This is a genomic window from Dorea sp. YH-dor226 (genome assembly GCF_039832105.1).
Taxonomy (GTDB): Bacteria; Bacillota; Clostridia; order Lachnospirales; family Lachnospiraceae; genus Dorea_A.
This window is the reverse complement of sequence record NZ_JBDOHS010000006.1, coordinates 1-57,671: the sequence shown is the minus strand read 5'-3', so window position 1 is coordinate 57,671 and position 57,671 is coordinate 1. Positions and strand designations below refer to the sequence as shown.

48 protein-coding genes and 1 tRNA gene are annotated in these 57,671 nt (G+C 45.8%); 47 read left to right on the top strand and 2 right to left on the bottom strand.

All coding sequences use genetic code 11. The features are described from left to right. Positions 1–134 precede the first annotated feature (134 nt). The 6 genes from ABE547_RS06865 to ABE547_RS06840 all read left to right on the top strand — a co-directional run bounded on the left by ABE547_RS06865 (position 135) and on the right by ABE547_RS06840 (position 5,334). Positions 135–965 carry a sigma-E processing peptidase SpoIIGA gene (locus tag ABE547_RS06865; protein ID WP_347378070.1) on the top strand — a complete coding sequence of 277 codons (831 nt, stop codon included), beginning with the start codon at positions 135–137 and terminating at the stop codon, positions 963–965. Next, the gene (gene sigE, locus ABE547_RS06860; RefSeq protein ID WP_347378069.1) at positions 931–1,671 is read left to right on the top strand and encodes an RNA polymerase sporulation sigma factor SigE; all 741 of its coding nucleotides are present in this window, start codon (positions 931–933) and stop codon (positions 1,669–1,671) included. Before ABE547_RS06865 ends, sigE begins: the two co-directional genes overlap by 35 nt. 48 nt (positions 1,672–1,719) lie before the next feature. Next, positions 1,720–3,330, top strand: coding sequence for an MBL fold metallo-hydrolase (locus ABE547_RS06855; RefSeq protein WP_347378068.1), 1,611 nt, complete (start codon positions 1,720–1,722; stop codon positions 3,328–3,330). A gap of 122 nt (positions 3,331–3,452) precedes the next feature. Then, entirely contained in the window at positions 3,453–4,232 is a 780-nt protein-coding gene (gene sigG / locus ABE547_RS06850) for an RNA polymerase sporulation sigma factor SigG (protein ID WP_347378067.1), read from the top strand. 162 nt (positions 4,233–4,394) lie between these two features. Then, entirely contained in the window at positions 4,395–5,042 is a 648-nt protein-coding gene (locus tag ABE547_RS06845; protein WP_347378066.1) for an HAD family hydrolase, read from the top strand. Positions 5,043–5,070: 28 nt separating this feature from the next. Next, the gene (locus tag ABE547_RS06840; RefSeq protein ID WP_235248028.1) at positions 5,071–5,334 is read left to right on the top strand and encodes a glyoxalase; all 264 of its coding nucleotides are present in this window, start codon (positions 5,071–5,073) and stop codon (positions 5,332–5,334) included. Between the two features lie 27 nt (positions 5,335–5,361). On the opposite strand, the gene ABE547_RS06835 is transcribed toward ABE547_RS06840, so the two are convergent. Further along, on the bottom strand, positions 5,362–5,796 hold the full coding sequence (locus ABE547_RS06835) for a hypothetical protein (protein ID WP_347378065.1): 435 nt from the start codon (positions 5,794–5,796) through the stop codon (positions 5,362–5,364). Between the two features lie 178 nt (positions 5,797–5,974). Here ABE547_RS06835 and pth point away from each other — a divergent pair, with 178 nt between their 5' ends. The 4 genes from pth (at position 5,975) to ABE547_RS06815 (ending at position 13,333) form a co-directional block, all read left to right on the top strand. Next, complete coding sequence (gene pth, locus ABE547_RS06830) at positions 5,975–6,559, top strand: aminoacyl-tRNA hydrolase (RefSeq protein WP_347378064.1); 585 nt, start codon at positions 5,975–5,977, stop codon at positions 6,557–6,559. Between the two features lie 2 nt (positions 6,560–6,561). Beyond that, positions 6,562–9,909: a transcription-repair coupling factor gene (gene mfd / locus ABE547_RS06825; RefSeq protein WP_347378063.1), complete on the top strand. Its 3,348-nt coding sequence runs from the start codon at positions 6,562–6,564 to the stop codon at positions 9,907–9,909. 51 nt (positions 9,910–9,960) lie between these two features. Further along, positions 9,961–10,983 carry a peptidyl-prolyl cis-trans isomerase gene (locus ABE547_RS06820; RefSeq protein ID WP_347378062.1) on the top strand — a complete coding sequence of 341 codons (1,023 nt, stop codon included), beginning with the start codon at positions 9,961–9,963 and terminating at the stop codon, positions 10,981–10,983. A gap of 118 nt (positions 10,984–11,101) precedes the next feature. Next, positions 11,102–13,333 carry an alpha-galactosidase gene (locus tag ABE547_RS06815; protein ID WP_347378061.1) on the top strand — a complete coding sequence of 744 codons (2,232 nt, stop codon included), beginning with the start codon at positions 11,102–11,104 and terminating at the stop codon, positions 13,331–13,333. Between the two features lie 104 nt (positions 13,334–13,437). On the opposite strand, the gene ABE547_RS06810 is transcribed toward ABE547_RS06815, so the two are convergent. Beyond that, on the bottom strand, positions 13,438–13,884 hold the full coding sequence (locus tag ABE547_RS06810; protein ID WP_347378060.1) for a GatB/YqeY domain-containing protein: 447 nt from the start codon (positions 13,882–13,884) through the stop codon (positions 13,438–13,440). A gap of 184 nt (positions 13,885–14,068) precedes the next feature. Between ABE547_RS06810 and ABE547_RS06805 the strand changes: the two genes are divergently transcribed. From ABE547_RS06805 to ptsP, 37 genes are all read left to right on the top strand, one after another. Next, positions 14,069–14,521, top strand: coding sequence for an NfeD family protein (locus ABE547_RS06805; protein WP_235248063.1), 453 nt, complete (start codon positions 14,069–14,071; stop codon positions 14,519–14,521). A 3-nt stretch (positions 14,522–14,524) separates the two neighbouring features. After that, positions 14,525–15,454 carry a stomatin-like protein gene (locus tag ABE547_RS06800; RefSeq protein WP_347378059.1) on the top strand — a complete coding sequence of 310 codons (930 nt, stop codon included), beginning with the start codon at positions 14,525–14,527 and terminating at the stop codon, positions 15,452–15,454. 67 nt (positions 15,455–15,521) lie between these two features. Next, positions 15,522–16,244, top strand: a complete 723-nt coding sequence (locus ABE547_RS06795; protein ID WP_347378058.1) for a LytTR family DNA-binding domain-containing protein — start codon at positions 15,522–15,524, stop codon at positions 16,242–16,244. Beyond that, complete coding sequence (locus tag ABE547_RS06790) at positions 16,237–17,088, top strand: GHKL domain-containing protein (RefSeq protein ID WP_347378057.1); 852 nt, start codon at positions 16,237–16,239, stop codon at positions 17,086–17,088. The genes ABE547_RS06795 and ABE547_RS06790 overlap by 8 nt, the downstream gene beginning before the upstream one ends. Before the next feature lie 78 nt (positions 17,089–17,166). Continuing rightward, positions 17,167–18,198: an aldo/keto reductase gene (locus ABE547_RS06785; protein ID WP_347378056.1), complete on the top strand. Its 1,032-nt coding sequence runs from the start codon at positions 17,167–17,169 to the stop codon at positions 18,196–18,198. Positions 18,199–18,317: 119 nt separating this feature from the next. Further along, entirely contained in the window at positions 18,318–18,866 is a 549-nt protein-coding gene (gene spoVT, locus ABE547_RS06780; protein ID WP_347378055.1) for a stage V sporulation protein T, read from the top strand. A 53-nt stretch (positions 18,867–18,919) separates the two neighbouring features. After that, on the top strand, positions 18,920–19,294 hold the full coding sequence (locus tag ABE547_RS06775; protein ID WP_347378054.1) for a TIGR04086 family membrane protein: 375 nt from the start codon (positions 18,920–18,922) through the stop codon (positions 19,292–19,294). A gap of 117 nt (positions 19,295–19,411) precedes the next feature. Next, positions 19,412–19,552 carry a six-cysteine ranthipeptide SCIFF gene (gene scfA, locus ABE547_RS06770; RefSeq protein ID WP_235248007.1) on the top strand — a complete coding sequence of 47 codons (141 nt, stop codon included), beginning with the start codon at positions 19,412–19,414 and terminating at the stop codon, positions 19,550–19,552. An 89-nt stretch (positions 19,553–19,641) separates the two neighbouring features. Beyond that, positions 19,642–21,033, top strand: a complete 1,392-nt coding sequence (gene scfB, locus ABE547_RS06765) for a thioether cross-link-forming SCIFF peptide maturase (RefSeq protein ID WP_347378053.1) — start codon at positions 19,642–19,644, stop codon at positions 21,031–21,033. A 35-nt stretch (positions 21,034–21,068) separates the two neighbouring features. Continuing rightward, a complete protein-coding gene (gene secD, locus ABE547_RS06760; protein ID WP_347378052.1) occupies positions 21,069–23,237 on the top strand; it encodes a protein translocase subunit SecD in 2,169 nt (722 codons plus the stop codon). Positions 23,238–23,317: 80 nt separating this feature from the next. Further along, positions 23,318–25,078, top strand: coding sequence for a single-stranded-DNA-specific exonuclease RecJ (gene recJ / locus ABE547_RS06755; RefSeq protein ID WP_347378051.1), 1,761 nt, complete (start codon positions 23,318–23,320; stop codon positions 25,076–25,078). A gap of 86 nt (positions 25,079–25,164) precedes the next feature. After that, positions 25,165–25,689 (top strand): adenine phosphoribosyltransferase, encoded by a 525-nt coding sequence (locus tag ABE547_RS06750; RefSeq protein WP_235248002.1) that lies wholly within the window; start codon positions 25,165–25,167, stop codon positions 25,687–25,689. A gap of 36 nt (positions 25,690–25,725) precedes the next feature. Beyond that, positions 25,726–28,071: a bifunctional (p)ppGpp synthetase/guanosine-3',5'-bis(diphosphate) 3'-pyrophosphohydrolase gene (locus ABE547_RS06745; RefSeq protein WP_347378050.1), complete on the top strand. Its 2,346-nt coding sequence runs from the start codon at positions 25,726–25,728 to the stop codon at positions 28,069–28,071. Positions 28,072–28,078: 7 nt separating this feature from the next. Further along, positions 28,079–28,699, top strand: a complete 621-nt coding sequence (locus ABE547_RS06740; protein WP_347378049.1) for an MBL fold metallo-hydrolase — start codon at positions 28,079–28,081, stop codon at positions 28,697–28,699. A 43-nt stretch (positions 28,700–28,742) separates the two neighbouring features. Further along, positions 28,743–30,197 (top strand): coproporphyrinogen dehydrogenase HemZ, encoded by a 1,455-nt coding sequence (gene hemZ, locus ABE547_RS06735; protein ID WP_347378048.1) that lies wholly within the window; start codon positions 28,743–28,745, stop codon positions 30,195–30,197. Beyond that, on the top strand, positions 30,182–31,453 hold the full coding sequence (gene hisS / locus ABE547_RS06730) for a histidine--tRNA ligase (protein WP_347378047.1): 1,272 nt from the start codon (positions 30,182–30,184) through the stop codon (positions 31,451–31,453). Before hemZ ends, hisS begins: the two co-directional genes overlap by 16 nt. A gap of 48 nt (positions 31,454–31,501) precedes the next feature. Next, entirely contained in the window at positions 31,502–33,292 is a 1,791-nt protein-coding gene (gene aspS / locus ABE547_RS06725) for an aspartate--tRNA ligase (protein ID WP_347378046.1), read from the top strand. Positions 33,293–33,453: 161 nt separating this feature from the next. Next, a tRNA-Gly gene (locus ABE547_RS06720) sits at positions 33,454–33,526 on the top strand. Positions 33,527–33,882: 356 nt separating this feature from the next. Further along, positions 33,883–34,152, top strand: a complete 270-nt coding sequence (locus tag ABE547_RS06715) for a hypothetical protein (RefSeq protein ID WP_235251289.1) — start codon at positions 33,883–33,885, stop codon at positions 34,150–34,152. Positions 34,153–34,217: 65 nt separating this feature from the next. Then, positions 34,218–35,384: a group II intron reverse transcriptase/maturase gene (gene ltrA / locus ABE547_RS06710; protein WP_347378045.1), complete on the top strand. Its 1,167-nt coding sequence runs from the start codon at positions 34,218–34,220 to the stop codon at positions 35,382–35,384. Positions 35,385–35,631: 247 nt separating this feature from the next. After that, positions 35,632–35,850 carry a cation transporter gene (locus ABE547_RS06705; protein ID WP_235248611.1) on the top strand — a complete coding sequence of 73 codons (219 nt, stop codon included), beginning with the start codon at positions 35,632–35,634 and terminating at the stop codon, positions 35,848–35,850. An 18-nt stretch (positions 35,851–35,868) separates the two neighbouring features. Then, positions 35,869–37,737 (top strand): heavy metal translocating P-type ATPase, encoded by a 1,869-nt coding sequence (locus ABE547_RS06700; RefSeq protein ID WP_347378044.1) that lies wholly within the window; start codon positions 35,869–35,871, stop codon positions 37,735–37,737. Between the two features lie 13 nt (positions 37,738–37,750). Next, positions 37,751–38,119, top strand: a complete 369-nt coding sequence (locus tag ABE547_RS06695) for a metalloregulator ArsR/SmtB family transcription factor (RefSeq protein WP_347378043.1) — start codon at positions 37,751–37,753, stop codon at positions 38,117–38,119. A 313-nt stretch (positions 38,120–38,432) separates the two neighbouring features. Beyond that, a complete protein-coding gene (locus ABE547_RS06690; protein ID WP_347378042.1) occupies positions 38,433–38,732 on the top strand; it encodes a metal-sensing transcriptional repressor in 300 nt (99 codons plus the stop codon). A gap of 62 nt (positions 38,733–38,794) precedes the next feature. Next, positions 38,795–41,326 (top strand): heavy metal translocating P-type ATPase, encoded by a 2,532-nt coding sequence (locus tag ABE547_RS06685; protein ID WP_347378041.1) that lies wholly within the window; start codon positions 38,795–38,797, stop codon positions 41,324–41,326. A 17-nt stretch (positions 41,327–41,343) separates the two neighbouring features. Further along, positions 41,344–42,828, top strand: a complete 1,485-nt coding sequence (locus ABE547_RS06680; RefSeq protein WP_347378040.1) for an AAA family ATPase — start codon at positions 41,344–41,346, stop codon at positions 42,826–42,828. Positions 42,829–43,001: 173 nt separating this feature from the next. Beyond that, on the top strand, positions 43,002–44,594 hold the full coding sequence (locus ABE547_RS06675; protein WP_347378039.1) for a response regulator: 1,593 nt from the start codon (positions 43,002–43,004) through the stop codon (positions 44,592–44,594). Then, positions 44,591–46,372 carry a histidine kinase gene (locus ABE547_RS06670; RefSeq protein ID WP_347378038.1) on the top strand — a complete coding sequence of 594 codons (1,782 nt, stop codon included), beginning with the start codon at positions 44,591–44,593 and terminating at the stop codon, positions 46,370–46,372. Before ABE547_RS06675 ends, ABE547_RS06670 begins: the two co-directional genes overlap by 4 nt. Beyond that, positions 46,359–47,642: an ABC transporter substrate-binding protein gene (locus ABE547_RS06665; RefSeq protein WP_347378037.1), complete on the top strand. Its 1,284-nt coding sequence runs from the start codon at positions 46,359–46,361 to the stop codon at positions 47,640–47,642. The genes ABE547_RS06670 and ABE547_RS06665 overlap by 14 nt, the downstream gene beginning before the upstream one ends. Positions 47,643–47,757: 115 nt before the next feature. Next, positions 47,758–49,065, top strand: a complete 1,308-nt coding sequence (locus ABE547_RS06660; protein WP_347378036.1) for an ABC transporter substrate-binding protein — start codon at positions 47,758–47,760, stop codon at positions 49,063–49,065. Positions 49,066–49,163: 98 nt separating this feature from the next. Further along, the gene (locus ABE547_RS06655) at positions 49,164–50,006 is read left to right on the top strand and encodes a sugar ABC transporter permease (protein WP_347378035.1); all 843 of its coding nucleotides are present in this window, start codon (positions 49,164–49,166) and stop codon (positions 50,004–50,006) included. Further along, positions 50,007–50,843: a carbohydrate ABC transporter permease gene (locus ABE547_RS06650; protein WP_347378034.1), complete on the top strand. Its 837-nt coding sequence runs from the start codon at positions 50,007–50,009 to the stop codon at positions 50,841–50,843. Between the two features lie 36 nt (positions 50,844–50,879). Continuing rightward, entirely contained in the window at positions 50,880–52,370 is a 1,491-nt protein-coding gene (gene malQ / locus ABE547_RS06645) for a 4-alpha-glucanotransferase (RefSeq protein ID WP_347378033.1), read from the top strand. Between the two features lie 231 nt (positions 52,371–52,601). Continuing rightward, entirely contained in the window at positions 52,602–54,737 is a 2,136-nt protein-coding gene (locus tag ABE547_RS06640; RefSeq protein WP_347378032.1) for a glucose PTS transporter subunit IIA, read from the top strand. Positions 54,738–54,771: 34 nt separating this feature from the next. Then, positions 54,772–55,620 carry a PRD domain-containing protein gene (locus tag ABE547_RS06635; RefSeq protein ID WP_347378031.1) on the top strand — a complete coding sequence of 283 codons (849 nt, stop codon included), beginning with the start codon at positions 54,772–54,774 and terminating at the stop codon, positions 55,618–55,620. A 24-nt stretch (positions 55,621–55,644) separates the two neighbouring features. Beyond that, positions 55,645–55,902, top strand: a complete 258-nt coding sequence (locus ABE547_RS06630) for an HPr family phosphocarrier protein (protein WP_347378030.1) — start codon at positions 55,645–55,647, stop codon at positions 55,900–55,902. Positions 55,903–55,917: 15 nt separating this feature from the next. Further along, entirely contained in the window at positions 55,918–57,582 is a 1,665-nt protein-coding gene (gene ptsP, locus ABE547_RS06625) for a phosphoenolpyruvate--protein phosphotransferase (protein ID WP_347378029.1), read from the top strand. Positions 57,583–57,671 lie beyond the last annotated feature (89 nt).

Here is a 57,671-nt window from a genome sequence, read left to right as displayed (position 1 = left end):
TTTCCCGAGAACTGTCGAACGAAAATCAAATTGACGTCCACCATCTGACAAAATCTTTTTTCCCCTCCTCGTATAATTAATCTTGCTTGAGAACCAAATCGATTTCGCGTACTCAGAGAGAAAGAAGGCCTGATGTGTACTATGAATTGTATATAGATGTGTTTTTTGCGGTGAATTTCATGATGGATGCGATTCTGTTAATGATCACCAGAAAGATATTGGGGTGCCATGCTGCGTATCTACGTATCTACGCAGGAGCATTGACAGGAGCCGCACTCACTTGCCTTGTGATTGTACTTCCGATTCCGGAGCCACATGTAAAGCTGGTGCTTTTTCATGGCCCGGTAAGTATTGCAATGATAAAAACGGGACTTGGAATTCCGTGGGGAAGAAAGCTCTTTCAGGGATGGATCATACTTTACATAAGTGGATTTCTGACTGGCGGGATATTGCAGTTCTTTCAACAATATGTCCGGACCGGCAGCCTGTTCTTTTTGCTGGCGGTTGCAGGCTATTACACAGTGTCGGGAATCTGGGAAGTGATTCTCAGACTGGGGCAGAGAACAAACAGCAGATGTAAAGTGATTCTGTATTATGAGGGGAAAAGCTGTACAGTGGAAGCACTGATCGATACGGGAAACAGCCTGACAGATCCGGTGACCGGAAACGCGGTCAGCATATTGGACAAAAAGACGGCAGGGCGATTATTGGGCAATCTGTTGCCGGAAACGCTACGCTATATTCCATACCATTCGATCGGGAAAACACAGGGGGTAATGCCGATGGTTACCCTGGATAAGATGACAGTCATATGTACGGGAGAAAAGAAAGAGATCCTCGGGCCGATGACGGCTGTGTGCGAAAATGGCCTGACGGGAGAAGAGTTTCAGATGATTCTGAATCCTGATGTTTTGATAGGAGGAGTAAATTATGGTAATAAAGGTAGCAGTACCACATCAATTTAAACTGAAAGTGATTCCGGATATTCGGACACTGTTATTCTCAGACAGAAAAGATGTACATTATATCGGAGGGTCGGATATACTTCCGGCTCCTCTGGATGCGGAGGAGGAGGCGGAAGCAATCCGCAGTCTTGGAACAGGGGAGAGTGAAGGAGCAAGAAAGCTTCTGATAGAACATAATCTGAGGCTTGTGGTATATATTGCGAAAAAGTTTGACAATACCAGTGTTGGTGTGGAGGATTTGATTTCTATAGGTACGATTGGATTAATAAAAGCAATTAATACGTTTAATCCGGAGAAGAATATCAAGCTTGCAACGTATGCCTCCAGATGTATTGAGAATGAGATTCTGATGTATCTTCGAAGGAATAATAAAACAAAGATGGAAGTGTCGATTGATGAACCGCTGAATGTCGACTGGGATGGGAATGAACTGCTGTTGTCGGATATCCTGGGAACGGATGAAGATACCATCTACCGTGATCTGGAGCATGAGGCAGAAAGAAGGGTTCTGTTAAAGGCAGTCAATCATCTTTCCGGAAGAGAACGGACGATCATTCAGATGAGATTTGGTCTTGGCACGCAGGACGGGGAGGAAAAGACACAGAAAGAAGTAGCTGATATGCTTGGAATCTCGCAGTCATACATATCCAGGCTGGAAAAAAAGATCATGCAGAGATTGAAAAGAGAGATGGTAAAATATTCATAGCCAGTCCCCTGAAAAGGTGTTACAATAAAAGAAAAAGGGGTTGGGTATATGAGACTTGGCTTTTTTGGAGCAGCCCATGAGGTGACGGGAAGCTGTCATTTGCTGGAAGCCTGCGGTAAGAATATTCTGATTGATTGTGGAATGGAACAGGGACCGGATCTGTATGAGAATCAGGAGCTGCCGGTGAAGGCGGGTGAGATTGATTATATTCTTCTGACTCATGCCCATATTGATCATTCCGGCAATATTCCTCTGTTGTGCAAGCAGGGATTTAAAGGAGAGATCGTAACGACGTTTGCAACGTCCGATCTATGCAATATCATGCTGCGAGACAGTGCTCACATTCAGGAATTTGAAGCGGAGTGGCGGAACCGGAAGGCAAAAAGAAGCGGGGAACCGGAATATGAGCCTCTCTACACGGTTGCAGATGCGGATGCGGCAATCAAACTGCTGGCTCCGATCGATTACAACCAGAAGATCGTTCTGACAGAAGGGATTGAAGTTCGTTTCAATGATATGGGGCATCTTCTGGGATCTTCCAGTATCGAAGTATGGGTGACGGAAGAGAATGTAACGAAAAAGATTGTCTTTTCCGGAGATGTCGGTAACACGAATCAACCGATCATACGGGATCCGCAGCCGGTAAAAGAAGCTGATTATGTGGTGATCGAGTCTACATACGGAGACCGGACACACGGAGAAGACATACCGGATTATGTGGGAGAATTTACGAGAATCCTTCGGGAAACGTTCGCCAGAGGAGGCAATGTTGTGATCCCTTCCTTTGCAGTAGGACGTACACAGGAGATTCTGTATTTTATCCGGGAGATTAAGGAGAAGAATCTGATTCCGGAGTATCCGGGATTTGAAGTATATGTGGACAGTCCGCTTGCGATTGAAGCCACGAATGTATTTAATAAAAACGTAAAATCCTGTTTTGATGAAGAGGCTATGGCACTGGTGGAGCAGGGAATCAATCCGCTTTTGTTCCAGGGGCTTAAGACAACGATTACCAGCGAAGAATCCAAGATGATCAATTTCAATGAGAGACCGAAGGTGATCTTGTCCGCATCGGGAATGTGTGAGGCGGGACGTATCCGCCATCACCTGAAACATAATCTGTGGAGAAAAGAATGTACGATCTGCTTCGTAGGGTATCAGGCGGTGGGAACGCTTGGACGAAAACTCATCGAAGGTGCGGAAAGTGTCAAGCTTTTTGGAGAGAATATTACGGTAAATGCGCAGATTGAAGTGTTAAAAGGCATCAGTGGTCATGCGGATATGAATGGACTTCTGAACTGGCTCGGAGGATTCGAGACGGTACCGCAGAGAGTCATTGTTGTACATGGAGAAGACACGGTTACAGATCATTTCGCAGGACTGGTACATGAAAAGTATGGATGCAGGACATTTGCTCCATATTCCGGAGGATGTATTGATCTTGAGACAAATGAGGTCATAAGCGAGGGAATCAGGGCTCCGAAAAAGGCAGCGGAGAAACCTGCAAGAGCGAGAGCCGCGAGTGCATTTAACCGTCTGGTTGCGGCAGCAAAACGTTTGCTGGATGTGGTCTATAAGAACGAAGGCCTTTCCAATAAGGATATGGCAAAATTCGAGACTCAGATTCAGAATCTGGCGGATAAATGGGATCGCAGTTAATGCGAACAGAATTTGTCAAGGAGTAAAACTTTTTTTATTTTCCTGTCTGACAGAATAACAAAAAGCCATATGGAGAATCATTTTACTAGATTTATTATTCATCTAGCAGGAGGGTTTGAATTATGGCACAGGGAAAAGTTGAAATATGTGGTGTAAATACGGCAAAGCTTCCAATCCTGAAAGAAGAGGAGAAGGAAGCTTTGTTTGCGCGTATAAAGAAAGGAGATCAGAAGGCGAAGGAAGAGTATATCAAGGGAAATCTCCGATTGGTCCTGAGCGTGATCAAAAGGTTCGGCGGCAATAATGAGAACCCGGATGATCTGTTCCAGATCGGATGTATCGGTCTGATCAAGGCAATCAATAATTTTAACACGGAGCTGGACGTAAAATTTTCTACGTATGCTGTACCCATGATTATCGGGGAGATCCGCAGATACATGAGGGATAATAATTCGATTCGCGTCAGCAGATCTTTAAGAGATACTGCATATAAAGCAATCTATGCAAAGGAGAATTATATTCGCAGGAACCTGCGGGAACCGACTGTTCAGGAGATTGCAGAAGAGATTGGAATCTCAAAGGAAGATATTGTATTTGCCCTGGATGCCATACAGGTACCGATGAGCCTTCAGGAGCCGGTATATAATGATGGTGGTGATGCACTCTATGTGATGGATCAGCTGAGTGATCATAAAAATAAAGAGGAGAAATGGGTGGAAGATCTGTCACTTCAGGCAGCGATGGATCATCTTGGCGAGAGAGAAAGGTATATCATTACCCTTCGTTTTTTTGAAGGAAAGACCCAGATGGAAGTGGCCGATGAGATTCATATATCGCAGGCGCAGGTAAGCAGGCTTGAAAAAAATGCATTAAAAACGATGCGGCAGTATCTGGTATCATAGCAGTGGTTGATATCTGGATTCCGGGGTTGTGCAGAAAAATGTTTTATCGGGGCATGACTTCGGAATTCTTTTATTACAGGAAAATGCGCTTTGGAACAGGTGTATTTATACTTGCAATTTTATCTGCCGCATACTATGATATGTGCAGGAGGATTGTGTGTTATGAAAGCTTGTATATTTGATCTTGATGGAACATTAACTGATACGTTAGATTCTTTGCATTATTCGGTAAATGCAACGCTTCGTGAGATGGGACTTACAGAGATTACCCGGGAGCAGTGCAGAAGCTTTGTGGGAAACGGAGCCAGATACCTGATCAATCAGGCAATTCGTGTGTCAGGAGATCCGCAGGGACTGCGTCTGGATGAAGGTATGGAGATATATGGACGCATATTTGATGCAAATTGTACATATCATGTAACACCTTATGAAGGCGTCTGTCAGATGTTGGCTGCGCTGAAGGAGAGAGGTGTGAAACTGGCGGTATTATCAAATAAACCGGATCGGCAGACCGTAAAAGTAGTAAAAGAAGTATTCGGAGAGGATACCTTTGATTATGCACAGGGACAGAAAGAAGGCATTGCCAGAAAGCCGGAGCCGGATGGTATCTTCTGTCTTCTGGATCAGATGCATGTTACAAAGGAAGAGTGCCTGTATGTAGGAGATTCCGAGGTAGATATTAAGACAGGGCGAAATGCCCGGGTAAAGACGATCGGGGTATTGTGGGGATTTCGTGATCGGGAAACGTTAGAAGCTGCAGGGGCGAAGGAGATGATCGGACGTCCGGAAGAACTTTTGCAGTTTGTTTAAAATCTATCGAAAGGGAGGCAAGAGAATCATGTATGAGTATGATGAGGAATGTCTGAAAACGTTTCTTAAAAATCAGGGACAGCTTTTTGATGAACCTGTGGCGGGAACGTTGGAAGAGGCGGAAGCATTTCTGGAAGACTGTATGGCCGTTGTTGTTGACAGTATCAGTGAAGTCAGAGAATTCCTGGAAGAAGAGGGAATGGACGTGGAAGGAATGTCTGCAGAAGAGATGGAAGAGGCTGCAGAAGTGTTTGCGCTTCCTGACGGAAGGTATCTGATTGTGGAAGGATAGTGTAACAAAACAGAAGAAAAGCCGTAACTACCTGGTAGTTTCGGCTTTTTTCAATGCTTCCTGTATGGCATTTACAATGATCTGGGAGGTATAGGGAGTCTCTTCGTCATATTGGATATTTTCCAGGGACTGTGTCTGATAGATCTGTTCGGCAAGATCCTCAATGGTCGGCTGTATCAAGGGATACATGGTTGTAATGGTATCATCCAGATTGGCGAACCGTATGGAATTGATGTGGGATTCGTCTACAGTCACTTCTACCTCAAGAGCGGTATTGTTCAGTGTGAGCGTGGAAGTGTAGACACCCGGTGTGTATCTGGCTTCTGTATCGACGGCTGATTTTTTTCCGGGCGAAAACATAAATATCAAAAGCAGGATCAATAGAATTGCAAGAATTGCAAAGACTACTGTGTAGATGATTTCTTTCATATGCAGCACGACGATTTTTGTTCTGGAACTCATAGCAGAGACCTCCTGTACTTTCCAAGATAGTTTTGTTCTATATAATGTATGAAAATAAAGTGCAGATTATGCATGCGGGAAGGAAAACTCCGGCAGGGAATGCCGCCGGATTATTTTGCGTGACAAATCGGCATGCTTCTTGTAGAATGGTAAAGGAAAGAAACGGAGAGTGAGAGATATGTTTATTATTGCAGGACTTGGGAATCCAACGTTACAATACGAGGGAACGAGACATAATGTGGGATTTGATGTCATAGATACACTGGCTGAACGATATAATATATCTGTGGATACCAGGAAAAGCCGTGCGTTGATCGGAAAGGGTATGATCGAAGGTCATAAGGTGATTCTTGTCAAGCCGCAGACATATATGAATCTGAGCGGAGAGAGTATTAGATCACTGGTGGATTATTACAAAGTGGATGAAGAGAGTGAACTGATCGTCATTTACGATGACGTCAGTCTGGGCGTAGGGCAGCTTCGCATCCGGAAAAAAGGCAGTGCAGGAGGGCATAACGGAATCAAGAGCATTCTTTCGGAACTGGGAACGGATGTATTTTTGAGAATCAAGGTCGGTGTCGGAGAAAAACCCAGAAAATATGATCTCGCAGATTATGTGCTCGGACATTTTTCAAAAGAAGAAAAAGAGCAGATGAAGGAAGGATACCAGAAGGCAGCAGATGCGGTGTCCATGCTCCTGAATGGGGAGACAGAGGCTGCCATGAATCAATATAACAGGAAAGTAAAGCCTAAGGAGGCATAATTATGCAAGCTCTGATCAGGCCATTGAGTGATTTGGCGGAGTTTGAAGAACTCTGCAAAAATAAAACAGAAGCACCGGGCATGCTGCGTGTCTGCGGATGCGTGAATTCCCAGAAATCTCATATGATGTATGCGCTGAGCGATGGCTGTAAATATAAAGTCATCGCCTGTTCCAGTGAATCAAAGGCCAGACAGGTGTATGAAGAATATCGTTTTCTGGACCCGAATACGTATCTGTATCCGGCAAAGGATCTGTTATTTTATCAGGCGGACATTCGAAGCAAAGAACTGGTGAGAAAGAGAATGGAGGTCATACAGGCAGTTACGACCGGGGAAGCGCTGACCGTGGTTACCAGTTTTGATGCATTTATGGATTCGCTCCTTCCAAAAGAAGTGATTGAAAAACGTATCATACGGATCCAGGGAGACAGCACGATCAGTCTTGATGAGATGACAGAGCAGCTGACAGGAATCGGATATGAAAGAGAAGTCCAGATTGAAGGTCCGGGTCAGTTTGCGGTCCGGGGAGGAATTCTGGATGTGTATCCTCTTACGGAGGAACAGCCGGTAAGGATCGAGCTGTGGGGAGATGAGGTGGATTCCATCCGGACATTTGATGTAGAGACGCAGAGATCGATCGAGAATCTTTCGGAGATTGCCATCTGTCCGGCTGTCGAATTCCCGAAGGAGGAGGAAAGAGGGGTGTCCTTTCTGGATTATTTTCCGAAGGAGCAGACGCTTCTTTTTCTGGATGAGCCGGTGCGCCTGGCAGAAAAAGGTCAGGGCGTGGAAGAAGAGTTCATGGAGGCGCAGAAAAAAAGGATTGAAAGCGGATATGAGATGACGAATGCGGAAGCGAGACTTTATCTGACGGAGGAGATCCTGAAGAAGATGAATGCTTACAGCAGTGTGGGTTTTTTTTCTCTGGACATGCGTTGTAAAGGACTCGAAGTACGCGATACCATGCATATTCAGTCTAAAAATGTGAATCCATATAACAACAGCTTTGAGATGCTGACACAGGATCTTAAGCGACTGAAGAGAAACGGGTACCGGGTCATTCTGCTGTCCGGATCCAGGACAAGAGCCAGACGTCTGGCTGAGGATTTGAGAGACTACAGTCTGAGCAGCTATTACAGTGATGATATGGACCGCGAGGTGCAGCCGGGAGAGATTATGACGGCACATGGATATGTCGCGGAAGGCTATGAATATCCGATGATTAAGTTTACTGTGATCTCAGAGACAGATATCTTCGGAAAGAGCAGGAAGAAGAAAAAACGAAAGGTCTATGAAGGAAGAAAGATCCAGAGCTTCTCGGAACTGAAGCCAGGAGACTATGTGGTTCATGAAAGTCATGGAATCGGAGTCTATCAGGGAATTGAAAAAATCGTGGTTGACAAGATTGCAAAGGACTACATGAAGATCTCTTATGCACAGGGCGGGAATCTGTATATTCCCGCAACGCAGCTGGATATGATCCAGAAGTATGCGAGTGCAGATGCAAAGAAGCCGAAGCTGAACAGACTTGGGACACAGGAATGGACCAAAACCAAGACAAGAGTCCGGGGAGCAGTCCGGGAGATCGCGAAGGATCTGGTTCAGCTGTATGCGGCAAGGCAGGAGAAGCAGGGGTATGTATATGGAGAAGATACTGTATGGCAGAAAGAGTTTGAAGAGATGTTTCCGTTTGATGAGACGGAAGACCAGATGCTGGCAATCGATGCTGTGAAACGGGATATGCAGAGCAGCAAGATCATGGATCGTCTGATCTGCGGGGATGTGGGATTCGGTAAGACAGAGGTTGCGATTCGTGCTGCATTCAAAGCGGTGCAGGAAGACAAACAGGTGGTTTATCTGGTTCCGACAACGATTCTGGCACAGCAGCATTACAATACATTTTTACAGCGAATGAAGGATTTTCCGGTCCGGGTGGATCTGATGTGCAGATTCCGGACAGCGGCCCAGCAGAAAAAGACGATTGAGGATACAAAGCGCGGACTGGTAGATATTGTGATCGGTACGCATCGTGTATTGAGTGACGATCTGAAGTTCAAGGATCTGGGACTTCTGATCATCGATGAAGAACAGCGGTTCGGTGTTCAGCACAAAGAGAAGATCAAAAAACTGAAGGAAAATGTGGATGTACTGACGCTGACTGCCACGCCGATCCCGAGAACGTTGCATATGAGCCTGATCGGTATCCGGGATATGAGTGTTCTGGAGGAAGCACCGAATGATCGAATGCCGATCCAGACGTATGTCATGGAATATAATGATGAGATGGTCCGGGAAGCCATTGAGCGTGAATGTGCAAGACAGGGACAGGTATACTACGTTTATAATCGCGTGGAAGATATTGCAGAAGTAACTGCACATGTGCAGAAGCTGGTGCCGGATGTGACGGTAGAATATGCACACGGACAGATGCGGGAGCATGAACTGGAGAGGATCATGTATGATTTTATTAACGGGGAAATTGATGTGCTGGTATCGACGACGATTATCGAGACCGGTCTTGATATCTCCAATGTTAACACCATGATCATTCATGATGCGGACCGTCTGGGATTATCCCAGCTTTATCAGCTCAGGGGAAGAGTCGGCAGGTCCAATCGCATGGCATATGCATTCCTGCTGTACCGCAGAGACAAGCTCCTGAAAGAGGTAGCAGAGAAGCGTCTGGCTGCCATCCGGGAATTTACGGATCTTGGTTCCGGATTCAAGATTGCCATGCGGGATCTTGAGATCCGGGGTGCGGGCAATCTTCTGGGAGCTGAACAGCACGGCCATATGGAAGCAGTCGGATATGATCTCTACTGTAAGATGCTCAATGAAGCGGTCAAGCATCTGAAAGGGGAGACGGAAGAAGAGGAAACGTATCATACGACAATGGATCTGAATGTGGATGCATATATTCCCGATTCCTATATTCCAAATGAGTATCAGAAGCTGGATATCTATAAGAGAATTGCAGCGATCGAGAATCAGGAGGAGATGGAAGATATGACAGAAGAGCTGATTGATCGTTTCGGAGATATTCCGAAGAAAGTGGAGACTCTTCTTGCGGTTGCTGCATTAAAGGCACAGGCACACAGTGTCTATGTAACGGCAGTGGAACAAAAAGGAGATACGTATACATTTACCATGTATGAGAAGGCAAAAGTTCATCCGGAGCGTATCCCGCGTCTGATCAGTGATTTCAAGGGAGAACTCTGTTTTAAAGCTGAGACGGGAAGTCCCTGCTTTGTATATGAGAAAAAGAGACGCAGCAAAAAGGAGAAGAATACAGACGTCCTGGAAATCGTGAAAAAAGTGTTAAATGGAATTAAAGGATTGATTGAACCATAAAAAAAGGATATAATATAATGGTTAACGATACTAAGGAGGGTATGCAGAGGCATGAAAAAGAAAGTATTGACGTTTGCATTGACGGGAATGCTGGCAGTGACATCCCTGACCGGATGCGGATCTTTAAAGGAAGATGATGTGGTGGCAACTGTCGGGGATCAGAAGATCACCGCGGGAGTTGCGAACTTCTATGCAAGATATACACAGGCGATGTATGAGACCTATTACGCAGCTTATATGGGCGGAGATGATATGTGGACGACAGAGGTGGCAGACGGAAAGACCTATGAAGAATCTATCAAAGATTCCGTTCTGGAAGAGCTGGAGACGATGATCGTTCTGGAAAAGAATATGGATGCGTATGATGTGACGCTTTCTGACGAGGAAAAAACGGCTATCGAAAATGCGGCAAAGACATTTGATGAGACCAATGAAGATGCAGATAAGGAGAAGGTGTCCGGTTCGAAGGAAACGGTAGAGAGAGTCATGACGCTGATGACGATCGAGAATAAGATGCGTAATGCGATTCAGGCAGAGGCGGATACAGAGGTGAGCGATGAGGAAGCTGCACAGAAGAGCATGGAATACGTAGAATTTTCTTATCTGGCAGAGGACGGACAGACAGAACTTTCTGATGATGAAAAAGCTTCTGTGAAAGAGCAGGCTGAAGCATTTGCTGAGGGTGCTAAGGCGGCAGAAGATTTTGATACCTTTGTTACAGAGCAGGGATATGAGGCGAAAACGGTAACTTTTGATGCAGAATCTACCAGTCCGGCAGCAGAAGTGATTGAAGCTGCTGATCAGATGGCGGAAGGCGATGTCTCTGATATCATTGAGACAGACAGTGCATGTTATGTAGTAAAGCTTACTTCTCTTCTCGACAGAGACGCAACAGATCAGAAGAAGGCGTCCATCGTCAGCGACAGACAGACCGAACTGTTTAATGATACCTGCGCGGAACTGAAAGAAAAAGAAGAAATCAAAGTAAACAAAAACGTATGGAAAAAGGTGGATTTCCAGAAACTGAGCGTTACATTCAAGCAGGAAGAATCAGAAACTACAACGGAAGATTAAGAAGTGTTATGATATGATGACAAAACAGAACCCGAGGAGCTTATGTGGGTACCCCCGGGTTCTTTTTATCATAGCAGGCGATTTTCGGAAATCACATATGAGTAGAGGGAGGAAGACAATGGCAACTATTATTTTTCATGAGGAAACGAAGACATTTCACCTGTACAATGAGCAGATCAGTTATGTGATGTGCGTGTTGGAAAACGGGCACCTGGGACAACTGTATTTTGGAAAACGGATTCATGATAAGGCCGATTTTTCTTATCTGGTCGAAAAAGCTCCAAGACCAATGACCTCTTATGTCTTTGAGGGTGACCGTACCTTCTCGCTGGAGCATATCCGACAGGAATATCCGGTATATGGAACGACTGATTACCGGCACCCTGCGGTAGAGATCCTGCAGGAGAACGGAAGCAGAATCAGTGATTTTCAATATGTGGAACATTCGATTGCCGGAGGAAAGCCGGGACTGGAAGGGCTGCCGGCGACCTATACGGAGGCAGACGACGAGGCAGAAACACTTTGCCTGATTTTGAAAGATCCGGTGACAGGAATCCGTCTTGAACTCCTGTACACGATATTTGACCGGGATGGGGTGATCGCAAGAAGTGCAAGGTTTGTAAACGAAGGAACAAGACCGGTGCATCTGCTCTCTGCCATGAGTATGAGTCTGGATCTGCCGGACTGTGATTATGTCTGGATGCAGTTGTCCGGGGCATGGGCACGGGAAAGACATATCAAAAACCGCAGACTGGAGCAGGGAATACAGGCAATCGACAGCAGACGGGGAAATTCTTCACATGAACAGAATCCATTTCTGGTATTGAAGCGCCCGGGTACCAGCGAGACACAGGGAGAGGCTGTCGGATTCAGTCTGATCTACAGTGGCAATTTCCGGATACAGGCTGAAGTGGATACGCATAATGTGACGCGTATCACGGCGGGGATCAATCCGGAAGGATTTGACTGGAAACTGGATACCTGTGAAAGTTTTCAGACGCCGGAAGCTGTCATGGTATACACGGAACATGGGTTGAACGGTATGAGTCAGGCCTATCATCGTCTGTATCGTTCCAGACTGGCAAGAGGTTACTGGAGAGACCGTGTGAGGCCGATTCTGAATAACAACTGGGAAGCTACATACTTTGATTTTACAGAAGAAAGACTCCTTGAGATAGCAGCAAAGGCAAAAGAATGTGGCGTGGAGCTTTTTGTACTGGATGATGGATGGTTTGGAGAAAGAAACAGTGAGCTTGCAGGACTTGGAGACTGGATAGCCAATCCGGAGCGCCTTCCGGAAGGAATCAGTGGTCTTTCCAGAAAGATTGAAGCATTGGGAATGAAGTTTGGTCTCTGGTTTGAACCGGAAATGGTCAATAAGGATTCCGATCTTTTCAGGGAACATCCGGACTGGATCCTTCAGACACCCGACAGGAGTGTATCCCATGGAAGATATCAGTATGTGCTTGATTTTTCCAGACGTGAAGTCGTTGACCGTATTCATGAGATGATGCGTAAGATTCTGTCTGAATCCAGAATCTCTTATATCAAATGGGATATGAACAGGAGTATTACAGAATGTTATTCGGCTGCACTTCCGGCAGACAGGCAGGGAGAAGTTTTCCACCGTTATATTCTGGGAGTTTATGATCTGTATGATCGTCTGACCGGTGAATTCCCGGAGGTTCTGTTTGAATCTTGTGCGAGCGGTGGGGGAAGATTTGATCCCGGTATGCTCTATTATGCACCGCAGGGATGGGCCAGCGATGATTCGGATGCCATTGAACGGCTGAAGATCCAGTATGGAACGTCCATGTGTTATCCGATCAGCAGTATCGGAAGCCATGTGTCAGTCATTCCGAATCATCAGGTATATCGGAGGACTCCGCTTCATACCAGAGCAAATGTAGCTTATTTTGGAACATTTGGCTATGAGCTGGATCTGAATAAGCTGACAGAGGAAGAGATCGGGCAGGTAAAAGAGCAGATTGCGTTTATGAAAGAGTACCGGGAGACCATCCAGTATGGAACATTTTACCGACTGGTAAGCCCGTTTGAGAAAAATGAAACTGTCTGGATGGTAGTCAGTGAAGATCAGAATACAGCACTGGTCGGCTGGTACCGTGTTCTGAACGGAGTGAATATGCCTTACAGCAGGGTGAAGCTTCAGGGACTGCGCCCGGATGTGATCTACGAAAATGAATTCAGCCATACAGAACATTATGGCGATGAACTGATGAATCTGGGGCTGATCACTTCAGATGTGACATCCGGAGAGATCATAGGCGATCTGGTTCCGTGTACGGATTTTGAATCGCGGATCTATGTGCTGAAAGCAAAGAAGGGATAAACAAAAAGGAGCCGCTGCTCTATAGATGAATTACATCTGTGAAGCAGCGGCATCTTTGTTGCCATGCATCCGAAGGAAGCTGCCGGCGGCAGGTTCTGTAGGTGTTAATTCATGAACGTGGATACAATGTCATTGACCAGCTTGCCATCTGCTTTCCCTTTTACTTTCGGCATCAGGTTCTTCATGATCTTCCCTTTATCCTTTGCGGTCGGTGCGTCCAGTCCCATCTCAGCAAGAACGGATGAGACCACTTCCCGTATCTCTGCCTCGTCCATCATCTTCGGAGCATACTGCTCAAGGACTGCAAGGCGTTTGCTGCATTCTTCAATGATCTCGGTGCGGTCTGCAGGAGTCATATCCAGAGTTTCTTTGGTTTGCTTAATCTCCTTTAAGATCACCTGAGTCTCTTCCTCAGGCGTTAAGTCAGAGCGTTTGTCAATGGCTTTATTCTTAAGGGCTGCAAGCAGCATGGATAATGTTTCTTTGGTTTCTTTGTCGCCGGCTTTCATGGCTTTGACCATGTCGGCGCGTACTTCTTCGATTTTGCTCATACTTCATTCCTCCTATCATTGTCTGATGCTATTATACAAAAATGTGTATCAAATATCCAGTCCCAATTAAGAGCTTAACAAACTCAAACATGAAATCACTTCATTCACTCAAAATGTATTGTCGAAAAATGGAAACTTTGTTAAGATGAGGACAATCAAGAAAGGAAGTGAAGAGCTTATGGCAATGATACAGGATGCTTATATGACGGTTATCTGGCTGGTTCTTCTGATCCTTCTCCTGCTTGTTGAGATCATTACGGTGGGGCTGACCAGTATCTGGGCAGCAGGAGGTGCTTTGATCGCACTTCTTCTGAGTGTGCTGAATGTGCCTCTCATATGGCAGATCGTCGCGTTCTTTGTTGTGACATTCGTGCTTTTGTGGTTTACAAGACCGTTTGCAGTGAAGTTCATTAATTCACAGCGGGAAAAGACGAATTATGAGGGAATCATAGGTAAGACGATCCGTATCGCGGAGAAGGTGGATAATCTTCATCAGACAGGAATGGCGGTGGTAAATGGCCAGGAGTGGACGGTGAGAGCAGAGGATGACGATGAGATTCTGGAGCCGGAGACACTGGCTAAAGTAGTGAACATTTCAGGAGTCAAATTAATTGTAAAAAAGTATGAGGAGGAGTAGCTTATGTTGAGTGTTGGATTTGTTGTATTGATCATTCTTGTTATTATTATTCTGATTTTACTCGTTTCATGTATCAAGATCGTACCGCAGGCAAGAGCGATGGTTGTGGAACGTCTGGGGGCATATCAGGCAACCTGGAATACAGGACTTCATTTTAAGGTGCCGATCATTGACAGAGTGGCGAGAAAAGTGGATTTAAAAGAGCAGGTAGTAGACTTTGCACCGCAGCCGGTAATTACAAAAGATAACGTAACCATGCGGATAGACACGGTTGTATTCTATCAGATCACAGATCCGAAGATGTTCTGTTACGGTGTTGCGAATCCGATCATGGCGATCGAAAACCTGACAGCGACAACCCTTCGTAATATCATCGGTGATCTGGAGCTGGATCAGACACTGACCTCCAGAGAAACGATCAATACCAAGATGCGGGCTTCTCTGGATGAGGCGACGGATCCATGGGGAATCAAGGTCAATCGAGTAGAGCTTAAGAATATCATTCCTCCGTCAGCGATCCAGGATGCAATGGAGAAGCAGATGAAGGCTGAGCGTGAACGAAGAGAAGCAATCCTGCGTGCGGAAGGTGAGAAAAAATCTACGATCCTGGTTGCAGAAGGACAGAAGGAATCGGCGATTCTGGATGCAGAGGCAGAAAAACAGGCAGCGATTCTCCGCGCAGAGGCGAAAAAGGAAGCTATGATCCGTGAAGCAGAAGGTGAGGCAGAGGCAATCCTGAAAGTGCAGAAGGCCAATGCAGATGGTATCCGGTTCCTGAAAGAGGCCGGTGCAGATGAGGCAGTTCTTACGATGAAGAGTCTGGAAGCATTTGAAAAGGCGGCTGACGGACAGGCGACCAAGATCATTATTCCATCAGAGATTCAGAGTCTTGCGGGCCTGGCAAAGAGTGCAAAAGAAATCATCGCTGAATAGAGAACGATCATAGAATCGTGGTACAGAATCATATTCAGAATTACAGAATCAGAGAGGGGGAGGTCTGATGGTACATGTGTTGCTTCTGGAGGATGATCAGAATTCCAGAGAGGCTTTGGAAAAGATGCTTATAGATTATTCGGAAGAGATACGCGTACATACTGCCTCCTCCTATCCGGAGGCGAAGAACCTGCTGAAGTCAGATATCCGGTATGGTCTGTTCCTGCTGGATGTGAATCTTGGAGGAGAGAACCGGGAAGATATCGGTGGGATCCTGTTTGCAAGAGAAGTCCGGGAGCAGTTTCGGTATACGTTTACTCCAATCGTGATGGTGACTGCGATCGGTGCCATGGAAATGCAGGCTTACCGTGAACTGCACTGTTATCAGTATATTATGAAGCCGTTTTGTCAGGAACAGGTGCAGGAAGTGGTTCGTAAAGTGCTGGATAAGGAAAAACAGGAGGATCCTCCGGTCATCCATGTCAAGAAGGATGGCGTCAACTATCAGGTGAAATGTGATAATATTCGATATATAGAAGCGATTCCAAGGGGAATACGGATCCATATGAAAAACGGAGACTGGGATATTCCGTATATCAGCCTGAAGCAGATTCTTACGAAGATTCCGGAGGATATGTTTCTTCAGTGTCATCGGATGTTTGTGGTCAACCGAAGAGAAGTGGAGTACTTTGATATGGTGAACCGTGTAATAAAGTTAAAGGACTGTACGGATGTTGTGGAGATCGGTGTGACGTATAAGTCAGAGATCGGGAGGATTGTCAGTGATTGAGTGGGTAAGAAAGTTTTTATATCGAATCTTTTGTGTGCTGGCACTTCTGGTGTCCGTATATCTGGTTGTGGATTTTCTGATCAGCAGAACATTTGATTATCGGATCTTCCTTATGTTTCTGCTGATGGTTGTTGTGATCATATGGGGAATTGCAGACTGGCGCAAGACATATATGATCATGTTGAAGCAGGAGGCCGAGATAAAGCTGTATCAGCACTATATCCAGCCATTGGAAGAACTGGTTAAGGAGATTCGTATCAAGCAGCATGAATTTGATAATCATATGAATGCCATATTGAATATGCATCTGACAGTGGATAATTATGAAGAACTGGTGGCAAGGCAGTCGGAATATATCACGGAAGTAGTCAGAGATGATGAAAGCAGGCAATGTCTTCCACTCCTGCGGATCAGTGACAAAGTACTGGCCGGATTCCTTTACAGCAAGATCGTAAGGGCACCTTCTTATGTAAAAACAGAGGTGGAAGTAAAGAGTCTGGAGATTATCTCCGGTATCTCTGAGCATCATCTGATCGAAATTGTGGGGACACTGGTCGATAATGCCTATGAGGCATGCACAGAAGCAAAGAATCAGGTCGCAATGGAGATTGATTCTGAAAACGACAGACTGGTATTTTCCATAAAGAACCAGATCGATGAAGAAAAAGTCGGTGAGATCAACCGCTTTTTTGAAAAAGGATATTCGACGAAAAGTGATGCGGGGAAGCACGGGCTTGGGTTATATAATGCCAGAATGCTGATCCAGAAGTATAAAGGCGATATCTTCGTATGTACAGATAAAGTGGATGATAAAAATTATATCTGCATGCGGATCGTTGTATAAAAAATACTATAGATTATTAATAATGTTTTGACTTCAATAGATCCTTTTTGTATAATGAAAAAAAAAAGGGGCAAAAAGATGGGAAAAGTAAGATTAGGATCAACAGGAATTATTGTGAACAAAACCGGGTTTGGGGGTCTACCGATTCAGAGAATCAGTGACGAGGCTGCAGAAAAGCTTTTGTGGATGGCCTATGATGCAGGAATTAATTTCTATGACACTGGAAAAACTTATTCGGACAGTGAAGTAAAATTGGGAAGAGTTTTGTCAAAAGTAAGGAACAACGTATACATAGCGACAAAAACTCCTGCAAAGAATGCAGAGGATTTCTGGAAGGATCTGGAGGCATCACTGGAAAGGCTGCAGACAGATTATATTGATATTTATCAGTTCCATAATCCTCCGTTTTGTCCAAAGCCGGGAGACGGGACCGGATTGTATGAGGCGGCGTTGGAAGCAAAATCACAGGGAAAGATTAAACATATTGGAATATCAAGCCATAAAATCCCAATTGCTGAAGAAGTGATTGCGTCTGGTCTATATGAGGTGCTTCAGTTTCCTTTTTGCTATCTTGTGTCGGAAAAAGATATGGAGATTGTGGAAGCATGCAAAAAAGCAGATATTGGATTTATCGCAATGAAAGCTCTTGCCGGAGGTGTGATCAATAATGCAAAGGCAGCATATGCTTTTCAGGAACAATATGATCATGTTGTGCCGGTTTGGGGAATTCAAAGAGAAAGTGAGCTTCAGGAGTTTATTTCCTATATGAATCATCCACCGGTAATGGATGAGGAGATGAAGGCAGTGATCGAGAATGACATCCGGGAGCTTAGCGGAGATTTTTGCAGAGGATGTGGATATTGTCTTCCCTGCCCTGCGGGAATTCCGATTAACAACTGTGCCAGAATGTCGCTGTTGCTTAGAAGATCTTCGTTGCAGACTTTTTTGGGAGAAGTATGGCAGGAGAATATGAAGAAAATTGAAAACTGTATCAATTGTGGAGCGTGTGCCAGTAGATGTCCATATGGATTGAATCCTCCGGAAATGCTTCGCAGAAATTATGAAGATTATAAAGCGGTTTTGGAAGGGAAAGTATCTGTAACCCGGTAAAAAAGAGTGAGATTGCAGTACAACCCGGAAGAAACAGGTATAAAAACCCTCCATTTACAGATACTATTTCCAGAAACGGAAAGTTAAGTTAAAAGGTACTGCAAATGGAGGATTTTTATATGAAAGCTACAGGTATCGTGAGAAGAATCGATGATCTTGGACGGGTGGTCATCCCAAAGGAGATCAGGCGAACATTAAGGATCCGGGAGGGGGATCCGCTGGAAATCTTTACAGACCGGGAAGGTGAGATCATCCTGAAAAAATATTCTCCGATCGGAGAATTGTCTACATTTGCCAGACAATATGCAGAAAGTTTGTCTCAGACGGTTGGCTGTCTGGTGTGTGTCTGCGATATGGATCAGATTATTGCAGCCTCCGGAAGTGGCAGGAAAGAACTGCAGGATCAATATATCAGCAGGTCACTTGAGAAACTTCTGGAGGAGCGGAAACCGATGGCAGCAGCATACGGAGAGAAGAAATATGTTCCGCTTACAGATGGGTCAGGGGAAGCGTATGCATATGAGGTGATCTGTCCGATCATCTGCGAAGGAGATGTGATCGGAGGAGTGATTCTTCTGTCGAAAGAAGAGAAAAAGAAACTGACCGAGGCAGAACAGAAGATGGCATCCTGTGCCGCTGTTTTTCTGGGAAGGCAGATGGAACAATAGTGGAATAAAATGAATTTTCTCATCATAACCTGTGATAGACAAGGAGGGATGGGATGAATAGAAGAATGCAAAAAGATTCCAAAGTGATGTGGGTGCTCAAGTCGCTTCTGGTTGCCTATGTGATTACAGGAATACTGCTGCTCGTGCTTGCAATGGCTTTGTATAAACTGGAATTAAATGAGGGGATCGTTCGGGCGGCCATTACTGCTATCTATGTGGTATCGACACTGATTGGCGGAATCGTGATCGGCAAGCTTGCCAGAACCAGGAGATTCATCTGGGGACTGGGGATAGGGATCGGTTATTTTGCCCTGCTGCTTCTGATTACGCTCGGGGTATATCATACACTGAAAGGAAACGGAACCGGCATGGTGACGACTCTGATCCTCTGTGCAGGAGGCGGTATGATCGGAGGAATGATATCCTGAAACAGAGGGAGGTTTTACAAAACATAAATATTTCACAGGCAATATAAAAGGATTGCGAAAATATTACCAAGATGTTATAATAGCATAAGTTAAGCAAAGGTAAGGAGGGATACGGTCATGAAACATGTGAAATCATTGAACAAACCCATGAACAGCAATCTGAAAAAGAGCGGATGCGGCGAATGTCAGACATCTTGCCAGTCAGCATGTAAGACTTCCTGTACAGTAGGAAACCAGACTTGCGAACACAACAAATAATTTAAAACCATATGGAATACTCGGGACAGCGGTCTTATGGGTCGCTGTTTCTTGTTGTCCATGGATTTATAGAAGGGAGAACAATAGCCTTGATACACCAGTATCGTAATAATGGATATAATATTGTCATGGATGTCTACAGTGGATCTGTCCATGTAGTAGATGATGTATGCTATGACGTGATAGAGAAGTTATACGCGCCGGAGGAGGAACCGACGGCAGAATCTTTGAAGCAGCCGGAAGTACTGAAAAAGCTGAATGCAGAACTGGGACAGACCTATGAAGCGGATGAGATCCGGGATGCACTGGCAGATGTGATCGAACTGACAGAAGGCGGACAGCTGTTTGTAAAAGATACATATGAATGTATGGTTGATATTGTGAAACAGAGGAAAACGGTTGTAAAAGCACTCTGTCTCCATATTGCCCATGACTGTAATCTTGCATGTAAGTACTGTTTTGCGGAGGAAGGCGAGTACCATGGAAGACGTGCGCTGATGAGCTACGAAGTCGGAAAGAAAGCGCTGGACTTTCTGATCGCGAATTCCGGTAACCGGCATAATCTGGAAGTGGATTTCTTTGGAGGAGAGCCTCTGATGAACTGGCAGGTGGTCAAAGACCTGGTGGCATACGGAAGAGAGCAGGAAAAGATTCATGATAAGCACTTCCGTTTCACGGTTACGACGAACGGCGTACTTCTGAATGATGAGATTCAGGAATTTATCAATAAAGAGATGGATAATGTTGTCTTAAGTCTTGACGGAAGAAAAGAAATCAATGATCAGATGCGTCCGTTCCGAAATGGAAAAGGAAGCTATGAACTGATCGTTCCGAAGTTTCAGAAACTGGCGGACAGCCGCAATCAGGAGAAGTATTACATCCGCGGAACATTTACCAGAAATAACCTGGATTTTTCCAATGACATCCTGCATTTTGCAGATCTTGGATTCAAACAGATGTCCATCGAACCGGTAGTCGGAGAAGAAAGTGATCCGTATGCAATTCGAAAGGAAGATCTGCCGCAGATCATGGAAGAGTATGACAAGCTTGCAAAGATCATGATTGAGCGTGAAAAAGAAGGAAAAGGTTTTAATTTCTTTCATTTTATGATAGACTTAAACGGTGGGCCTTGTGTTGCCAAGAGACTGTCCGGTTGTGGTTCCGGAACAGAGTATCTGGCAGTGACCCCATGGGGAGATCTGTATCCGTGCCATCAGTTTGTTGGGCAGGAGGATTTCCTGATGGGAAATGTAGATGACGGGATTGTAAGACCTGAGATCGCGGACGATTTCAGAAGCTGTAACGTATACTCCAAAGAGAACTGTAAGAACTGTTTTGCCAAGTTCTATTGCAGTGGAGGATGTATGGCCAATTCCTATAATTTCCATGGAACGATCCACGATACATATGAGATCGGCTGTGAAATGCAGCGGAAGCGTGTGGAATGTGCGATTATGATAAAGGCTGCGCTTGCAGAGTAATAATACCAATCATAAAGGCAGAAAGGAAGTAAAAGATGAAAAAAGGAAAGAGCATACTGAGTCTTGTCCTGGCTGGAATCCTGATTGCGCTCATGGGATTTGCAGTTCTGGTGGGATTCGGTAAAACAGGAACCGGTGCGATGAAAAATATCAAACTGGGACTGGATCTGGCAGGTGGTGTCAGCATCACTTACCAGGTAAAGGATGACAATCCGACGGATGAAGAGATGAGTGATACGATCTACAAGCTCCAGAAGCGTGTGGAACAGTACAGCAATGAGTCCAGCGTGTATCAGGAAGGAAAAGACCGTATCAATATTGAGATACCGGGTGTAACAGATGCCAATGCGATTCTGGATGAACTTGGAAAACCGGGATCTCTGGAATTCCAGACACAGGACGGAGAGACGGTGCTTACCGGTTCTGACGTAAAGAGTGCGTCAGCAAAAGCCGGTGAGGACGATATGGGAAATAAGGAATATTCTGTAGAACTGAATCTGAATGAAGAGGGAACAGAAAAGTTTGCAGAGGCGACAGAAGCGAATGTCGGAAATCAGATTTCCATTATCTATGACGGCGAAGTCATCAGCAGTCCGGTCGTACAGCAGGCGATTACCGGCGGACAGGCTTATATTACCGGAGATTTTACTTATGAAGAGGCGGATAATCTGGCTTCTACGATCCGTATCGGTGGTCTGAAGCTGGAACTGGAAGAGCTTCGTTCCAACGTAGTCGGAGCACAGCTTGGCGAACAGGCAGTCAGCACCAGCTTGAAAGCAGGTGTGATCGGTCTGATCATCATATTCCTGTTTATGATCTGGGTATATTACCTTCCGGGTCTGGCATCCAGCCTTGCCCTGATTATTTATACAGAGATTGTGTTACTAATATTGAATGCATTTAATATCACGCTGACACTTCCGGGTATTGCAGGTATCATCTTGAGTATCGGTATGGCGGTTGATGCGAACGTTATCATCTTTGCGCGTGTACGTGAAGAGATGACAAAAGGAAAGAGTGTCAAGAATTCTCTGAAGACAGGTTTCCAGAAAGCAATGTCTGCGATCGTTGACGGTAATGTTACGACCCTGATCGCGGCAGCAGTGCTCTGGTTCAAGGGTTCCGGTACGGTAAAAGGATTTGCACAGACACTGGCAATCGGTATTATCGTATCCATGTTCACTGCACTGGTGATCACACGTCTGATCGTATTTGCGTTCTATGGAATCGGCTTTAAGAGTGAAAAACTGTATTATCGTCCGAAAAAAGAAAGAACACCGATCAATTTCCTTGGAAAGAAACATGTATTTTTTGCAGTATCACTGGCGGTCATTCTGATCGGATTTGTAGTGATGGGTGTGAATTCCTCCAAAGGAAACGGAGCACTTGCTTATGGTCTGGACTTCAAGGGCGGTACCTCTACAACGGTAGAATTTGATAAAGATTATACAATTGATGAGATCGATCAGGAGATCGTTCCTGTGGTAGAAGAAGTAACAGGAGATCATAATGTACAGACACAGAAGGTGGCCGGTTCCAACCAGGTGATCATCAAAACAGTGACACTGGAGCTGGATCAGCGTGAAGCACTGAATCAGGCACTGGCAGAGAACTTTGGGGTAGATGAATCTACGATAACAGCAGAGAATATCAGTTCTACGATCAGCAATGAGATGCGTCAGGACGCAGTTGTTGCAGTGATCATAGCAACGATCTTCATGCTTCTGTATATCTGGTTCCGTTTCAAAGATGTGCGCTTTGCAACGAGTGCAGTAACAGCATTGCTGCATGATGTACTGGTGGTACTGGCATTCTATGCAGTGACGAGAATCTCAGTTGGTAATACATTTATTGCTTGTATGCTGACGATCGTTGGTTACTCTATCAATGCAACCATCGTTATCTTTGACCGTATCCGTGAGGAACTTCATTACCAGACGAAGACAACAGATCTTGCAGATGTGGTGAATAAGAGTATTACTCAGACCCTTACAAGAAGTATCTATACTTCACTGACAACATTTGTCATGGTAGCGGTACTGTTTATCATGGGAGTAAGTTCTATTCGTGAATTTGCAGCTCCTCTGATGGCAGGTATCATATGCGGCGGATATTCTTCTGTATGTATTACAGGTGCGCTGTGGTATGTAATGAAGGTAAAGATCGGTAAGAAGCCGGCTGCAAAAGGAAATAATAAAAAGTAAGAATAAAAAATAAAAGGAAAGAAAGCGGCTGTGACTACTTATGAGGCACGGCTGCTTTTTCGATACAGGGAGAGAAAAGAATGGAACGTTGGACACTTCTGAGGAAAGGTGCGGATTTTGCAGGAATCGGGAAAAAATACGGAATCAGTCCAAGACTCGCATGCCTGATCCGTAACAGAGATGTCATTGGAGATGCATCCATAGAACGTTATCTGAACGGTACGATCGTGGATCTGTACGACGGTATGCTGATGAAAGATATGGGAAAAGCGATTGATATTCTGCGGGAAAAAATTGCAGATGGAAAACGGATCCGCATTATTGGCGATTATGATATCGATGGGGTAAATGCAACGTATATTCTCCTCGAAGGACTGGAAAAAGCAGGCGCTGTTGCAGACAGCGATATTCCGGACCGCATCACAGATGGATATGGACTGAATGTGGATCTGATCGAGCGGGCATATCGGGATGGAATTGATACACTGGTTACCTGTGACAATGGAATTGCGGCGGCAGAAGAGATTGCTTATGGAAAACATCTCGGGATGACGATTATCGTGACGGATCATCACGAGGTTCCGTATACGGAAGAAGATGGACAAAAGACATATCTCCTTCCTCCGGCTGACGCGGTGATCGATCCAAAGCAGCCGGGATGTGCGTATCCATACAAAGGTCTGTGTGGCGCCGCTATTGCCTATAAAGTAGTGGAAGCATTGACAGAGGCTATGGGGGCGGATGCCAGTGATCTGGATTACCTGATTGAGAATGTGGCGATTGCTACAGTCGGAGATGTGATGGATCTGGAGGATGAGAACCGGATCTTTGTAAAAGAAGGTCTTCAGATGCTGCGGCGAACACACAGCTACGGGCTGAATGCGCTGATCGAATGTACTGGTGTGGAAAAAGAACGACTGAATGCCTATCATATCGGTTTCGTGTTGGGACCGTGCATGAATGCCGGCGGGCGGCTGGACACGGCGAAGAGAACACTTAGGCTTCTGCGTGCAGCGGGAAAAAAGGAAGCGGATATTCTTGCGGGAGATCTGAAAGCGCTGAATGACAGCAGAAAAGATCTGACGGATGTGGCGGTAGAAAAGGCAAAGCATCAGGTGGAGGCAACCGGGATGCTTGCGGATCGAGTGCTGGTCATCTATCTCCCGGATTGTCATGAGAGCCTTGCGGGAATTGTAGCCGGCAGAATCAGAGAAACCTATTATCGTCCGGTACTTGTTCTTACAGATTCGGAGTGTGCAGTCAAAGGTTCAGGCAGATCGATTGATGCATACAATATGTATGAGGAACTGAGCAGATGTAAAGAATTATTGTTAAGATTCGGGGGACATAAGCTGGCAGCCGGGATATCACTGGAAAGAAATAATGTAGAGAAGCTTCGTCTTATGTTGAATGAAAATTGTGTCATGACACCGGAAGATCTGATGGAAAAAGTAACGATCGATATGGAACTTCCCTTTTCCTGTGTCAGTGAATCTCTGGTACAGGAACTGTCGCTTCTGGAACCGTTTGGAAAAGGGAATACAAAGCCGGTTTTTGCGGCAAGAAATGTAGAGCTTCTAAGCGGACGGATTCTGGGCAGAAACAAAAACGTTCTGAAGATGCAGGTAAGAGATACAACCCATACGACAATGGAGGCACTTTTGTTTCGTGGTGTGGAAGAGTTTTTGGAATATCTGGAACAGAAGTATGGGAAGCCTGCTGTACATTCATTTTTAAATGGAAAAGATGGCGGAATGTCTGTATCAGTAACATTTTACCCGGATATCAATGAATATCGCGGAAGAATCACACCGCAGATTGTCATTACACATTATCGATAAACGTGTAGAATTATGCAGAATAATTTGAAAATTACAGGAAGTAATGCTATACTAAATAAGTATTTTAATAGAATGGAGAGATTGTCATGAAACCGATAGAAGAATATGTGAGAAGTATTCCGGATTTTCCTGAACCGGGAATTATATTCAGAGATGTAACCAGCGTTCTGCAGGATGCCGACGGACTGGCACTTGCCATTGATCTGATGCAGGAGAAGCTTAAGGATGTCGACTTTGATGTGATCGTCGGACCGGAATCCAGAGGATTCATTTTTGGAGTTCCGATCGCGTACAATCTGCACAAACCATTTATACCAATCAGAAAAAAAGGAAAACTTCCGTGTGAAACGGTTTCAATTCGATATGAACTGGAATATGGTACGGCGGAGATTGAGATGCACCGTGACGCGATCAAGCCGGGACAGAAGGTTGTTATCATTGATGACCTGATCGCTACAGGCGGAACCAACGAGGCTATGGTGAAGCTGATCGAAGGACTGGGAGGAGAGGTTGTAAAAACTGTTTTCCTCATGGAACTTGCAGGATTAAAGGGAAGAGAAAGACTTCAGGGATATGATGTGGATTCTGTGATCATCTATCCGGGAAAATAAAAGAAAAGGAAATCTAGAAGGGAAGGAGGCATTAATATGTCAAAGGTAACAACTTATGAATCGCTGGATGACCGTATTGCACCGGAGGCGCTGACGGAAGACAATGCAAAGGGGCTTGAAGTTGTGGATGGTCATGCAGTAAAAGATAAGAATGATTACGAGAATCCAGATCGTCTGTATGACATGTTAATTGCCCGTATCCGTAAGTATCATCCATCGACCGATGTTACAATGATTGAGAAAGCGTATGAGCTGGCTTCCCAGGCTCACGGAGATCAGAGAAGAAAGTCCGGAGAGCCATATATTGTACATCCGCTCTGGGTTGCGATCATTCTGGCAGATCTTGAGATGGACAAAGAGACGATTGCGTCAGGCATGCTTCATGACGTGGTGGAAGATACAGAGGTTACTGAAGAGGAGATAAAGAGGGAATTTGGAGAAGAGGTGGCGCTGCTTGTGGACGGCGTTACCAAACTGGGAAGATTGTCATATTCTTCCGATAAATTAGATGTACAGGCAGAAAACTTAAGAAAGATGTTTCTTGCGATGGCAAAGGATATTCGAGTCATCATTATCAAGCTTGCAGACCGTCTGCACAATATGCGTACGCTGCAGTTTATGACGCCTGCAAAGCAGAAGGAAAAGGCGAAAGAGACGATGGATATCTATGCGCCGATCGCACAGAGGCTTGGTATATCCAAGATCAAGACGGAGCTGGATGATCTTGCACTGAAGTATTCTCAGCCGGAAGTGTTCTTTGATCTGGTCAATCAGATCAATGCAAGAAAGACGGAGCGGGAAGAGTTTGTTCAGCAGATTGTTGAAGAAGTGTCAACACACATGAAAAATGCCAATATCAAAGCAGATGTGAATGGGCGTGTCAAGCATTTCTTCAGTATCTATAAGAAGATGGTCAATCAGGACAAAACGGTGGATCAGATCTATGATCTGTTTGCCGTGCGGATCATCGTGGATTCTGTCAAAGACTGCTATGCGGCTCTGGGTGTGATCCACGAGATGTATACGCCGATTCCGGGAAGATTCAAGGATTATATTGCCATGCCGAAGCCGAATATGTATCAGTCTCTTCATACAACACTGATGAGTTCGGTGGGACAGCCGTTTGAGATCCAGATTCGTACGCAGGAAATGCATAAGACGGCAGAATATGGTATTGCGGCGCACTGGAAATACAAAGAGTCCAATGATGGCAAGAAGAGTGTTGAGGCACAGGAAGAAGAAAAGTTAAGCTGGCTTCGTCAGATTCTGGAATGGCAGAGGGATATGTCAGACAACAGGGAATTCCTGAACCTGATCAAAGGAGATCTGGACCTGTTTGCGGAAGACGTCTATTGCTTCACCCCACAGGGGGATGTTAAGAATCTTCCGAACGGATCGACACCGATTGACTTTGCATACGCGATTCACAGTGCGGTCGGCAACAAGATGGTTGGTGCCAGAGTCAACGGCAAGCTGGTGAATATTGATTATAAGATCCAGAACGGAGACAGAATTGAGATTCTGACTTCCCAGAATTCCAAGGGACCAAGCCGTGACTGGCTGAATATCGTAAAGAGCACGCAGGCAAAGAATAAGATCAACCAGTGGTTTAAGAAGGAATTTAAGGAAGACAACATCATAAAAGGAAAAGAGATGATTGCTGCCTACTGTAAGGCGAAAGCAATCAATCCGGGAAATATTACGAATCCGAAGTATCAGGAGGTTGTCCAGAGAAAGTATGGATTTAAGGACTGGGAATCTGTACTGGCGGCCATCGGACATGGAGGTCTGAAGGAGGGCCAGGTTGTAAACCGCCTGATGGAAGAGTACAGCAAGGAACATAAGCAGGAGCTTACGAATGAAGTTGTGCTGGAGAGAGTAGCAGAGGCAGCCAGAAATAAGGTACACATTGCCAAGTCAAAGAGTGGTATTGTCGTAAAAGGAATTGATGATATGGCAGTCCGTTTTTCCAGATGCTGCAGTCCGGTTCCGGGAGATGAGATCGTGGGATTTGTGACCAGAGGAAGAGGTCTGTCCATTCATCGTACAGACTGCGTGAATATGATCCATCTGACAGAGGCTGAACGTGCGCGCCTGATCGAGATTGAGTGGGAAAATGATGTGGCAGATCAGAATGTGGGTCAGTATCTGGCAGAGATTAAGATGTATGCATATGACAGACAGGGAATGCTGATGGAGATCTCCAAGATCTTTACAGCTGAAGATGTTGATGTCAAATCCATGAATGTCCGAACCAGCAAGCAGGGAACGGCAACCATTGAAACCGGATTTATCGTTCACGGAAGAGAAGAATTATCCAGAGTGATCAAGAAGCTTCAGCAGATTGAAGGTATTATAGAAATAGAAAGGACGACAGGTTAAAACGGATATGAAGATTGAGAGATTTGTTACAGGAATTATCAGTACCAACTGTTATCTGGTGGTAAATGAAGAGACCAGACAGACCGTTGTCATTGATCCGGCGGATTGTCCGAAGTATCTGATGAATCACATAAAAGAAGAAGGGTATCAGATTGAAGCAATCCTTCTTACGCACGGACATTTTGATCATATGATGGGGATTGACAAGTTTCTGAAGGAATTCCATGTTCCTGTTTATGTGCACGAGGATGATGAGGACGCGATGAATGATCCCAGACTGAATCAGTCTGCCACTTATACGGCAGGATATACATTTTCCGGGGCGCAGTATATCAGAGGAGGACAGACGCTTCCAATTGCCGGTTACAGATTTCAGGTGATTCATACTCCGGGACATACCAAAGGGGGCTGCTGTTATTATATAGCAGAGGAAAATGTACTTTTCAGCGGAGATACGCTGTTCCAGATGTCTGTCGGACGTACGGACTTTCCGAACAGCAGTACTTCTGACCTGATCCATTCTGTGCGTGATAAGCTTCTGGTGCTGCCGGAAGAGACACATGTGTATCCGGGACATATGGGAGAGACCACGATTGGTTATGAAAAGACTCATAATCCTTACGTATAGGGAGTACGAAGTGCTTGCCTGACTGTCAGAATGGAGAAGAAAGATGATTCAGATTATATGTAAAAGTGAAGCTTATACTTATAATACGTATCATATGATGAAGGCTTTTTTTCCGTCTGAGGAGATATCCTGTCAGACGGAGGAAAAAGCCTCTAATTATGTAACGGTAAAGCTTCCTAAGGAGCAGGAAGAAGAGGTGCTGCAGATCAAAGAAGAGCAGATCTGTGCCACGGCGGATGAAAGAGAAAAAAAATACCAGATTGATATTCAGCTGTATGATCTGCTGAAAGAAAAAACCGGACGGGAACTTGCATGGGGGATCCTGACCGGAGTCAGACCAACCAAGATTGCGATGCAGGAGCTGGAAACGGGCAGAAAGGAAGAAGATTTTATTCCCTGGTTTACAGAGGAATTCCGGGTGCGAAAAGACAAGGCTTATCTTGCATGGGAGATTGCAAACCGGGAGAAACAGCTTCTGGACCGTCTGGATTATGAAGAAGGGTACAGTCTGTATGTGGGAATTCCGTTCTGTCCGACGGTGTGTACGTACTGTTCCTTCAGTTCCGGATCCCTGGAGGCATGGAAGCATCGAGTAGAGGATTATCTGGAGGCTCTCTGCAGAGAACTTCGTTTTATTGCAGAACGTTCCAGAGAGAAAAAACTCAATACCATATACATCGGGGGAGGAACGCCTACAACGCTTAATGCAGATCAGCTGGAACGTCTCCTTTCCTGCATCGATACGAATTTTTCCAGAGAATATCTTCTGGAGTATACGGTAGAGGCCGGGCGCCCGGACAGTATTACGGAAGAGAAGCTGCAGGTCATTAAAAGGCATCAGGTCACAAGGATTTCGATCAATCCACAGAGTATGCAGCAGAAAACGCTGGATGCGATCGGAAGGAAGCATACAGTGGAGCAGATCAGGGAAGCTTATGCGCTGGCAAGAAATGTGGGATTTGACAATATCAATATGGATATCATTGCAGGGCTTCCGGGAGAAGATATCCGGGATATGGAAGATACACTGGAACAGATCACTGCGCTTCATCCGGACAGTCTGACGGTACATTCACTGGCAATCAAACGGGCGGCCAGGATGGAGATGAAGGATCTGAGTGCAGATGCCGGACAGATGAACGAGACACTTTCCGGTATGATCGAAGCAGCTCAGAAAGCTGCAAAAAAGATGGAATTATACCCGTATTATCTGTATCGCCAGAAAAATATTGCCGGAAATTTCGAAAATGTTGGTTATGCAAAGGTTGACAAAGCGGGAATATACAATATACTAATTATGGAGGAAAAACAATCCATTATTGCCGCGGGAGCGGGAGCTTCGACCAAGCTGGTGCTGAAGGATCCGGTTCCGGTGCCTGGCAGTAAGAAAAAGAAGACAACACGTCTGATCCGGGTAGAAAATGTAAAAGCGATCGATGCCTACATTGCCCGTATCGATGAGATGATAGAACGTAAAGGAGAATGGTTATGGCATTAAAGAAAAAGCCGGTTACCGGCATGAAAGACATGCTTCCCCGTGAGATGGAGATCCGTGATTATGTGATCCAGCTGATCAAGGATACTTACAAAACGTATGGATTTTCGTCCATGGAAACTCCCTGTGTAGAGCATATTGAGAATCTGTGCAGCAAGCAGGGAGGCGACAATGAAAAACTGATCTTCAAGATTCTGAAAAGAGGAGAAAAGCTGAAGATACAGGAAGCAAAAGAGGAAAATGATGTAGTGGACGGAGGACTTCGTTACGATCTGACCGTTCCGCTTGCGAGATATTATGCAAATCACTCTAATGAGCTGCCTTCTCCGTTTAAGGCACTCCAGATTGGAAATGTATGGCGTGCAGATCGTCCGCAGAAAGGGCGCTTCCGTCAGTTTATGCAGTGTGATATCGATATTCTCGGAGAACCATCCAATCTTGCGGAGATTGAACTGATCCTGGCGACGACTGCAATGCTCGGCAAGCTGAATTTTCAGAACTTTACAGTATGTATCAATGACCGCAATATCCTGAAAGCGATGGCTGCCTACAGTGGGTTTAAAGCAGAAGATTATGACGAGGTGTTCATCATTCTGGATAAGATGGATAAGATTGGAGCAGAAGGGGTTGCCGCAGAGCTGGAAGAGATGGGATATGCAAAAGAGAATGTAGAGACCTATCTGAATCTCTTTGATGAAGTGGCTCCGGATGTGTCCGGAATCCGCTATTTAAAAGACAAGCTGGGAGATTTCCTGAGTGATGAGACAGCAGATGGAATGGAAATGATTATTTCCAGTGTGGAAGCAGCAAAAGAGTGTGAATTCACGATCAAGTTTGATCCGACGCTGGTCAGAGGTCAGTCTTATTATACCGGAACGATCTTTGAAGTGACAATGGATGATTTTGGCGGATCTGTTGCCGGAGGCGGCCGTTACGACAAGATGATCGGCAAGTTTACCGGACAGGATACACCTGCCTGTGGATTCTCCATCGGATTTGAGAGAATTGTAATGCTTCTTCTGGAAAATGGCTATGAAGTGCCGAGCGTAAAGACGAAAAAAGCGTACCTTCTTGAGAAGAAGATGCCGAAGGAAGGCATGCTGAAGGTACTTGGCATGGCAAAGGCAGACCGTGAGGAAGGAAAGCAGGTACTCATTGTAAATATGAAGAAAAACAAAAAGTTTCAGAAGGAACAGCTGATGGCAGACGGATATGAGGAGATCGTAGATTGTTATGCTGATTCAGTGGCAGAACTGTAAATAATCAGGATTCCTGAATTCTGAGAATATTAAGAGGAGATAAGTGACATGGCAGAGTCAATGCAGGGATTAAAGAGAACACACAGATGTGGGGAACTGTCCAGTGCAAATGTAGGCGAAAAAGTCACCATTATGGGCTGGGTACAGAAAAATCGTAATAAAGGCGGTCTGGTATTTGTAGATGTCAGAGACCGCTCCGGAATCATTCAGGTCGTGTTTGAGGAAGGAAAGTCAGAGGCAGCGCTGATTGAAAAGGCTGCAAAGCTTCGTGCGGAGTTTGTGGTAGCTGTTGTGGGAACTGTTGAAAAGCGTTCCGGTGCCGTGAATGAGAATCTGGCAACCGGAGAGATCGAAGTGATCCCGGAAGAACTGAGAGTATTATCAGAGTCCGAGACACCTCCGTTCCCGATTGAAGAAAATTCCAAGACCAAAGAAGAGATTCGACTGAAATACAGATATCTGGATCTTCGCAGACCGGATCTTCAGCGGAATCTGATGATGAGAAGCCAGGTGGCGACACTGACACGTCAGTTCCTGGCAGAGGAAGGATTTCTGGAGATTGAGACACCGGTACTGATCGGAAGTACACCGGAAGGAGCAAGAGATTATCTGGTGCCAAGCCGTGTGCATCAGGGACATTTTTACGCATTGCCGCAGTCTCCGCAGCTGTTTAAGCAGTTATTAATGTGTTCCGGATATGACCGGTATTTCCAGATCGCAAAGTGCTTCCGTGATGAAGACCTGCGTGCGGATCGTCAGCCGGAATTTACACAGATCGATATGGAGCTTTCCTTCGTCGATGTAGACGATGTCATAGATGTCAATGAAAGACTGCTTGCAAAGCTGTTTAAAGAAGTGCTGGGAATCGAGATTTCCCTTCCGATTCAGAGAATGACATGGCAGGAAGCCATGGACCGTTATGGATCCGATAAACCGGATATTCGTTTTGGAATGGAACTTCATAATGTGACAGAAGTGGTAAAAGGCTGTGAATTCGCAGTGTTCAAAGGTGCAATTGAAAACGGCGGAACGGTTCGCGGAATCAATGCAAAGGGACAGGGAGCGATGCCGCGTAAGAAGATCGACAAGCTGGTATCATTTGCAAAAGATTACGGCGCAAAAGGACTGGCATATATTGCAATTCAGGAAGACGGCACCGTCAAATCCTCCTTTGCAAAATTCATGAGCGAAGAAGAGATGGCGGCTCTGATTCAGGCTATGGATGGAGAGAACGGCGATCTTCTGCTGTTTGCCGCTGACAAGAATAAAGTGGTATGGGATGTGCTGGGAGCGCTTCGTCTGGAACTGGCGCGTCAGATGGAGCTTCTGGATAAAAATGAGTATAAATTCCTGTGGATCACAGAATTTCCGCTGCTTGAGTGGAGTGAGGAACAGAACAGATACACTGCTATGCATCATCCGTTCACCATGCCGATGGAAGAGGATCTCCAGTATATCGACAGTGATCCGGGACGTGTGCGTGCCAAAGCTTATGATATCACTTTAAATGGAAATGAGATCGGTGGAGGAAGTGTGAGAATCTTTAATCCGGAGATTCAGAGCAAGATGTTTGAGGTGCTTGGATTTACACCGGAGCAGGCACAGGAACAGTTCGGATTCCTTCTGACAGCATTCAAGTATGGAGTTCCGCCTCACGCAGGACTTGCTTATGGACTGGATCGTCTGGTAATGCTGATGGCAAAACAGGACAGTATCCGTGATGTCATTGCATTCCCGAAGGTAAAGGACGCATCTGATCTGATGACAGAAGCGCCGACAAAGGTAGATCCAAAACAGTTGGAAGAACTTGGGCTTGAGATTGTGGCGGAGGAAGAATAAAGAAAAATATTTATAAAGAATATTTATAAAGATCCGGGTCCGGTGGTGTAAAAACCGTCCGGACTCGGGATTTAAAAAACTTTTTAAAAAAACTGTTGACAAAGGAAGATTTCTGTAGTATAGTAGTTATTGTTCTGAGGAACACAAAACAAATAAGAAATGCGATAGTAGTACAGTTGGTAGTACGCCACCTTGCCAAGGTGGAGGTCGCGGGTTCGAGTCCCGTCTGTCGCTCTCAAGAAGAAGTTCTTTTTAAAAGAACTTCTTTTTTTTGTATGTTGTGTGTCCAGCGAAGCTGGACCACACTTGCCGGTGTAAGTCCGGTCACGGTAATCGCCAGTGAGCCGTGTAGCTAAACTCAGTGCGTTGTAGTAATACAGGGTGCTAAGCGAGTGGATAAAGTAACCTCAATAAGAGGAGCGAGCAATCATACAGACCGTAACATAAAGTGAATTCTGCCGTATCGTTAAAAAGGTCTCTGGCAAGAGAACAAGGGGAAGCTGAACTCTGGGCATATGGGTGAAAGCCATGGAACGTGTGAAGATACTGGAAAGCAGCACGGAGGAATCCCTCGGTATAGAGGAAGCGGTATGTATGAAAAGTGTGGTTCGGAACTGGAGAGACCCTACCCATCACCGAAAGGTAAAAAGAAGGCGTATAAGCTTGGCGAAGTCGTATTTTCTGATGGGAGGGAGTCGGAGAGGAACATAGTACCGACAATGACTGTGCAAGATAACGCAGTTTATGGGAAGGTTCCTTACTTCATTCATGTTTGTAGAGAGGGTAAGAGTGAGAGAATGTCATGCAGACTAATAACTCCAAAGAAAAAGTTCGACAACTTCAAAACAAACTATATCTGACAGCCAAGAAATGCAGTAGCAGAAGATTCCATGCGCTTTATGACAAAGTCTATCGGGATGACGTCATGTATGAAGCATGGAAGCGAGTGAAAGCCAATCAAGGCTCTAGCGGAGTAGATGGAATCACAATAGAGGACATAGAGGCAAGCGGAGTGAACCGATATCTAACTGGAATACAGACAGAATTAAAAAGCGGAACATACAGACCACTACCAGTTCGAAGAGTGATGATTCCAAAACCAGACGGAAGTCAGAGACCACTTGGAATACCATGTGTGAAAGACCGAATTGTGCAGATGGCTACAAAGATAGCAATAGAGCCCGTATTCGAAGCGGACTTTAAGGACTGTTCCTACGGATTCAGACCGAAGCGTAGTGCAAAACAGGCACTAGAGGTAGTCAGAAAAGCATGCAACAACAAAGGTTACTACGTGGTAGATGCAGACATCGAAAAGTTCTTTGACAACGTAAATCAAGATAAGCTAATGGCGCTTATTGAGTTAAGAATCTCAGACAGAAGAATCCAAAAACTCATAAGGCAGTGGCTGAAATCAGGGATTCTCAATGGGAACATCCTAGAAATAAGCGAACTGGGAACGAGCCAAGGCTCGGTTAATTCGCCATTATTAGCAAATATCTACTTGAACACGCTAGACCGACTGTGGGAAAAGTATGGACGTACCCATGGAATACTCGTAAGGTATGCGGATGATACTGTAATCATTTGCAAGAACAAGAAAAGTGCAAACCATGCATTGACACTGTTGCAGTACATCATGGGAAAACTGGACTTGAAACTACATCCTGTTAAGACGAAGATTGTATGTATGTGGGACGGACAGGAAGGCTTTGACTTCCTGGGAATGCATCACAGGCGTATGACAACAGAGACGAGACAGGGAAACACTTTTCAAGAGACCTATCAGTACCCAAGTCGAAAGGCAATGAAAAAGATGAAGTCTGCAATAAAGTCGAACGTGAATAGTAGAAGTCTACTGGTAGCAAGCGAAGAGGATTTAATAAAGAATCTGAATCCGAAGATAACAGGGTGGAAGAACTATTACACAACAAAGACAAGTGATAAATGGATGCAGGCACTTGACTGGTACATTATATGTACCTTTACGAGATGGTACAACAAGAAACATCAGAGACGTAACCATATGTCAAAGGTGGGATATGTGAGAAGCACCTTATATGAAAAAGGCTTAAAAAGAATGGCTACGGCATGACGTAATGCTGTAGAAAGAAGAATGTCGGAAAGCCGTGTGAGGGAGAACCTCATGCACGGTTTGATGAGGGGAGAGAGGGCAAAGCCCTCTAACCTACTCTACTGTTATGTATTCATGCATTTAACAGCTTTTGTAAAATCTGATGCAAATACTCTTGACAGTAGCACCTGTGGTGGTATAATAAAAACAAACATATGAATAAGTGTTCATATGATAAAACGAAAAGCTGTCATGGAGGAATGAAACTATGAAAAAAACGTATAAGATTGATGTGGATTGTGCAAACTGTGCCAATAAGATGGAGGAAGCTGCGAAGAAGACTTCCGGAGTCAAGGATGCAACCGTGAACTTTATGGCACTTAAGATGATCGTGGAATTTGAGGAAGGACAGGATCCGAAGGCAGTCATGAAAGAGGTTCTTAAGAACTGCAGAAAAGTGGAAGATGACTGCGAGATATTCCTGTAGAAGCCGGAGGAGATAACTATGAGCAGGAAGCAGAAAAAGGTTCTGATACGGATCATTCTCGCGGCGGTGCTGCTGATCGTATTATCGCAGGTGCCGGTTACGGGATATCTGAGATGGGGCCTGTATATAATCCCGTATCTGGTGATCGGTTATGATATTCTGAAAAAGGCAGGAAAGGGAATCCTGAACCGTCAGGTGTTTGATGAGAATTTTCTGATGGCGGTAGCAACGGTAGGAGCGATACTCCTTGGAGACTATGCGGAAGGCGTGTCTGTTATGCTGTTCTACCAGATCGGAGAACTGTTTCAGAGCTGTGCAGTTGGAAAGAGCCGGAGAAATATCAGTGATCTGATGGATATCCGCCCGGATTATGCCAATGTTGAGCAGGATGGAACCCTGGAACAGGTAGATCCGGATGAAGTGGAGATCGGCTCTGTGATCGTGGTTCAGCCGGGTGAAAAGATTCCGATCGACGGCGTGATTCTGGAAGGAACGACGACGCTCAATACCAGTGCACTGACCGGAGAAAGTCTTCCAAGAGAAGTGCGGGCCGGGGATGAAGTGATCAGCGGATGCATCAATATGACCGGTGTGCTGAAGATTCAGACGACAAAGGAATTTGGAGAATCAACGGTATCGAAGATTCTGGATCTGGTGGAGAATGCAAGTTCCAAGAAGTCCAGATCCGAGAACTTTATCTCAAAATTTGCCAGATATTATACACCTGCAGTCTGCTACGGAGCGCTGGCGCTGGCAGTCCTGCCGCCGCTTGTGCGTATGCTGGCCTTCGGGCTTCCTGCACAGTGGGGCGACTGGATCTACCGTGCACTGACATTCCTGGTTATCAGCTGTCCGTGTGCGCTGGTCATCAGTATTCCACTGAGCTTTTTTGCCGGAATCGGCGGGGCAAGCAGGGAAGGTGTGCTGGTCAAGGGCTCCAATTATCTGGAAGCGCTGGCACAGACGCGATATGTGGTATTTGATAAGACGGGAACGATGACGCAGGGTGTATTTGAAGTCAGCGGAATTCACCACAGCACCATTCCGGAAGAACAGCTTCTGGAGTATGCGGCGCTGGCGGAGTGCTCTTCTTCGCATCCGATCAGTAAGAGTCTGCAGAAGGCCTACGGGAAACCGTTAGACAGAAGCAGGGTGACGGAGATTGAAGAGATCAGTGGTCACGGCGTCATTGCGAGGGTTGATGGAATTCCGGTCGCTGCCGGTAATGCGAAACTGATGGAGAGCCTGAAGATAGAATGTCAGGAATGTCATGAGACAGGAACGATCGTCCATGTCGCAGTGGACGGACGCTATGCCGGACACATACTGATCTCAGATCTGTTGAAGCCGACGGCGAAGGAAGCGATTCGGGATCTGAAAAAAGCAGGCATTACAAGAACGGTCATGCTGACCGGTGACAGTCAGCGGGTTGCAGACAGAGTAGCGGAAGAACTGGGAATCCGGGAAGTCTACAGCGAGCTGCTTCCGGCAGATAAGGTGGAAAAGGTAGAAGCACTCCTGGAGCAAAAAAGTGCGAAAGAGAAGCTGGCTTTTGTCGGGGATGGTATCAATGATGCACCGGTATTATCCAGGGCAGACATCGGGATTGCCATGGGTGCGCTGGGATCAGATGCGGCGATCGAGGCGGCAGACATCGTACTGATGGATGACGATCCGAAGAAGATAGCCAAAGCGATCCGCATCTCCAGAAAATGTATCCGTATCGTGTATGAGAACATTTATTTTGCAATCGGTATCAAACTGATCTGCCTGTTTCTGGGAGCGGTCGGCATTGCCAATATGTGGGTGGCCATCTTTGCAGATGTCGGAGTGATGGTCATTGCGGTGCTGAATGCGATCCGGACATTGTTTGTAAAAGAATTATAATAGAGGTGACGATATGGCAAAACGAGAAGAAAACTGTGAATGCTGTGATACCTTTGAAGTACATGAGAATCTGCTGGAGATCGTGAATGAGACGATGCCGGAAGAGACGGAGCTCTATGATTTGGCCGAGCTGTTCAAAGTGTTTGGAGATTCCACCAGAATCCGAATCTTGTTTGTTCTGTTTGAGGCGGAAGTGTGCGTGTGCGATCTGGCAGAGGTACTCCACATGACGCAGTCTGCAATCTCACACCAGCTTCGGATCCTGAAGCAGAGTAAGCTGGTAAAAAGCAGAAGAGAAGGGAAATCGGTGTTCTATTCGCTGGCAGATGATCATGTGCGGACGATCATTGCGCAGGGAAGAGAGCATATCGAAGAAGAGTAAAAAGAAGAATTGTAATTTGTCGGTTAAGTGGGCGTTGCAAAATAGATGAGCAATCATTTATTTGCAATGCCCACTTTGATATTCTCGCTATGGAATATCCGGATGGTAATAACGATGTGTGACTGGAAATTTATCTTTCCGGAATGAGAAGTGTGGGGATCTCGTTAAGGGAAAATTTCCCGGGTGCATCGCAAGAAAAATGATGCAGTATAGATTGACGAATGAAATAGAAAAGTATATAATACATATACCGGGTATAGGTATACAAAATGCTGTGATCTGAAGTGAGAAAACCGGAGAAAGGGAGTATTATATGGAAGAGAAAGAATGTTGTCATAGAAAAAAAGTGCGTTCCGAAGAGGAGTACAAAGATCTGATCCACCGGTTAAACCGGATCGAAGGACAGGTTCGGGGAATCAAAAAGATGGTGGAAAAGGATGCGTACTGTCCGGAGATTCTGGTACAGGTATCTGCGGTGAATGCGGCACTGAACAGTTTTAATAAAGTGCTTTTGTCCAATCATATTCGTACTTGTGTTGCGGAGGACATCCGGGAAGGAAATGATGAGACAATTGATGAGCTGGTGAAGGTACTTCAAAAACTCATGAAGTGATGATGCTGCAGAAGAGGATATCATGGACACATATAAAAAGAATGGAAAGAAAGGAAAATAGGATGGAACAATATATCGTAACGGGGATGAGCTGTGCGGCCTGCAGTGCGCGGGTGGAAAAGGCAGTTTCGAAGGTCCCCGGAGTTCACTCCTGTTCCGTGAGCCTGCTTACGAATTCCATGGGAGTCGAAGGTACGGCATCCGAACAGGAGATTATTGCTGCCGTGGAGGCAGCCGGATATGGTGCGACAAAAAAAGGTACTTCCGGTACTGCGGACAGGGCCGGAACCGGTGGAAATTCAACGGCAGCGGAAGAGATGTTAAGAGACAGGGAGACGCCGGCGCTGAAAAGGCGTCTGGTCGCATCACTTGGATTTCTGATTGTGCTCATGTATAGTTCCATGGGACATATGATGTGGGGCTGGCCTCTGCCGTCGGTACTTGACGGCAATCATGTGGCGATGGGGCTGACCCAGATGATTCTGGCAGCGATCATCATGATCATTAACCAGAAGTTTTTTATCAGTGGATTCAAAGGACTGATTCACCGGGCTCCGAATATGGATACACTGGTGGCTCTTGGGTCGGGCGCATCCTTTGTGTACAGCACGTATGCGCTGTTTGCGATGACGGACGCTCAGGTAAGGGGAGATATGGCAGGTGTCATGGCGTATATGCATGAATTTTACTTTGAATCAGCGGCTATGATTCTTGCGCTGATCACGGTTGGTAAGATGCTGGAGGCCAGATCAAAGGGAAAGACGACGGATGCCCTGAAGAGTCTGATGAAGCTTGCGCCGAAGATTGCAACTGTCATAAAAGATGGAGAAGAAAAAGTGATTCCTGCGGAACAGGTGAAAAAGGGAGATATCTTTGTGGTGCGGCCGGGAGAGAATATACCGGTAGATGCAGAAGTTGTGGAAGGAAGCAGTGCGGTAAATGAGGCGGCACTGACCGGAGAGAGTATTCCGGTAGACAAAGAACCTGGAGATTTTGTTTCGGCAGCGACATTGAATCAGTCAGGCTATATCAAATGCAGGGCTGCAAGGGTCGGAGAAGATACGACTTTATCGCAGATCATTCAGATGGTCAGTGATGCAGCCGCTACCAAAGCACCGATCGCAAAGATTGCAGACAGGGTATCCGGTATCTTTGTTCCGCTCGTAATCTCGATTGCGGCAGTTACGATCGTGGTGTGGCTTCTTGCCGGACAAAGTATCGGATTTGCTCTGGCAAGAGGAGTCTCTGTGCTGGTGATCAGCTGCCCGTGTGCACTGGGACTTGCAACTCCTGTGGCAATCATGGTGGGCAATGGCATGGGTGCAAAGCACGGAATCATGTTCAAGACAGCCGTATCCCTGGAAGAGACGGGAAAGATACAGATTGTGGCACTGGATAAGACGGGTACGATCACCAGCGGAGAACCGGTGGTGACGGATCTGATCCCGTCAGAAGGGGTCTCAGAAGAAGAACTGCTTCGAATGGCGTATGCGCTGGAGAAAAAGAGTGAGCATCCGCTGGCGGGTGCAATCCGGAAAAAAGCGGATGAACTTCAGATTCCGTCCGATGAAGTGACAGAATTTACAGCGCTTCCGGGCAATGGACTGACAGCAAAGCTTGGAACGCAGACACTGTACGGCGGCAATCCGGCACTGATCCGGGAGCAGGCGGAGATACCGGTCTCCATTCAGCAGGCGGCGGACCGTCTGGCAGAGGAGGGAAAGACGCCGCTCTACTTCAGCTGTTCCGGAAAACTGATGGGTGTCATAGCGGTAGCTGATGTCATAAAAGAAGACAGTCCAAAGGCTGTAAAGGAACTCCGGAATATGGGAATCCGTGTCATTATGCTGACCGGAGACAATGAGAGAACGGCAGGCGCAATCGGACGGCAGGCCGGTGTTGATGAAGTCATTGCAGGTGTACTTCCTGATGGGAAAGAAAAAGTCATCCGGACACTGAAAAAGCAGGGGAAAGTTGCGATGGTCGGAGACGGAATCAATGATGCGCCGGCACTTACCAGAGCGGATATCGGAATCGCGATCGGAGCAGGAACGGACATTGCCATTGATGCTGCCGATGTTGTGCTGATGAAGAGCAGACTCAGTGATGTCCCGGCGGCTGTCCGGCTGAGCAGGGCAACACTCCGTAATATTCATGAAAATCTGTTTTGGGCGTTCTTCTATAATATAATAGGAATTCCATTAGCGGCCGGAGTGTGGTATCCTTTACTTGGATGGAAATTAAATCCGATGTTTGGTGCTGCGGCAATGAGCCTGTCCAGCTTTTGTGTGGTTACGAATGCACTTCGGCTGAATCTGTGCAATATCTATGATACGGCCAGAGATAGAAAAAGAAAACTTAAGAAGGAAAAGGAGAATAAAGAGATGAAGAAGACGATGAAGATTGAGGGTATGATGTGTGTACACTGTGAAGCAAGAGTGAAGAAATGCCTCGAGGCACTTCCGGAAGTGGAAGAAGCAATCGTAAGCCATGAGGCAGGAACCGCGGAACTTACATTGAATACGGAAGTTGCAGATGAGGTTCTGAAGAAGGTCGTAGAAGACCAGGATTATACGGTGATTTCCATTCAATAGCCGAAGGAGGAATGATTATGACAGTGTTTGATTTTAACAGTGCGCCGGAAGATAAGCAGGCGCCTGTATGTACATATCACATTTTTTATACAGACGAATCAGAGACTTCTCCGGAGAAGCCGATTCTTGTTCTGGACAGCAAAGGAAAGAATTTTGAGCATCATTCCTGTGGCATGTTTACCAATCCGGTGAAGAGAACGGCATTTGAATTCAAAGAGGAAAGCGGAATGGTCAGTGCAGACATTCTGCAGCTGGACGCCCGTTTTGTCAGTCTGTTGAAATGGCTCGGGGAAAATCACATCAATGTACGACTCTCAGGTGCTGAACGTGAGGATGGCTATGCGGTATATAAGATTCGCGAGATGGCTTTTGGAGGAGGTGAGAAGCTATCTGCGGAAGACGGATTTCTGCAGTTTATGATCGACCGTCTGCTGTCGAGCAATGCGCCGACAGAGGAGATCGCAGATGAAGATACGGAAGAGACCGGAGACAGCATGAAACTTACCAGCATTCAGAGTATTACTGACTTTATGAACTGTGCCGGAAGAACGCTTCCGGATAATATTCGACTCTGGGCAAGACGGAACCTGGCTGTGGCCCGCTCCAATGAGGTGTCCCCGGAAGAACGCCGCCATGCACAGAGGGCACTTTCCATGATGATGAATATTCAGTGGAAGAATCATTATTTTGAGGCAATCGATCCGGAGGAAGCACGACGCATTCTGGACGAGACACTGTATGGTATGGAACGGGTAAAGCAAAGAATCATCGAGACTATCATTCAGATCAATCGTACCCATACCCTGCCGGCGTATGGTCTATTGCTGATCGGACCTGCCGGAACCGGAAAGTCACAGATTGCCTATGCAGTGGCACGAATCCTGAAATTGCCGTGGACGACACTGGATATGAGTTCGATTAACGATCCGGAGCAGCTTACCGGAAGCTCCCGTGTCTATGCCAATGCCAAGCCGGGAATTATTATGGACGCATTTGCCATGGCAGGAGAATCGAATCTGGTCTTCATTATCAATGAGCTGGATAAGGCGGCAGCAGGAAAAGGCAACGGCAATCCGGCCGATGTCCTTCTGACTCTGCTTGATAATCTTGGATTTACCGATAACTATATCGAATGTATGATTCCGACGGTAGGAGTCTATCCAATTGCAACTGCGAATGAGAAAGATCAGATCAGCGCACCTCTTATGTCCCGGTTTGCGGTGATTGAGATTCCTGACTATACACCGGAAGAAAAGAAGGTCATATTCTCACAGTATGCACTTCCGAAGGTTCTGAAAAGAATCGGCATGCGGGAGGATGAGTGTGTTCTTACGGATGATGGTCTGGATGAGGTGATCCGGATGCATGAAGACACCAGCGGAATCCGTGATCTGGAGCAGGCTGCGGAACACATTGCCGCGAATGCACTGTACCAGATTGAGGTCAACCATGTGGACAGGGTTGCTTTCAATGCAGAGATGATCAGAGAACTTCTGGATTAATGTACTGACAGATGGAAAAGTATGTTTTTTGACACTGAAAGGTATGTTTTTTTGTATAACAGGTATGATTTTTGATAAAAATAATTCTCTGACAGGAAATACAATGGAGATGTAATCTATTGACGGTACGGATGCCGGAGGAGCCGGCATTCATCTGAATAGTGGGGAGAGTTATGGAATTATTGAAGCTTGTTATTGTAGATGATGAGTCTATCCTTCTGCAGGGATTATTGAAAACGTATGACTGGAAGAGCATGGGATTCGAAGTGGTCGGGACTGCACAGAGCGGAGAGCAGGCAATTCATGTGATCCGGGAAAAGAGGCCGGATGTGGTACTGACGGATATCAGAATGAAACAGATTACCGGTCTGATGGTCATGGAAACGATTCAGAAGGAAGAGATCGACTGTCTGTTTATTGTGCTGAGCGCTTACCGGGATTTTGAATATGCACAGCAGGCATGCGAGCTGGGTGCATTTGCGTATCTTCTGAAGCCGATCGAGGATGAGAAGCTTCAGGAAACCATGCAGAATGCCTGGAATACCTGTATGGAGCAGCGAAGAAATCAGGAAAAATACAACAGCTGGGAGCGCCTTCTGAAGGAAGATTCAGACAGCTTCCTGCAGGTAGTTGTGCAGAAGTATATACAGAACCGGATCCCTCAGGAAAAGGTGGAAGAAGTGTTTGCGACGCTTCAGGATGTGATTCGTGAGGGAGACCGGTTTATTACGGTGTGCGTGGATATTGATCTTGCATACAAGATCACCAACGCGCTGGAGTATGAGGCATCCAGATATGCCATGATCCAGCAGCTGGAAGGAATGATCGGAGATCGGTTTTTCTACTGGAAATTTGAAAATGAAGAGGGAACCTGTGCATTTATCATTAAAACACAGGAGAATGCGTCGGTTCGTGAACTGAAGCAGATGCTGGAGCATATTAAAAAGGAAGAAAGAAGCCCGATCGTGGCGGCAATCTCCAAGCCGTATAAGGGAATCCGGGGAATCAAGAGAAGCTGTGAAGAGGCACAGAAGCTGTTCGGACTTGCCAGTATCTCCGGAGCAAGTGCATTTACCATACCGGAGGAGATGGAAGAAAAAGTAGAGAAGTCTTATCCGGCGGATGCGGAGAATATGATCGTCAACGCTGTCCGGAAAAACAGTGAACAGGAACTGAAGGATGCATTTGTGAATTTTATCTACAGTCTGCCCAATGAGGAAGAACTTCAGTGCCAGTACATGCATAAGGTCATGCTGAAGGCGGAATTCATGCTGAAGGATTCCTATGGACTGAACGAGGAATTAAAGGGGCAGTTTCAGAATTATTATTCCAATCTGAAGAACCTGAATGCGGCCCGTTCCGTGGATGTCTGCTACAAGATCCTCGGAAAAGCGATCGAAGTTCGAAGAGAAACTGCCGGGAAGGATGAGACCAGGTATTTTAAGGAATATATGTCTGAAGCAATCGCCTATATCGAAGAGAATCTGAATGATGAGGAACTGTCCATTGTACAGGTGGCAACACAGGTGTACCTCAATCCGGTGTATTTCGGACGGGTGTTCAAGAATACATTTCAGATGACATTTAAAAAATATCTGCTGCAGCGGAGAATGGAAAAGGCGAAAGAACTTCTGGAGAATGGGGATCACAGTATCGGAACGATCTGTGAACAGGTTGGAATCAGCAATCCATCGTATTTCTCGCATTTGTTTAAACAATATACCGGAAAACTGCCGAGTGAATATAAAAGGGAATATAAAGCATGACAGAGCAAAAGAAATCTTCGGGAATACAGAGAAAATATCTGAAATATATGATTTCGCTCCTGATACTGGCGTTATTCTTGTCCAGTATCGGAGTCTGGTTCTATATGCGAAAGAACATGACTTCAGTCATTGTAGATAAATATGAATTCATGAATGAAAAGATGGGCATGGCCATGGATAATCTTTATCAGAAGAGTGATGAAGTCACTGCGGACTGTATCGTCAACGATAATGTACAGAAGAGCCTGAAGACCAAGGGCCTGGAAGAGGTGGAAAAGAATGCTCTGAGCAAGTATTTTGCCTATATTGATCTGGATCATGTGGCAGAATACTGTTATGTGGATAACAAAGAAAATGTCTATACAAAATCCTACTCCAAGATCTCATATGAAGATTTCGAAAAAAGCGGATTTGCAGACGAGCTGGGAGAGGAGTATTCCAGGACAAAGTGGTTCTGGGCCAAAGACGAGCTGTTCGGAGACGGGGAATATGCGCTGTTCATCGGAAGATATGTCAGGAGCATGGATTATGCACATGATCCGGGAATGCTGTTCCTGAAGATGAATGATGAGTTTTTGTCAGAAGTGGTAACGGAAAATGACAAACTGACGGATGAAGTAGCGGTCGGAATCGTAGATACTGACGGACGGATCTGTATGGAATGGAGTCCGGACGGATTTGAGATGGAAAAAACTGATAAAGAGCGGATCAGGGAACTGGCCGGAAGTGATGCGTCAAGTGTGATTGTCAACGGAGAACATGTGAAGGGAGGAATCCTTTCGGTATACCGGCAAGAAAAAAACGGAATGCTGATCTATACACTGGTGCCGAACAAAGTTCTGAATCAGGGTATGAATCAGATTCTGATGGTATTGATTGGAATCTATCTGCTGGTCATGGCAGCGGCTTTTGTGATTAGTATCTATGCGTCACGTGTCTTTACAAGACCGATCAAGAAGATCAGTGATGCAATGACTGAGTTTGACGGACAGGATTTTACCAGGACGGTGGATATTCATACGAATACGGAGCTGGATAACATCGGAGAATCATATAATAAGATGCTGGAGAATATCGAACAGCTGCTTCTGGAGATCAAGAGCCAGGAGAAAGAGCTTCGAACCAGTGAACTGAATATGTTGATCAGCCAGATCAATCCACACTTTTTGTATAATACACTGGATACGATCTATATGCTGGCAAGGATCAACGGGGAGGAGACGACCATGAAGATGATACAGGCACTTTCCCGATATCTCCGATTGTCTCTGAGTAAAGGCAGAGATATGGTAACAGTGGAAGATGAGCTGGAGAATGTGAAGAGTTACATGGAGATCCAGCAGATCCGCAACGAGAATCTCTTCCGTTATGAGATCGACTGTCAGGTAGACGCAAAGAACCGGTGGGTACTGAAGCTGGTTCTGCAGCCACTGGTGGAAAATGCGATCAAGTATGGCTTTTGTGATATCTATGAAGGTGGTCTGATACGGATCCGCGTAAAGGAGGTCGACGGAAAGCTGATTCTGGCAGTCTATAATAACGGGACACCGATGGAAGCAGAGACGGCAGAAAAGATCAATGCGCTTGGTACACTGCCTGTGACGGAGATGAAAGAATGTTTTCCTGATAAACAGCATGGATATGGTGTTGTGAATATCATTACCAGGCTTCGGCTGAAATATGGAGAGGATGTAGGTTTTGCTTATGAAGTTCAGAAAGAAGGAACGGAATGTGTCATTCAGCTTCCGGTGGATGGGACGGAAAATGATGAACTATAATCGTGCGATTGCAGCCATAATTCTGTGCGCAATGCTGATCAGCATTGCGGGTTGTGCAGGCAGGGAAAAAAAGCAGGCAGAGAGTCCGTCGGAAGAGATCCGGATTCCCATGATACTGACGGTAGATCCGACCACGGGAAAAAAGAATGAGCAGGAAGTGGTAGAAGCATTTAATAAAGCCTACCAGGGCAGATATCAGATTGATGTGGAATGGATTATGGAGACGGAAGAGGAATACCGCAAGAATCTGAAACGACAGAATGTGACGGATGAGCTTCCGGCGGTCATCACGGATTTGCGCCTATTGCCCTCTTTCTATCAGATGATGATCGAAGAAGAGAGGCTGGTAGACCTGGCTCCATATATACAGGAGGATTCAGAGTGGAACCGGATCGTAGAACCGGCTGTTCTGGAGGCATGTACCGAATCGGATGGAAGTATCTATCTGGGACCACTCAGTACAACTGCATTTTCCTGCTCCGGCGTCTTCTGGAATCAGAGCCTGTTCGAACAGGCGGGAATTGAGGAGTTCCCGGAGACCTGGGAAGAATTCTGGGAGTGTTGTGACAGACTGAAGGCGCAGGGGATCACTCCGCTGGGACTTCACACGGAAGGAACAGGCTGGGCGCCCATGCTCCTGGCAACGGCAGAGCTGGCTGATTCCGAAGAAGGAGCTCAGTTCATGAAGCAGTTATATCCGGACAGCTATCAGAATGAGAACGGACTGCATCTGGCCGATACGCTAAAGAAGTTGTTCTCATATACGACCGAGGATGCCATGCATACGGATTTTGATGTCGCTTATACGAATTTCGTGTCCGGGAAGGTTGCGATGATCCCAAACGGCTACTGGATGATCGATAAGATTCCGGAAGAGTTTGTGGAAAATGTAAGGTTTTCTGCATTTCCGGGGAATAAGCTGATCTCATCTCCTGAGACATTTGGGTGGGCTGTAGTTGCTACATACAGTGATGAGATAAAGGAAGGTGCGATTGCATTTCTGAAATTCCGGACGATCTTCAATATGGAAGAAAAGAGTAAGCTGCTGAAACTGGATGGAAAGACGGACCGTCAGCTGCTGCAGGATTATATTGATGCATTTACGGAGGAACCACAGATTGTTCCGAACTATCAGGTGAAATGGAATTCTATTCTGCAGGAAGAGACGCTGGGAGAATGCCTGCCGGATCTTGCACAGGGAAAGATGTCCCCGGAAGAGTTTGTAAAGAAAGCGGATGAGAGCATCCGGCAGTATGAAGAAGAACAATAGAAGAGTATATTTTTTTGTATTTTAGGTTTTTTAATTGATACAGCTTTTTACGCGACAACTGATATGATGTACTCACAACAAAGAAAACAATGTTTGGAAAGGTGAGGTAAACATTATGAAAAAGCGTAAAGTTGTATCAATTTTACTTGTTGCGGCTATGGCAGTTGGTATGTTGGCAGGCTGCGGAAGTTCATCATCATCTTCTGATGAGGGATCAGGGGATAAGGAAGCTTCCGGAAAGGTATATTATCTGAACTTCAAACCAGAAGCAGACGAGCAGTGGCAGGCTCTGGCTGAAGCATATACTGATGAGACAGGAGTTCCGGTAACGGTTCTTACAGCAGCTTCCGGAGAGTATGAGAAGACACTGAAGTCAGAGATGGCTAAGACAGACGCTCCTACATTATTCCAGGTAAACGGACCGGTTGGTCTTGCAAGCTGGAAAGATTACTGCTATGATCTGTCCGGATCTGATATTGCCGGAGAACTGACAGATGACAGCTTCGCTCTGAAAGACGGAGATCAGACACTTGGTATCGCATATGTTATCGAAAACTACGGAATTATTTACAACAAAGCACTTCTGGAAGAGGCTGGATATACAGCAGATGATATCACAAACTTTGACAGCTTCAAGAAAGTAGTAGAAGATATCACAGCACGTAAAGATGAACTTGGATTCTCTGCATTCACATCCGCTGGTATGGACGGATCTTCTGACTGGAGATTCAAGACACATCTTGCAAACCTTCCGATCTACTATGAATATAAAGCAGATGGAATTGACAACACAGATGCAATCAAAGGCACCTACCTTGACAACTATCGTCAGATCTGGGATCTGTACATCAACAATGCTACCTGTGATCCGAAACTTCTGTCCACAAAGACAGGTGATGATGCTGTAGCAGAATTCGTAACAGAGGAAGCAGTTTTCTATCAGAATGGTACATGGGCTTATAACGATGTAGCTGATCTTGGCGACGAGAATCTTGGAATCCTTCCAATCTACATCGGCGTAGAAGGCGAAGAAGATCAGGGTGTATGTACCGGTACAGAGAACTACTGGTGTGTAAACTCCAAAGCTTCTGAGGAAGATATTCAGGCAACACTGGACTTCATCAACTGGTGTGTAACATCTGAGACAGGTGTAGAAGCAATGTGCAAAGATATGGGATTCGTAATTCCATTCAAATCTAACCTGGAATCTGACAACGTACTTGTAAATGAAGCAAACAAATATCTTGAAGAAGGAAAGACTCCTGTATCATGGAACTTCTCTACAATGCCGTCTGAAGAGTGGAAGAACGGTGTAGGATCTGCTCTTACAGCATATGCAGCTGATCAGACAGATGCAAACTGGGATGCAGTTGTATCCGCATTCGTAGATGGATGGGCAACAGAGGCAGCAGCTGCTGAATAATCTGTTCGAGGATAAGGTGTTCTGACAAAAGGCAAAGCATAAAGGATGCGGCGGGCGAGATTGTTCGCCCGCCGCTTTTTGAGAAGGAGGGCGATTTTGTGGAAAAGGCCATGAAACGTTATATGCCGATATTCGTACTCCCAACATTCTGTGCGTTTACACTCGGCTTTATTGTCCCGTTTATCATGGGAATCTGGCTTTCGTTCTGTAAGTTTACGACAGTTACAGACGCAAAGTTTGTAGGTTTTTCAAATTACATAAAAGCATTTCAAGATACGGTTTTCAGACATTCGTTCTGGTACACCGCTTTATTTGCGGTTGTATCTCTGGTAGTGATCAATGTGTTTGCATTTGCGCTTGCCATGGCGCTGACTCAGAAAATGAGAGGAACCAACATCTTCCGTACCATTTTCTTCATGCCAAACCTGATCGGAGGTATCGTGCTTGGTTATATCTGGCAGCTGATCTTTGACGGAATCCTGTCCAATTATAATACAGCACTGAAATTAAATGAGTGGCTTGGTTTCTGGGGATTGATCATCCTGGTAAGCTGGCAGCAGATAGGTTATATGATGATCATCTACATTGCCGGTCTTCAGTCCATTCCGGGAGATGTACTGGAAGCAGCACAGATCGACGGGGCGACCAGCTGGCAGAGATTGTGGAAAGTGACTGTTCCGATGATGATGCCGTCTATTACGATCTGTGTATTCCTGTCCATTACCAACGGATTCAAGCTCTTTGACCAGAACTTGTCACTGACAGCAGGTGAACCGTCGAAGATGTCAGAAATGATGGCACTCAATATCTACAATACATTCTATGGACGTACCGGATGGGAAGGTGTCGGACAGGCGAAGGCAGTACTTTTCTTCCTGCTTGTAGTGGCAATCGGTATGCTGCAGTTGAGAGCAACACGTTCAAAGGAGGTGCAGCAGTAAATGAAGTGGAAAAACAAATTAAGCTGGGCCGGAACCGGTATATTTACGATTCTTGGTGTGATCTATATTCTGCCGATCCTGATCGTGCTCATCAATTCCTTTAAGAAAAAAGTATTTATCAACAAAGAACCATTTACCCTGCCGACGGAAAAGACATTCGTAGGCATGGATAACTATCTTGCTGCGATCGACAAATATCAGCTGTTGAGTGCAGTTGGATGGACGGTATTTATTACGGTCGGATCTGTGTTGGTGATCCTGATCTGTACCTCCATGTGCGCATGGTATATTACAAGAGTTAATACCAGATTTACAAAGACGATGTATCTGTTATGTGTATTTTCCATGGTTGTTCCGTTCCAGATGGTGATGTTCACACTTTCTCTGATTGCGGACCGTACCAGACTGAATACCCCGTGGGGAATCATCATCATCTATCTGGGATTCGGAGCCGGACTTGCGGTCTTCATGTTCTGTGGATTCGTCAAATCGATTCCGCTTGAAATTGAGGAAGCTGCCATGATCGACGGATGTACACCGCTTCGTACCTTCTTCTCTGTAGTACTTCCGATCATGAAACCGACTTATATCTCCGTTGGTATTCTGGAGACCATGTGGATCTGGAATGACTTCCTGCTTCCATATCTGGTACTGGATCTGAATAAATATAAGACGATCTCTATCATCATCCAGTACATGAAGGGAAGCTACGGACGTGTGGATATGGGTGCAATTATGGCGGCTCTTATCCTTGCGATTATTCCGGTTATCATCTTCTATCTGTCCTGCCAGAAACACATCATCAAAGGTGTTGCGGCCGGAGCTGTTAAGGGTTAAAATAGGAATATGAAATATACTTGGAGGATAGATGACATGAGAAAAAGTGGAATGTTGATGCCGATATCGGCATTGCCAGGTTCCTATGGTATTGGCTGCTTTTCAAAAGAAGCATATCATTTTGCAGATATCCTGAAAAAGTCCGGACAGTCCCAGTGGCAGATCCTGCCACTGGGACCAACTGGTTATGGAGATTCTCCGTACCAGTCTTTTTCTACATTTGCAGGCAACCCTTACTTTATCGATCTGGAGACTTTGATCGAAGAAGGAATGCTCACCAGAGAAGAGTGTGATGCGGCTGATTTCGGAGAGGATGAGACGGCCATCAACTACGAAAAGCTGTACCATGCGCGGTTTGATGTGTTAAGAATTGCCTATCATCGGGCGAAAGAGTCCGGAGGGTTACAGGAGTCTGCGTATGTAGACTTTGTGGAAAGAGAGAAGTTCTGGCTTCGGGATTATGCCCTTTATATGGCAGTGAAGAATCGGTTTGGAGGAAAGAGCTGGGACAATTGGGATGAGGATATTCGTCTCAGGCAGCCGGAGGCTATGGAGCGGTACACGGAAGAACTGGCAGATGAGATTGCTTTCTATGAATATCAGCAGTATCTGTTTTCGGTTCAGTGGACAGCTCTGAAAGCATATGCCAATGAACAGGGGATTCAGATCATCGGTGATATTCCGATCTATGTGGCGTTTGACAGTGCAGATACCTGGGCGAATCCAAAGCTGTTCCAGCTGGATGAGAAGAATCTGCCGGTCGCAGTTGCCGGATGTCCGCCAGATGGATTTTCCGCAACCGGTCAGCTCTGGGGGAATCCGCTCTATGACTGGGAATACCATAAAGAAACGGGGTATGCGTGGTGGATCCAGAGAATTGCAGGTTGTTTTAAGCTCTACGATGTGATCCGGATCGATCACTTCCGTGGCTTTGATGAATATTATTCGATTCCGTATGGAGATAAGACGGCGGAGCATGGGGCATGGATGCCGGGACCGGGCATGGAGCTGTTCCATGCGATCCGAAGAGAGCTTGGAGACCTTCCGATCATTGCGGAAGATCTGGGATTTTTGACAGAAAGTGTAAGAAAGCTTCTGGCGGACAGTGGTTATCCGGGCATGAAGGTTCTTCAGTTCGCATTTGATTCCCGGGAAGACAGCGATTATCTTCCGCATAATTATGAGAGAAATTGTGTGGTCTATACAGGGACGCATGATAACGATACCGTCAGAGGATGGTACGAAGTTCTTGCGCCGGAAGACAAGGAGATGGCGCTGGAATATCTGGGCAATCGTTTTACTCCGGAGGAAGAGATTGCATGGGATTATATCGGTCTTGCCATGCGAAGTGTGGCAGATACCTGTATCATACCGGTACAGGATTATCTGGGACTCGGAAAAGAGGCGAGGATCAATACACCGTCTACACTGGGGGGTAACTGGATGTGGAGAATGAAGAAGGATGCTTTTACAGAAGATCTGATTGACAGGATCCGTCATCTGACAAGAGTGTGCGCGAGATATTAATTTTTTTGCGTTCCGGAAGAGAAAACTGCTTGACAAATAAAATGTGCGGTGATAAGTTAATATCTAGTGATAGCATGTTACTTGTTTTGAAGAACGAGGCATTAACTATACATAAATGCAAGGGATATTTATGTGTGTTAATGCCTTTTTTTGTACTATAATGATAGAAAAAAGGAACCCATCCGCAGACACACAGAGGTGTTCCGGCAGAAGTGGAAAAGGAGAAAAGAGATGAAAGACAAAATTTTTGGTGTATTGCAGCGTGTGGGAAGATCATTTATGCTGCCGATCGCAATTCTTCCTGTAGCCGGGCTGTTGCTGGGAGTCGGAAGCTCCTTCAGTAATGAAACCATGCTTGCGGCGTACGGACTGCAGGGGGTTCTGGGAGAAGGAACGGTATTTCACGCCATCTTCCTGGTTATGAAAGATGCAGGAAATATTGTATTTGCGAATCTGCCACTGATATTTGCCATGGGTGTGGCAATCGGTATGGCAAAGAAGGAAAAAGAAGTTGCAGCGCTTGCAGCCGTGATCGCGTTCTTTATCATGCACGCTTCGATCGGAGCCATGATTGAGATCGGAGGAGGAACGGAGAGTATGCTGGAAGGCGCAACGACGTCCGTATGCGGAATTACTTCTCTTCAGATGGGTGTGTTCGGAGGTATCATCGTCGGACTGGGAGTTGCGGCTCTTCACAACAGATATTATAAGATTGAACTTCCGCAGGTATTGTCCTTCTTTGGAGGCACCAGATTCGTGCCGATCATATGCTCTCTGGTATATACAGGAGTGGGAATTGCCATGTACTTTATCTGGCCGGTGATCCAGGGCGGTATCTATGCAGTAGGAGATGTGGTTCTGAATTCCGGATATTTTGGAACCTGGCTGTACGGATTGATGGAACGTCTGTTAATTCCGTTCGGTCTGCATCATGTGTTCTATCTCCCGTTCTGGCAGACTGCACTTGGCGGAACGCTGGAGGTTGCGGGCCAGGCAGTGGAAGGAGCTCAGAATATCTTTTTTGCTCAGCTGGCAGACCCGACGGTAGAACATTTTGCAGTATCTGCAACGAGATTCATGTCCGGTAAATTCCCGCTGATGATCTTCGGACTCCCGGGAGCGGCACTTGCAATGTACAAATGCGCAAAGCCGGAAAAGAGAAAAGAAGTTGGAGGCCTTCTGCTTTCAGCAGCACTGACTTCCATGCTGACCGGTATCACGGAACCTCTGGAATTTACCTTCCTGTTTGTGGCACCGCTCCTTTATGGAATCCATTGTGTGTTTGCAGGACTTGCATATATGCTGATGCATGTATTTAATGTCGGTGTAGGTATGACATTCTCCGGAGGTATGATCGACATGTTCCTCTTTGGTGTCCTTCAGGGCAATGAAAAGACCAGCTGGATCTGGATCGTCATCGTGGGAGTTGTATACTTTATCGTATATTATTTCCTGTTTGGATTCCTGATCCGAAAAATGGATCTGAAGACTCCGGGAAGAGATGACAGTGAAGAGGTGAAGTTATATCGAAGAAGCGACGTGGAAGCAAGAAAGAAAGGAGAATCTGCAGGAAGCGGATCTTCTGTGGATGAACTTTCACAGAGCATCTGTCGCGGACTTGGCGGCAAGAAGAATATCTCTGATGTGGACTGCTGTGCAACCAGACTTCGCTGTACGGTGTACAAGGCAGAACTGGTAAATGATGCACTTTTGAAGGCTACAGGCGCTTCCGGTGTCGTACACAAAGGAAATGGTGTTCAGATCATCTACGGACCGCGGGTAACGGTGATCAAGTCCAATCTCGAGGATTATCTGGAGACAGCGCCGGATGAGGAATATACGGAAGAAGAGGTACAGGAAGCCGTTGAAGAAGCAGTAACGGAAGAAAAAGAACAGAAGGTAGTAAAGACCATTGAGATCTCAAGTCCGATCACAGGACTGGCGGCAGATCTTTCGACGGCGCCGGATGAAGCATTTGCAAAGCGCATGATGGGGGACGGAGCGGTCGTTACACCGGAGGATGCAATCGTAAGAGCACCGGAAGACGGAGAAGTATGCTTTGTATTTGACACCAGGCACGCAATTGGTTTCCAGACGGATTCCGGAATCAGTCTTCTGATTCATGTCGGAATTGATACGGTGAAGCTTGACGGCGAGGGATTTGAAGTGTTTGTAGAGAATGGTCAGAAGGTAAAGAAGGGAGATCCGATGCTGAAGCTGGATCTGGATTATCTGAAAGCACATGCGCCTTCTCTGGTATCACCAATCCTTTGTACGGAGCTTGAGGATAACCAGAAGATTCGTCTGATCAGAGACGGGGAGATTCAGGCGGGAGAAGCACTGTTTGCAGTGGATATCTGCGAATAAGAAGATAAGAAATGAAATGTAAGTGGGGAATGAGATGTACAGGATAAAAAAAGTATTAAATCATAATACAGTCATTGCGATCAGCGAGAGAGAACATCAGGAATGCCTGATCATGGGAAAAGGAATCGGATTCGGTAAAAAGGTAAGTGAAAGAATTGAGACCAGACCGGAAGACCGGGTATATTCACTGAAGGAATATACAGAGCGCGGTGACGCCAGAGAGATCGTTCAGTCGGTAGCACCGGAATTTCTTGAGATCACGAATGAAGTGTTAAATGAGGCAGAAAAGATATTTGGCCGGATTGACCGCAATGTACTGTTCCCACTGGCAGATCATATTGCATTTGCAGTACAGAGAATTAAGAATTACGAGCAGATCAGCAATCCTCTGACGGAGGATATCCGGATTCTGTTCCATATGGAATTTAAGGCAGCGGAAAAGATCCGGCCGCTTCTGGAGAAACGGATGGGTATCCAGATTGATGATGACGAGGTCGGATACGTTGCGCTTCATATACATTCTGCAATTGATGATGAGAAGGTATCACAGGCAATGCAGATGGCAAGAGCAGTAAGGGAATGTATCTCTCTGGTGGAGCAGACCGTCGGAAAGTCCATCGATGTGGCTTCTCTTTCCTATAATCGTCTGATGAATCATATCCGATATATGGTAGCGCGTGCTATGAGCGGTGAGAAGCTGAAGGTCAATATGAATGATTATATGAAGATCAAATTTCCGGAGGCATATCAGATGGCAGAAAGTGTCTGCAGACAGGTCGGGCACAGTCTGGGATGTGCGCTGGAAGAAGTAGAGGTCGGGTATCTGGCAATGCATATCGAAAGAGTGGCAAGTGATGAGCTGGATACCGGAAAAGAAGATTAAAAAAGAAAAAAGGAGAATGATATTATGAAAACATTTAATTACGTAATCACAGACAAAGTAGGAATTCACGCAAGACCGGCAGGAATGCTTGTAAAGGAAGCAAAAAAATATGCATCTTCCATTACAATCGTAAAGGGAGAGAAGAAAGCAGATGCCAGAAAACTGATGGTTCTCATGGGACTGGGAGTAAAATGTGGAGAAGAAGTGACAGTAGAAGTAGAAGGTGCTGATGAAGAAGTGGCAGCAGCAGCTATGGAGACATTTTTCAAAGAGAATCTGTAAGATTGGAGCACAGGTATGGAAGTATATACTGGAAAATCGATATACAAAGGCATTGCAATCGGAAGAATCCTTTTCTATCAGAAAGGGGAGCAGTCTGTAAAGCGGACAAGGATTGAAGATACCGCATCGGAGATCGGAAGATATGAGGCTGCAAGACAGAAAGCAATGGAACAGTTGAATGCGCTGTATGAAAAGGCAGTAAAAGAAGTGGGCGAGATGAATGCAGCTGTCTTCGAAGTGCATGCTATGATGCTGGAAGATGATGACTATGTGGATTCCATCATCAACATCATTGAGACACAGCAGGTCAATGCAGAGTTTGCCGTTGCCACAACAGGAGACAACTTTGCAAAGATGTTTGCAGATATGGATGATGATTATTTTAGAGCCAGAGCAGCGGATGTAAAAGACATATCCGAACGTCTGGTCAATATCTTAAGCGGGCGTGAGAACGGCGGTGATATCGGAGAAGAACCGGTAATCATTGTGGCGGATGATCTTGCACCGAGTGAGACGGTACAGATGGACAAGGAAAAACTCCTGGCTTTTGTTACCGAGCACGGATCAGCCAATTCCCATACGGCGATTCTTGCGAGAACCATGAATATTCCTGCGCTGATCGGTGTTCAGATCCGGGAGGCCTGGAACGGCAGACTGGCAGTGGTAGACGGTTATTCCGGAACCTTGTACGTAGATCCGGAGGATGAGATCTTAAGTCAGATGAAGGCGCGTCAGGAAGAGGACATCCGTGCAAGAGAGCTGTTGTCAGAATTAAAGGGAAAAGAAGATGTCACGCTGGATGGAAAGTCCATCCGTCTGTATGCCAATATCGGCAGTGTGAAGGATATCGCCAGTGTGCTTGCCAATGATGCGGCAGGAATCGGTCTGTTCCGAAGTGAATTCCTGTATCTGGAGTCATCGGATTATCCGGATGAAGAGACGCAGTTCCAGACGTATAAGACGGTTGCAGAAAATATGGCCGGAAAAAAGGTGATTGTGCGGACACTGGATATCGGCGCTGACAAACAGGCGGATTATTTCCAGATTGCACATGAAGAGAACCCGGCTATGGGATTTCGTGCAATTCGTATCTGTCTGGAGAGAACAGAGATCTTCAAGACGCAGCTGCGCGCATTATTCCGTGCAAGTGCATACGGAAATATTGCGATCATGTATCCGATGATCATCTCCGTGGATGAGGTGCGCCGCATCAAAGAGATCGTGGCGGAGGTAAAAAGAGAGCTGGACGAGCAGGGCATCGCATATGGTGAAGTGGAGCAGGGCATAATGATTGAGACTCCGGCAGCAGTCATGATCAGTGATCTTCTGGCAGAAGAAGTGGATTTCTTCAGCATCGGAACCAATGATCTGACACAGTATACCCTGGCAATCGACCGGCAGAACAGTAAGCTTGATTCTATCTATGATTCTCATCATCCGGCAGTTCTTCGGATGATCCGGCAGACAATCGAGAATGGACATCAGCATGGATGCTGGGTAGGAATCTGTGGCGAGCTCGGAGCAGATATGAGCCTGACAGAGACGTTCCTTGATATGGGAATTGATGAGCTGTCGGTGTCTCCGTCTTTTGTACTTCCGATCCGTAAAAAGATACGAGAGATGGATCTGAGAAAAATTAAAACAAAATGGTCACTTGTAAAAGTTAATTCCACTTTGTAAGACTTACTTCCACCTTGTAGGATTAAATTCCACTGGGTGGAAGTTTTTTGTTACAAAAATAGTGGTATTTACGTCAAAAAGCATCTATA

What these genes read in the sequence shown, in the direction of transcription:
- ABE547_RS06675 (WP_347378039.1), top strand. Translation starts at nt 43,002, where the DNA reads ATGGAATTATTGAAGCTTGTTATTGTAGATGATGAGTCTATCCTTCTG.
- ABE547_RS06680 (WP_347378040.1), top strand. Translation starts at nt 41,344, where the DNA reads ATGACAGTGTTTGATTTTAACAGTGCGCCGGAAGATAAGCAGGCGCCT.
- ABE547_RS06660 (WP_347378036.1), top strand. Translation starts at nt 47,758, where the DNA reads ATGAAAAAGCGTAAAGTTGTATCAATTTTACTTGTTGCGGCTATGGCA.
- ABE547_RS06820 (WP_347378062.1), top strand. Translation starts at nt 9,961, where the DNA reads ATGAAAAAGAAAGTATTGACGTTTGCATTGACGGGAATGCTGGCAGTG.
- ABE547_RS06795 (WP_347378058.1), top strand. Translation starts at nt 15,522, where the DNA reads ATGGTACATGTGTTGCTTCTGGAGGATGATCAGAATTCCAGAGAGGCT.
- ABE547_RS06745 (WP_347378050.1), top strand. Translation starts at nt 25,726, where the DNA reads ATGTCAAAGGTAACAACTTATGAATCGCTGGATGACCGTATTGCACCG.
- ABE547_RS06750 (WP_235248002.1), top strand. Translation starts at nt 25,165, where the DNA reads ATGAAACCGATAGAAGAATATGTGAGAAGTATTCCGGATTTTCCTGAA.
- ABE547_RS06630 (WP_347378030.1), top strand. Translation starts at nt 55,645, where the DNA reads ATGAAAACATTTAATTACGTAATCACAGACAAAGTAGGAATTCACGCA.
- mfd (WP_347378063.1), top strand. Translation starts at nt 6,562, where the DNA reads ATGCAAGCTCTGATCAGGCCATTGAGTGATTTGGCGGAGTTTGAAGAA.
- ABE547_RS06785 (WP_347378056.1), top strand. Translation starts at nt 17,167, where the DNA reads ATGGGAAAAGTAAGATTAGGATCAACAGGAATTATTGTGAACAAAACC.
- sigG (WP_347378067.1), top strand. Translation starts at nt 3,453, where the DNA reads ATGGCACAGGGAAAAGTTGAAATATGTGGTGTAAATACGGCAAAGCTT.
- ABE547_RS06800 (WP_347378059.1), top strand. Translation starts at nt 14,525, where the DNA reads ATGTTGAGTGTTGGATTTGTTGTATTGATCATTCTTGTTATTATTATT.
- recJ (WP_347378051.1), top strand. Translation starts at nt 23,318, where the DNA reads ATGGAACGTTGGACACTTCTGAGGAAAGGTGCGGATTTTGCAGGAATC.
- ABE547_RS06835 (WP_347378065.1), bottom strand. Translation starts at nt 5,796, where the DNA reads ATGAGTTCCAGAACAAAAATCGTCGTGCTGCATATGAAAGAAATCATC.
- ABE547_RS06700 (WP_347378044.1), top strand. Translation starts at nt 35,869, where the DNA reads ATGAGCAGGAAGCAGAAAAAGGTTCTGATACGGATCATTCTCGCGGCG.
- ABE547_RS06650 (WP_347378034.1), top strand. Translation starts at nt 50,007, where the DNA reads ATGAAGTGGAAAAACAAATTAAGCTGGGCCGGAACCGGTATATTTACG.
- ABE547_RS06855 (WP_347378068.1), top strand. Translation starts at nt 1,720, where the DNA reads ATGAGACTTGGCTTTTTTGGAGCAGCCCATGAGGTGACGGGAAGCTGT.
- ABE547_RS06640 (WP_347378032.1), top strand. Translation starts at nt 52,602, where the DNA reads ATGAAAGACAAAATTTTTGGTGTATTGCAGCGTGTGGGAAGATCATTT.
- ABE547_RS06740 (WP_347378049.1), top strand. Translation starts at nt 28,079, where the DNA reads ATGAAGATTGAGAGATTTGTTACAGGAATTATCAGTACCAACTGTTAT.
- spoVT (WP_347378055.1), top strand. Translation starts at nt 18,318, where the DNA reads ATGAAAGCTACAGGTATCGTGAGAAGAATCGATGATCTTGGACGGGTG.
- ptsP (WP_347378029.1), top strand. Translation starts at nt 55,918, where the DNA reads ATGGAAGTATATACTGGAAAATCGATATACAAAGGCATTGCAATCGGA.
- hemZ (WP_347378048.1), top strand. Translation starts at nt 28,743, where the DNA reads ATGATTCAGATTATATGTAAAAGTGAAGCTTATACTTATAATACGTAT.
- ABE547_RS06840 (WP_235248028.1), top strand. Translation starts at nt 5,071, where the DNA reads ATGTATGAGTATGATGAGGAATGTCTGAAAACGTTTCTTAAAAATCAG.
- ABE547_RS06815 (WP_347378061.1), top strand. Translation starts at nt 11,102, where the DNA reads ATGGCAACTATTATTTTTCATGAGGAAACGAAGACATTTCACCTGTAC.
- scfA (WP_235248007.1), top strand. Translation starts at nt 19,412, where the DNA reads ATGAAACATGTGAAATCATTGAACAAACCCATGAACAGCAATCTGAAA.
- ABE547_RS06775 (WP_347378054.1), top strand. Translation starts at nt 18,920, where the DNA reads ATGAATAGAAGAATGCAAAAAGATTCCAAAGTGATGTGGGTGCTCAAG.
- ABE547_RS06715 (WP_235251289.1), top strand. Translation starts at nt 33,883, where the DNA reads ATGTATGAAAAGTGTGGTTCGGAACTGGAGAGACCCTACCCATCACCG.
- ABE547_RS06705 (WP_235248611.1), top strand. Translation starts at nt 35,632, where the DNA reads ATGAAAAAAACGTATAAGATTGATGTGGATTGTGCAAACTGTGCCAAT.
- secD (WP_347378052.1), top strand. Translation starts at nt 21,069, where the DNA reads ATGAAAAAAGGAAAGAGCATACTGAGTCTTGTCCTGGCTGGAATCCTG.
- ltrA (WP_347378045.1), top strand. Translation starts at nt 34,218, where the DNA reads ATGTATGAAGCATGGAAGCGAGTGAAAGCCAATCAAGGCTCTAGCGGA.
- ABE547_RS06810 (WP_347378060.1), bottom strand. Translation starts at nt 13,884, where the DNA reads ATGAGCAAAATCGAAGAAGTACGCGCCGACATGGTCAAAGCCATGAAA.
- ABE547_RS06665 (WP_347378037.1), top strand. Translation starts at nt 46,359, where the DNA reads ATGATGAACTATAATCGTGCGATTGCAGCCATAATTCTGTGCGCAATG.
- pth (WP_347378064.1), top strand. Translation starts at nt 5,975, where the DNA reads ATGTTTATTATTGCAGGACTTGGGAATCCAACGTTACAATACGAGGGA.
- aspS (WP_347378046.1), top strand. Translation starts at nt 31,502, where the DNA reads ATGGCAGAGTCAATGCAGGGATTAAAGAGAACACACAGATGTGGGGAA.
- ABE547_RS06635 (WP_347378031.1), top strand. Translation starts at nt 54,772, where the DNA reads ATGTACAGGATAAAAAAAGTATTAAATCATAATACAGTCATTGCGATC.
- ABE547_RS06845 (WP_347378066.1), top strand. Translation starts at nt 4,395, where the DNA reads ATGAAAGCTTGTATATTTGATCTTGATGGAACATTAACTGATACGTTA.
- ABE547_RS06805 (WP_235248063.1), top strand. Translation starts at nt 14,069, where the DNA reads ATGATACAGGATGCTTATATGACGGTTATCTGGCTGGTTCTTCTGATC.
- ABE547_RS06695 (WP_347378043.1), top strand. Translation starts at nt 37,751, where the DNA reads ATGGCAAAACGAGAAGAAAACTGTGAATGCTGTGATACCTTTGAAGTA.
- ABE547_RS06690 (WP_347378042.1), top strand. Translation starts at nt 38,433, where the DNA reads ATGGAAGAGAAAGAATGTTGTCATAGAAAAAAAGTGCGTTCCGAAGAG.
- ABE547_RS06685 (WP_347378041.1), top strand. Translation starts at nt 38,795, where the DNA reads ATGGAACAATATATCGTAACGGGGATGAGCTGTGCGGCCTGCAGTGCG.
- hisS (WP_347378047.1), top strand. Translation starts at nt 30,182, where the DNA reads ATGGTTATGGCATTAAAGAAAAAGCCGGTTACCGGCATGAAAGACATG.
- ABE547_RS06670 (WP_347378038.1), top strand. Translation starts at nt 44,591, where the DNA reads ATGACAGAGCAAAAGAAATCTTCGGGAATACAGAGAAAATATCTGAAA.
- malQ (WP_347378033.1), top strand. Translation starts at nt 50,880, where the DNA reads ATGAGAAAAAGTGGAATGTTGATGCCGATATCGGCATTGCCAGGTTCC.
- sigE (WP_347378069.1), top strand. Translation starts at nt 931, where the DNA reads ATGGTAATAAAGGTAGCAGTACCACATCAATTTAAACTGAAAGTGATT.